Genomic DNA, 57671 nt, shown 5'->3' on the forward strand with positions numbered 1-57671 from the left:
ATGCCGCCCATATCAGGCATGCCAGGGGCATCGTCTTTCGGTAATTCAGTGATCATCGCTTCAGTAGTGATCATCAGAGAACCAATTGATGCTGCAAACTGCAGTGCAGAGCGGGTTACTTTGGTTGGGTCCAGAATACCCATTTCCAGCATATCGCCGTATGCATCGGTAGCCGCGTTGTAACCGTAGTTACCTGAACCTTCTTTCACCTTGTTAACAACCACTGACGGCTCTTCACCGGCATTCGCCACGATTTGACGCAGTGGTGCTTCCATTGCCCGCAGAGCAATTTTGATACCGTGAGTCTGGTCTTCATTGTTACCGGTTAAGCTGGTCAGCTTGGCAGCAACACGCACCAGGGCGACACCGCCGCCAGGTACAACACCTTCTTCCACTGCAGCGCGGGTAGCATGCAATGCATCTTCAACCCGGGCTTTCTTCTCTTTCATTTCCATCTCAGTGGTCGCGCCCACTTTGATTACCGCAACACCACCAGCTAATTTAGCCAGACGTTCCTGCAGTTTTTCTTTGTCGTAATCAGAAGTGGCTTCTTCGATTTGCTGGCGAATTTGCTTCACGCGGCCATCAATACCCGTTTGCTCACCGGCGCCATCAATGATGGTGGTGTTATCTTTAGTGATAACAACCCGCTTAGCAGTACCTAAGTCTTCCAGCGTGGCTTTCTCAAGCTCCATACCGATTTCTTCAGAAATAACGGTACCACCGGTTAAGGTAGCAATGTCTTGTAGCATGGCTTTACGACGGTCACCGAAACCTGGCGCTTTAACCGCAGACACTTTAACGATGCCACGCATGTTGTTCACGACCAACGTCGCTAACGCTTCGCCTTCTAAATCTTCAGCAATAATCAGCAGCGGCTTGCCAGCTTTGGCCACACCTTCCAATACCGGCAGTAATTCACGGATATTAGAGATTTTCTTGTCAACAGTCAGAATAAACGGGCTGTCCAGCTCAACCTGACCCGCTTCCTGGTTGTTGATGAAGTATGGAGATAAGTAACCACGGTCAAACTGCATGCCTTCAACCACGTCCAGCTCGTTATTTAAACCCTGACCTTCTTCTACGGTAATTACGCCTTCTTTACCGACTTTATCCATAGCATCAGCGATAATTTTACCAATCTCTTCATCAGAGTTAGCAGAAATAGTACCCACCTGAGCAATAGCTTTGGTATCGGCACATGGCTGAGATAAGTTTTTCAGCTCTTCTACCGCTGCAATAACCGCTTTGTCGATACCGCGCTTTAAATCCATTGGATTCATGCCGGCAGCAACCGCTTTAACACCTTCGTTAATAATGTTTTGCGCTAACACAGTGGCGGTAGTGGTACCATCACCGGCTTCGTCATTGGCTTTAGAGGCAACCTCTTTTACCATTTGCGCACCCATGTTTTCGAACTTGTCTTCCAGCTCAATTTCTTTCGCTACCGATACACCGTCTTTGGTGATCATGGGTGAGCCAAAAGATTTATCCAGAATAACGTTACGGCCTTTCGGACCCAGCGTTACGCGCACCGCGTTTGCCAGAATGTTCACGCCCTTAAGCATTTTATTGCGAGCTTCGTCGCCAAAACGTACGTCTTTTGCAGCCATTTTAAAATTCCTTCAATCAGTTTTAAGTTAAACGATAATGCCAGGTGCAACTGTGGTGAGCTGCTTAATCGAGGATGACACCTAAGATATTGTCTTCTTTGGTGATCACAAACTCCTGACCGTCTACTTTTTCAGTGCGCTCGACATAAGCGCCAAATAATACTTTGTCACCAACTTTCACGTCTAAAGGCTTCACATCGCCGTTATCCAGGATGCGGCCATTGCCAACGGCAACAACTTCGCCACGGCTCGACTTTTCGGCAGATGCTCCAGTTAATACGATGCCACCGGCTGACTTGCTTTCTGCTTCTAAGCGTTTGATGATGACACGGTCATGTAAGGGACGAATATTCATGCTCTAATCTCCTAAAGCGTTTTTTGAGTTTTAACATGGGTGTTAAAATGTGTGTTCGGTATATGGGGCGGTAGCAAAAAAAATCCAAGGGGCAAACTGAAAAATTCTGTGCCACTGTCCCGGATAGGTTTTGAGCAGCCTACATTTTTAAGAATTAATTAAGATACTTTTGAAAAAATACCAGATGAAATAATTGCGGGCGCTGTCAGGTCTGTTGTTTACCCAGCGCCGTTACGCGCAATAAGACCAATTGGCCAATATTGTAGTATAAGTCATGTCGTATGAGTAATGCCGTATAGTAGAGCCGGTATTACCCACTAACCGGTAAATTGAAAGAAGGTTCAATTAATGTATAACGTGTTTTTGCTTCCATTGCTGTTGTTGTTTACTTTATTGGCCGGTAATCCCGCCCAGGCACAGCAAAGCTCCGTCCTGGACAGTTTACTTAAAGGTGACGATAATTTTTTACCGGTTGATCAAGCATTTAAAATGGACTTTCGGCAGCAGGGCGACCAGCTCATCGTCAACTGGACTATTGCAGATGGCTATTACATTTACCGTGACAAATTTAAATATGGTGGTGTGGCTGTCAGTTTTTCCCATCCTACTTACCCCGCCAGCATGCAAATTGAAGATGAATTTTTTGGGGTCACCGACGTTTATTTTCATCAGCTGACTCTGAAAATACCGCTGTCGGATATCAGCGAAGACGCGTTTTTACGGATCCAGTATATGGGCTGTGCTGAAGCGGGCCTGTGCTACCCCCCCATTAATGAAGAAATTCCACTGTCAATTCCGGGTAATTCGGCAGTGACTGCCGAAGCCGACGCAGTCGATCCCGCAACAGCTGAAGAATCAAATACACCGACTTCCAGCCAGTATGGTTTAGCTGAACGCCTTAGCAGCGGCTCGGTATGGCTGAATATGGGAGTGTTTTTTCTATTGGGTCTGGGGCTGGCATTTACGCCTTGTGTGTTCCCTATGTATCCTATTTTAAGCAGTATTATTGTCGGTCAGGGCAAACAACTTAGCACCGGCCGCGCCTTTGGGTTGTCCTTTAGCTACGTGCAGGGTATGGCGCTAACGTATTCGGCACTGGGGCTGGTAGTGGCCAGTTTAGGCGTCAAGTTTCAGGCCTGGATGCAGCACCCTGCCGTGCTAATTGTTGCCGCTGTGATTTTTGTGCTTCTGGCGTTGGCGATGTTTGGTGTATTTAACTTTCAGTTACCCGCCAGTTGGCAGGCTAAAGTTAGTGCCATTAGTAACAAGCAGGAAGGTGGTAGCTTAAAAGGGGCGTTTGTCATGGGCGCGCTGTCTGGCTTGATCGCCTCCCCGTGCACCACGGCACCTTTGTCCGCTGCATTAATGTACGTAGCACAAAGTGGCGATTTAATGCTCGGTGCACTTACCTTGTACATTCTTAGCCTCGGCATGGGTTTACCGCTTATCTTACTTGGTACCTCGGGGGGTAAGTTGCTACCTAAAGCCGGCGGCTGGATGAATATTGTCAAGTCAGCCTTTGGCTTTATCCTGTTGCTGGTGCCCATCATTCTGCTGGAGCGTATTCTGCCGTTCTGGCAAATTGTGTTGCTGGCATCCTTACTTGGTCTGTTGGTCAGTGGCTATTTATTCAAGCTGCTGTTTGAGCAACAAGGCAGCAGCGCAAAAGCCAGCTTGTTGGTATCTGCTCAGGTGTTGCTGCTGGCAACGGTATTTTTTAACTGGCACTATTTTAGCCCCGCTCAGACCAGCAGCGCCGCAGTCAGTAATGTTGGCAGTGCTCCAGACAGCACTACCGGCCAGTTTATCGATGTGGCAGACTTAGCGGGCCTGGAGCAGCAGCTGGCCGAAGCTCAGGCGGCCAACCAATATACGCTGGTCGATCTCTATGCTGAGTGGTGCGTTGCCTGTAAAGAGTTTGAAAAGCTTACTTTCCCGGCGGCCCAAGTGCAGGCCCAGACCCGTAACATGCGGCTGATTAAGATTGATGTGACGAAAATGACCCGCTCTGATGAGAAGCTGTTAAATCATTATCAGGTACTGGGTTTACCTACCCTGTTGTTTTTCAGCCCACAAGGCGAGGAGTTAACCAGCGCCAGAGTCACCGGTTTTATGGCCGCTACCCCTTTTGCACAGCATCTGGCGGCGCTTACCAGCGAACAGTAACCCTATCTAAGCCAGTTCGCCTGCCAACTGCAGACGAACTGGCCTACCGTTTTCACCTGCTTTTAAGCGCTTTACGCCTTACTCCATTTCGCCCCTCTGGCTGATAAGACCAGTATTTTGCTGCCATTTGTCACGAATTCACTATAATAGGCGCTTATCTGGTGATAAAGGGGCGCGGCAATGTAACGAAATAAGCAAGCAGGTGCATTTTAATGCTACCTTTCGTAAGATAAGGCTTATTCATTACATTTAGCGGAAATACAGTGCAAATGGCGGCAAAATACCGAATTTTAGTGATAAATGGTCCAAACCTGAATATGCTCGGTGTACGCGAGCCCGGGGTGTATGGTGCTGCCAGCCTGAGCGAGATCGTGTCTGAACTGGAATCACAAGCTGGCAAACTTAATGTCAGCCTTAGCCATATTCAATCGAACGCCGAGCATGAGCTTATTAATGCTATTCAGCAGAGTCTGGGCCAGCAGGATTTTATTCTAATAAATCCCGGTGCCTTTACCCATACCAGTGTGGCAATTCGCGATGCCCTGCTGGCTGTGGCCATCCCTTTTATTGAAATTCATTTATCTAACGTGCATGCCCGGGAAGCGTTCCGGCGACATTCTTATTTAGCTGATATTGCCCGTGGGGTTATCTGCGGCCTGGGCGCCAAGGGTTACCACTATGCGCTGGACGCAGCGGTATCAGCCTTACAAACAACCGAAAATTAACTAACAAATTAACTAACATCAGGCGACAGACATGGATATTAGAAAAATTAAAAAATTAATTGAATTGCTGGAAGAGTCTGGCATTTCTGAGCTGGAAATTACCGAAGGTGAAGAATCAGTTCGGATCAGCCGCAACAGCCCGGTGCAACATTATGCACCTATGCAACCGATGCAATATGCTCAACCACAAATACAGGCCCCGGCACCGGCAGCACCTGCTGCAGTAGCGGCTGAGCCGGCTAAACCTGCTGCTACCGGCCAGGTTGTTAAATCACCGATGGTGGGTTCGTTTTACCGCGCGGCCTCGCCCACTTCAAAAGCGTTTGTTGAAGTAGGTCAGACGGTCAAAGTGGGTGATACGCTGTGTATTGTTGAAGCCATGAAAATGATGAACCAAATACAGTCTGATAAAGCAGGCGTGGTAAAAGAAATTCTGGTTGAAAACGGCGATCCGGTCGAATTTGATCAGCCGTTATTTATTCTCGAATAACCAAAAAGGCTGACCGATGCTAGAAAAAGTACTAATTGCCAACCGGGGTGAAATTGCACTGCGCATTTTGCGCGCCTGCAAGGAACTCGGGATCAAAACGGTTGCGGTGCACTCTACCGTAGACCGAAATCTTAAGCATGTGTTGCTGGCCGATGAAACCATCTGTATAGGCCCGGCACCCTCACCTCAAAGCTATTTAAATATTCCGGCGCTAATTGCTGCTGCCGAAGTAACCAACGCCCAGGCTATTCATCCGGGTTACGGCTTTTTAGCAGAGCGCGCCGATTTTGCCCAGCAAGTAGAAGAGAGTGGCTTGGTGTTTATTGGGCCTCATCCTGACTCTATTCGCTTAATGGGCGATAAAGTATCTGCCATCGAAGCGATGAAAAAAGCCGGCGTGCCCTGCGTACCGGGGTCTGATGGTGCCGTCGGAGATGACGCAGAGGCCAGTAAAAAAATTGCCAAACGCATCGGCTACCCGATTATCGTTAAAGCCGCCGGCGGTGGTGGTGGTCGTGGTATGCGGGTTGTGCGCAGCGAAGAAGAACTGATTAGCTCGATCGAAATGACCAAAGCTGAAGCCAAGGCTGCGTTCGGTAATGACATGGTTTACATGGAGAAATTCCTGGAGAATCCACGTCACATCGAAATTCAGGTATTAGCAGATGGCCAGGGTAACGCCATTCATTTAGGCGAGCGTGATTGCTCAATGCAGCGCCGCCACCAGAAAGTGGTCGAAGAAGCGCCAGCACCGGGCATTACCCCGGAACTGCGCGCTTTTATCGGTGGCCGTTGTGTTGACGCCTGTAAGGTGATGAATTATCGCGGTGCCGGTACTTTCGAGTTTCTGTTTGAAAACGGCGAGTTCTTCTTTATTGAAATGAACACCCGTATTCAGGTAGAGCACCCGGTTACCGAAATGATTAGCGGTGTTGACTTAATTAAAGAGCAACTGCGGGTAGCTTCTGGCATGCCGTTAACCCTGACTCAGGAAGATATTGTGATCCGCGGCCATGCGGTGGAATGTCGGATTAATGCTGAAGATCCGGTAACCTTTATGCCGTCGCCAGGCAAAATCACCCGTTTTCACCCGGCCGGGGGAAATGGCGTGCGCTGGGATTCGCACATTTATGCCGATTACACGGTACCGCCAAACTACGACTCTATGGTCGGTAAGCTCATCACCTATGGCGAAAGCCGTGAAATCGCTATCGCCCGGATGCGCAATGCGCTTGACGAGTTGTTGGTAGAAGGCATTAAAACCAATATTCCGCTGCACAAAGACATTATGCGCGATGTTGAGTTTTGTAAAGGCGGTACCAACATTCATTACCTGGAAAAAAAGTTGGGTATGAAATAAGCGTCGCTTAATCAGCTTAGCAGTAGAATAAAGGCCGCAATTGCGGCCTTTTTGCTATAATGCGCCAAAATTAGCGCAAGAGAGTCACCATGCCCTGGATCCAACTACGTATCAGTACCACTGAAGATAAAGCCGAGCAAGTCAGTGATATGCTGCAAGGCTGGGGAGCGCAGGCGGTAAGTTTTGTTGATGCCCACGACACCCCGATTTATGAACCCATGCCAGGCGAGGTCATCTACTGGACCAATACCGTGGTAGTTGGCCTGTTTGATGCAGAACACCCGATGGACAGCGTGCTCGAGAAGCTGCAAAAGGTGGCCTTTTTCAAAGACCGGCTCGACTACAAGCTGGAACAGCTGGAAGATAAAGACTGGGAGCGGGAATGGATGGATAACTTTCATCCGATAAAGTTTGGTGAGCGCCTCTGGGTATGCCCCAGCTGGCGGGACATTCCGGACCCGACCGCCGTTAATGTAATGCTGGACCCGGGTTTGGCCTTTGGTACCGGTACTCACCCTACTACAGCCTTATGTATGCAATGGCTGGATCAGCATATCCAGAGCGATCAAACCGTGGTCGATTTTGGTTGTGGCTCTGGTATTTTAGGCATCGCGGCGCTGAAACTGGGAGCAAAACGGGTGGTTGGCATTGATATCGATCCCCAGGCAATAGAAGCCAGCACCGCCAACGCAGCGCGCAATCATGTTAGTGGTCAGATAGAGCTGTATTTGCCGAAAGATCAACCGCAGTTGCAGGCGGATGTGGTGGTCGCCAATATACTGGCCGGCCCGCTTGCCGATCTAAGTCAGATAATCAGTGCCTACGTTAAACCCGGAGGCTTGCTGGCGTTGTCGGGTATTTTACACAGTCAGGCCCAGAGTGTTATCGCTGCCTATCAGCACGAATTTAGTTTTGAGCCGATAGCCGAACAAGACGAATGGGTAAGGTTAAGCGCCAGGAAAAATGCCGGTTAAACAATTTTGTAACTGGTGACAAAATAAACAGCCTTACAATTATCTTTTTAGTCAGGCCGTTGTTTACGGCTTGGCTGTAGCAGGAAAACACGCCTTTTCAGCCTTTTAGCGAATGTCAATCCCTCAAAGGCCATATTAAATGCAGTTTTGTTTAAATAATAACCTTTGCTTTGTTGGCAAAAATCCGTAAACTTAGCGCCCCTTACGGGTAGAGCCTTGGATTACATGGTGCGTATAGGTCCTTATCAGTTAGCGAACAACGTAATTTGCGCACCGATGGCCGGAGTGACAGATCACACTTTTCGTGAGCTTTGCAGACGGTTTGGTGCAGCTTTAGCTGTATCTGAAATGCTATCAAGCAATCCGCAGGTCTGGCAGAGCGAAAAGTCGCAAAACCGAATGGGCCATCGTCAGGAATCAGGCATTCGCTCGGTACAAATTGCCGGCAGCGATCCAGCGCAAATGGCTGCAGCCGCACAGTACAATGTTGACATCGGCGCCGATATTATTGATATCAATATGGGTTGTCCGGCAAAAAAGGTAAATAAAAAACTGGCAGGATCAGCTTTGTTGCAATATCCGCAACTGGTTGAGCAAATTATTCGTGCGGTAGTCGATGCCGTGAAGGTGCCGGTAACCCTGAAAATTCGCACGGGCTGGGATCCGCTGCACCGCAACGGTGAACTCATTGCCCGTTTAGCGCAGGATAACGGCATTCAGGCACTGGCGGTGCATGGCCGCACTAAAGCCTGTATGTATAAAGGCGAAGCCGAGTACGACACAATTAAAGCCATTAAGCAGGCAGTGTCATTACCGGTAATTGCCAATGGCGATATTACGACGCCGGAAAAAGCACAGTTTGTGCTCAATTATACCGGTGCCGACGCCATAATGATTGGCAGGGCGGCACAGGGGCGCCCCTGGATTTTCAGGGAAGTGGTCCATTACCTGGCGACAGGTGAAAAACTGGCTGCACCAGCAATAGCTGAAGTGCAGCAAATCATGCTGGAGCATGTGCAGGGCTTACATCAGTTATATGGCGTACATTTGGGGCCTAAAATAGCCCGCAAGCACGTTGGCTGGTATTTAGCCGAGCATGATGCCCAGGGTGTGTTTCGCAGCGAATTCAATGCTATTGAGCAGGCTGAGCGCCAGTTCGAGGCATTAAATGACTATTTTTATCAACTAGCAGCAACCTAACGTAAAAGAGAAAAGCAATGTTTAATTCGAACGTTACTTCGCCATTTATTACTAATGCCCATGTCCAAACTCAGGAAAAACCTCAGGCGTTAAGCAACGCGGTACAAAAAGCCGTTGCTAACTACCTGCAACAGTTAAACGGTCAGGATGTTGATGACCTGTACGAACTGGTTCTGTCAGAATTAGAGCGGCCGTTACTGGAAGAGGTGATGAAATACACCCGCGGCAACCAGACCCGCGCAGCCAACCTGATGGGCATCAACCGCGGTACGCTGCGTAAGAAGCTGAAACAATACGGCATGAGTTAATGCCACTGCGGGGCTCCGGCCTCGCCACTAAGCACCTTCGGGTGCTTTTTTATTGGTTAGGTTAAAATCTGATTTCTGCAAGCGACAAGAGAATTAAAGCATGACAACATTACGCCCCATTCGCCGCGCACTGTTAAGTGTGTCTGATAAAACCGGTATCGTTGAATTTGCCCGTGCCCTGGCTGCCCGGCAAGTGGATATTCTGTCTACCGGCGGCACCGCTAAGCTGTTAGCGGAACACGGTATTAAGGTTACTGAAGTGTCGGACTATACCGGTCACCCGGAAATCATGGATGGCCGGGTAAAAACTCTGCATCCGAAAATTCATGGTGGCATTCTGGCGCGGCGTGGCGTAGACGAAGATGTCATGACAGCGAATAACATTGGCCCTATCGACCTGGTGGTGGTAAACCTGTACCCCTTTGCTGACACAGTGGCTAAAGCGGGTTGCACCCTGGAAGACGCGGTAGAAAACATTGATATCGGCGGCCCGACGATGGTACGCGCGGCAGCGAAAAACCATAAAGATGTCACCATCGTGGTTAATGCCAGCGACTACGACACGGTACTGGCTGATATGGAAGCGAACAATGGCGCAACCACTCATGCTACCCGTTTTAGCCTGGCTATCAGTGCCTTTGAGCATACCGCTCAGTACGATGGTATGATTGCCAACTACTTTGGCGCCATGTTGCCAGCCTACGACGCACCAACCGCGCCGGTAAGTAAGTTCCCACGCACCTTCAATAGTCAGTTTGTGAAGAAACAAGACTTGCGCTACGGGGAAAACAGCCATCAGAGCGCCGCGTTTTATGTGCAGGAGGGTGCCACTGAGGCTTCAGTCGCAACCGCTACACAGCTTCAGGGTAAGGCATTGTCGTATAACAATATCGCTGATACCGATGCAGCACTGGAGTGTGTAAAGGAATTTGCTGAACCGGCCTGCGTTATTGTTAAGCATGCTAACCCTTGCGGCGTCGCTATTGGTGATTCGATCCTGGCTGCTTACAACCGCGCCTATCAGACCGACCCAACGTCTGCTTTTGGCGGCATTATTGCTTTTAACCGCGAACTGGACGAAACCACAGCGAAGGAAATTGTCAGCCGTCAATTTGTTGAAGTGATTATCGCGCCAGCTGCTTCAGATGCCGCTGTTGCGGTAATAGGCACTAAGCCCAACGTCCGGCTACTGGTATGTGGTGAGTTCAGCCAGGCCGCTAACGCCCTGGATATGAAACAGGTTAACGGCGGCATGCTGCTGCAGGACCGCGATCAGGCTAAAATCACCGCCGATGATTTAAAAGTGGTGACTAAGCGCCAACCCACTGAGCAGGAATTAACAGACTTACTGTTCTGCTGGAAAGTCGCCAAGTTCGTTAAATCGAACGCCATTGTTTATGTCAAAGACAGCATGACCATCGGCGTTGGTGCCGGCCAGATGAGCCGGGTGTACAGCGCGAAAATTGCCGGTATCAAAGCGGCTGATGAAAACCTGGAAGTTAAAGGTTCAGTCATGGCTTCTGATGCCTTCTTCCCGTTCCGTGATGGTATCGACGCCGCCGCTGCTGCAGGCATTACCGCTGTCATCCAGCCAGGTGGCTCAATGCGTGACGCCGAAGTAATTGCCGCCGCCGACGAGCACGGCATGGCCATGGTGTTTACCGGTGTGCGCCACTTTAGACACTAAGCACGTAGTTAATGGATTAAAAATGGCCGCTTTGCGGCCTTTTTTAATCCATTAAACCCTATGCTTTTTCAGCAAGCAAAAAATCTCCCGATAGTATCTGCTGCAAGCCGTCCGTTGACTGGTTGTAGATATACACCCAGGCTGTGATAATCTCACCGCTGTTAAGCATGATGGGTTGTTTAAGCCGCAGGTATTCGGTGGGGCTGGCAAAGCCGGGGCCGCACTCTTCGTACTGGTCCAGTTCTGCCAGTAATAACGCGGGTTGCTTAAGCTGATACACCTCACCTGTTACCTGCCACTGCGGGTTGTTACTTGCAACGGCACCGGGGTAATAATCGACCAGATACAACTTGGCCTGCAACCGGCCCTGGCCAATTAGGCTGGCATGCTGCTGCAGTAACTGAAAGCAGCGCTGGCCGGCGGCGCGGCGCTTTGCATGTTGGCGAAGGGTACCGTATACAAATAAGTATTCTGGCATATTAATAAAACCTGCTTACACTGTACTCGATAATTCTACATCAATTGAATTAATGGCGTTGCATGCTGTGAAATCCACTAACAGCTTGGCAGATAACCGTACTTTTTGGCGAAATACTAAGTAGCATCACCATCAAAATAATGTAGTCTATTGATTTTAATATATTTATAGAGTGGTCTCATTTTTGCTCTGTCATTGCTGTAGGCAGCAAAGCTGCCACGGAGCAATACTTAATAAAAAAACAAGGAGCAACTATGTTGAAACAACTCTGGCTGGCCACAGTATTATGCTGCGCCAGCAGCGTGCTAATCGCCGCTGAACCCTTACCTGACGCCCAGGCTGTCAGCCGCTATGCCGATCAGCTGCTGCAGCAGCAACCGATAGATAACCATAGTCCCGGCGTGGCAGTGCTGGTAGCACGCGGTGACGAATTACTCTTTAAACAGGCCTATGGCCAGGCAAACATTGAGCTTGGCGTGCCATTAAGCCCGGAACATAAATTCCGGATAGGCTCTGTAACCAAGCAGTTTGCGGCGGCGGCCCTGTTAAAGCTGATTGACGAAGGCAAAGCGTCACTGAGCGATCCACTGAGCAAATACTTGCCAGATTATCCAAATGCAAAAAATATTACGCTATTGCACTTACTGAATCATACCTCTGGCGTGAAAAGCTACACCGGTATTCCTGGCTATATGCATAATAAAATTCGCCGGGAGTTAACTACCGCTGAGCTGATTGACGAATTTAAAGACTTAGCAGTCGATTTTGCGCCAGGCGCAGACTTCAGATACAACAATTCGGGTTATGTGCTGCTGGGGGCTGTTATTGAAACCATTAGCGGCAAAAGCTGGCATCAGTATATTAATGATGCGTTACTGCAACCCAATAAACTCAGTAATATTAGATACCCTGGCGAGCAAACTATTATTCCGGGCATGGCCAGCGGATACAGTCTGCGTCCGGGACAGGACGTTACTCAAGCGGCCTTACTCAGCATGACCCAACCGCACGCGGCTGGTGCCCTGGTGGCAGATGCGCATGCGCTATGGCAGTGGAACCGCCTATTACATGGCGGCAAGCTGCTAACAGCGGCCAGCTACCAGCAAATGATCACACCAACCGCCGCTGCAGCCAAAAATGACGGCAATTATGGCTTTGGCATTAGCAGAGGTACGTTACGGGGTATGGAAGAGCTTCAGCATGGCGGCGGCATCAATGGCTTTGTCTCAATGTTGATTTATTTACCTCAACCAAAAATAACCGTGGTGATGCTTCGCAACAGCGATGGCCCCGGACCGGATCTAAGCTATTTAGGCCGAAAAATTGCTGCATTTGCCAGCGGTAACCCCTACCCGCAGTACACGTCAGTTACCCTGACAGAGGCCCAGTTGCGTGAAGTGAGCGGGGTTTATAGCAAAGGCGAGGACAGTCGCACACTTGAAATTCAGGACGGCAAGTTATTCTCGACCCGTGCAGGCAGCCGCCCATTCGAACTGACAGCGCAAGGCAACGACAGTTTTGGCTTTACGGATAGCGTAACCCGTCTGGTGATCCAGCGAAACAAAGAGGGCAGCCCAATCGGGCTTAACATGTTTTATGACGGTGACGGAGAAGGAGAATTCTGGCAAAGAACCGGTAATATTGTGACAAAAGCCGATATCAGCCTGACGCCACAACAACAGCAAGCGCTAATTGGTGACTATGCTTCCGATCAGTTGCAACTGAAAATTTTTCAAAATGATGCTAACGGTCTACTGGTGCAGGTAGCGGGCCAACCGGCGCTGGCCTTAAAAGCTGCCAGTGCGCGTAGCTTGTACCTTACTGTCGTGGACGCCACACTGGAATTTGAGCCTGCTACGGGTCAGGCAACACAGCTAACCCTGACTCAGGGACCGGGACGCTTTGTGCTTACCCGCCAATAGCTTAACAGCAGGTGTTCAACTTTCATTTTGAACACGCCACTGCTGATCAGCAGTGGCGTTATCCCAACTTAGCACCATTGGGCACCTGGCTGTCTACCGTTACCAGCACAATAGCGCCATCTTCGCGGGCAAAGCCAGTAACCAGGCATTCCGACTGCATGGGGCCGATTTGTTTCACCGGGAAATTAACCACTGCCATTACCTGCTTACCCAGTAACTGCGCTTTACTGTACAAACTGGTAATTTGAGCACTTGATTTTTTAATCCCTATGTCGCTGCCAAAATCTACTTGCAGTTTATATGCAGGTTTATGGGCCTGTGGAAAATCGTCCACAGCAATAATGGTACCTACCCGAAGTTCTACTTTGGCAAAGTCTTGCCAGCTAATAGTTTCCATACCGTCTCCTGCGCTAAACTGTTAAGCTGCTATCCTGAACATAAAGCATAACTTAATCCGGAGAACCCTATGGCGCAATGGTTAAACGCAACGGTTTCTGAAACAATTTATTGGACCAGCAGCTTATTCAGTATTAAAGCCAAAACCGGGCCGTTACCCTTTATTGCTGGTCAGTTTGTCCGGCTGGCACTAGAGGGGCCTGACGGACGTGCACAGCGCGCGTATTCGCTGGTTAACCCACCGGATAGCGACTATCAGGAATTCTTAGTCAGTACGGTAGCCGATGGTTTGTTATCACCGTTATTACAGCAATTAACACCGGGAGATACCGTAGGGATAAGCCAGCCGGCAAGTGGTTTTTTTATTCTGGATGAAGTGCCTGACGGTGATAACCTATGGCTTATTGCTACCGGCACCGGCATAGGCCCCTACTTATCGATGCTGGCTACCGCTGAACCCTATAAGCGATTTAAACATATTATTCTGGTGCATAGCGTACGCAATTCAGCTGATCTTGCCTATAAAGAATTAATTGAAGGGTTTGTCGCGCAGCATCCCGGGCAATTACACTATCAGCCGGTGGTTACCCGTGAACCTCATCCCGGCGCACTGCAAGACCGCATTCCAAACTTAATCAGCAACCATCAGTTACAGCAGCAATGTGGCCAGCTGCTGAATTCCAAGTCACAAGTTATGTTATGCGGTAACCCGCAAATGATCACCGATACCAAAGCGTTACTTACCGAGATGGGCCTGACCAAAAACCTGCGACGAAACCCAGGCAATATTACAGTAGAGCAATACTGGTAAGTTTGCTGAGCGTCACCTCACCTTAGAAAATACCGGCCAGTGACCGCAGCAGCCCCTGATGCAGCGGTTGCTCGGCATCACGCCAACTCAGATTCGCTTTATTCGCAAAGCTAACGACTTTCACCTGGTACTTACGCCGATCCGTCGCCAGCTCCCACATTAACTCGTTGTTGCCACTGTCGCCCTGCTTCAGTTGCTGCCGACTTACTTCCTGTACCTTACCTATACTGTCCGGGGCGATGCGCTCAGCCAGCTGGATGTCAGTTAACATGGTGTAGTATTTATCCTTAACCAGCTGGTTGCCGACATACTCAGCACCCGCCCAGGCCGCTAATACCACCAGCGCTCTGGCAATATCTTTACCGTCAATGTCAGCGCCAAAGCCGGCATCCGCATAGACCGCAACGTTGCTGGCGCGGCGTGATGAAGCAATCTGCTCAGGCTCAGGGTCAGGCAACGCAATACCCGGATACAACAGCTGATGAATTTGCTCCGGGCTCATATCGTATTCTTCGCTGGCAAGCACCACTTCAGGTCGCTCTTTTAACACGGTACGCACATTTACCTGCAACCAGTACTGCGCCTGTTGTGGCGAGTCGACCAGCTGATAACCGCGGCTAAGCAGTAGTTCGCTCACATCAGAAGCCAGCGGTAGCTGGTACTCCGCCGCCGTCTGGCGAATATCAATAAAAATAGTGCGAAGCTCTGGCTCAACCGGATCAAGGTAGATGGTTTCACTCATCCGGGTCTGGACATCAAGCTTACCTTTAGCCACCGAGGTATGCAGCGCCATACAGCCGGTTAATGGCAGAAGCACCAGCAAGCACAGGAGCAAGCGCATTTAGAACAAACCTGCCAGTGAACGCGCCACGCCATCAGTAAGCTGTGGCGCGGCCTCTGGCCACTTTAAATTCGCCTGGTTGGCATAACTCATTACCCGGCTCTGATACTTGCGCATATCCGTCTGGCGCTGATAGCTTGAGCTGGTGCTGCCGCTATCGCCCTGCAATAGCTGATGGTCTGAACGCTCACTGACGCTGCCATTAAACCTTTCCATTATCTGAATGTCAGTAATCGCCGTGTAATACACATCTTCTACCAATGCGTCGACAATAGTGCCGGCGGCCGCGCCCGCTACTGCAGCCCCTAAGCCAGCAGCGCCAGAGCCACCGGTTGCCCGGTGAATGGCATAACCCGTTACCGCACCACCGGCAATGCCAGGGCCGGCTGCAAACGCCCGATTGGCATCACGGCCATTAGTACGCCCCACTTGCAGTACGTTAGCCTGCAACCAATAGTGGGCCTGCCCCGGGCTGTCAATTACCTGATAACCTTTGGCACGCAAGTTGGCAATAACCTGAGGTTTAATGTCAAATTCGGGTTTGTCTGAGGTGTTTCTCACGTCGACAAAAATAGTGCGCTGAGCAGGTTCAACCGGGTCTAGAAAGATGCTGGATGACATCTTGGTCTGGACATCAAGATTACGTTTGGCTACAGACGTGTGCAATGCACCACATCCAGCAAGACTCATTAAAACCAAGGCAGTTAGCGCCAGTTTAATCGTATTCATTGGAACCTCTTAAATTAGGATCGAGTGCTTTAAAGCATTGTGCAGAATTAAACTGAATATTATCTGAATAGTTAGCACAGCGTTAATAAACAACCGTAAAACAATGTAACGGAATATGTGAGGCGTCATGGTGTATTTCACCGTCAATTATCTTTACTTTTTTACTGGAGCCGCTACAATACGCGCCGCTCTTTTGTTTGTTCTTTATACAGCTTTTTTATAACGCTCTTTTTAAAATAAGGTAATCGCTATGCATCCGATGTTAAACATCGCCATTCGTGCTGCCCGCAGTGCAGGTAACATTATCGCCCGTGCCTGTGGTCAGTTAGATATGGTGCAAAAGCTGCAAAAAGGCAGCAACGACTTTGTCACCAATGTCGACAAAGAAGCCGAGCAGGCTATCGTGGCAATTTTGAAAAAATCTTTCCCAACCCATGGTATCGTTGGCGAAGAGCATGGCGATTACGGTAACAGCGACAGTGAATTCCAGTGGATTATTGATCCGCTTGATGGCACCAGCAACTTCATCAAAGGCATTCCGCATTTCGCGGTATCCATCGCCTTAAAACACAACGGTAAATTAGATCAGGCGGTTATTTTTGATCCGCTGCGCGGCGAATTGTTTACTGCATCACGTGGTCGTGGCGCCCAGCTTAATGGCACCCGCATCCGGGTTACCGCGCTGCCAGATATGACCGGCGCTATTTTAGCCACCGGCTTTCCGTTTAAAGCAAAACATCATTTAGATAGCTACAGCAAAATTTTCAACAGCTTTTTTGCTGACTGCGCCGATATGCGCCGTACCGGCTCAGCGGCTCTGGACTTAGCCTATGTCGCTGCTGGCCGTTTCGATGGTTTCTTTGAAATTGGCTTAAAGCCATGGGATATCGCCGCAGGTGAACTGATTGTGCGTGAAGCCGGTGGTATGGTCTGCGACTTTGTGGGCGGTTCTAACCATATGAAGACCGGCAATACCGTGGCAGCCAGTCCTAAGGTGCTGCAAGCCATGGTTAAAGGCATGCGGCCACACCTGTCAGAAACCCTGGCAAAGTAATACCAATATCACTCACGCCGTACCCGTTTAACTAACTTAAACGGGTACGTCTACTGCTAAACCTTGCTCTGTCCATGCCCGGTAGCCCCCTGCTAAACTCAGTACCTGCTGATAGCCCATGTGCTGCAGGGTTTGCGCTGCAAGCGCTGAGCGATAACCACCACCACAATACAGCACTATTTTCTGTTTTTTGTCCTGCACCATCTGCTCAATATCGCGTTCAATAATACCTTTGCCCAAATGCATCGCTTCCGGCAAATGGCCTTTCACCCATTCATGATCTTCGCGTACATCCAGCAAGACATAAGGTTGGTTATGCTGCTGTAGTTCAGCAATGGTTATTTCGTTAATTTCAGCCTTCGCCAGATTAACCAGAGCAATAAAACCCGGTGCATGTTGCGCCGTCATAAAAACCTCACCTAAAAAAAATGCCAGTCACAGACTGGCATTTTTAACACATAAGCACGTGTTTTACAGCAAAGGTTCGGTACCTTCACCTTCTTTTTCAGGTGGTGGTGGTGGCAACATATCTTCGCGACTGATACCAAGTTGTACCGCAAGCGCACTGGCCACAAACACTGAAGAGTAGGTACCAATAGCAATACCGAACAGCAAAGCAAAGGCAAAGTTATGAATTAGTGCGCCACCCATCGTAAATAACACCACCAATACAATAATAGTGGTTAATGACGTTACTACGGTGCGGTTTAAGGTAGAGGTAACCGCTTCATTAATGGTTTCATGCACTGTTGAATCACGTAACTTGCGAAAGCTTTCCCGAATACGGTCAAATACCACGATGGTATCGTTTATCGAATAACCGATTAACGCCAGTATCGCTGCCAGCACGGTTAAGTCGAACTCCAGTTGCAGCAGTGAGAACAGCCCCAGGGTGATAATGACATCATGGCCCAGTGACAACACCGCGCCCACTGACAAGCGCCATTCAAAGCGCATGGTGACGTACAACAAAATACCAATCAGTGCCGCCAGCATGGCTAAACCGCCCTGCTCTTTCAGCTCATCACCCACGCTGGGGCCAACAAACTCAACCCGACGCATTTCAATCGGCTCGCTGGATGTCTCGCTAAGCGCCCGCAAAATTTCATTTGAAATGGTAGATTGGTCGATACCTTCGCGCGGTGAGATCCTAATCGCAACATCTTCACTGGAACCAAAGTACTGCACCACAGCATCAGCATAGCCATTATCTGCCAGCACTTTACGCACCTGTGACAAATCGGCACCACCACTGTAGCCCACTTCAATAACGGTACCCCCGGTAAAATCGAGACCCCAGTTCATACCTTTGACAGTAATAGTGGCTATTGAAGCAATGACCAGCAAACCCGATAAAATCAGTGCCGGCATTTTAAACCGCATAAAATTAAGCGGCTCTGTAAAGCTAAATATTCTCACACCGCCTCCTTACATTGGCAGTGACTGCACACGGCGGCCACCCCAGAATAAATTAACCAGTAACCGGGTACCGACTACTGAAGTAAAGATCGAGGTCAGAATACCGATCGCCAAAGTAATAGCGAAGCCTTTTACCGGACCGGTACCGATACCGAACAGGATCAATGCCACCAACAGTGTCGTAATGTTGGAGTCGGCAATGGTGGCAAACGCGCGATCGTAACCATGATGAATGGCTTGCTGGACACTTCGCCCCTCGGCCAGCTCTTCCCTGATCCGCTCAAAGATAAGGACGTTGGCATCAACCGCCATACCTACCGTCAAAACGATACCCGCCATACCTGGCAACGTTAACGTTGCGCCTGGGATCATCGACATAAAACCGGTAATCAGGATCAGGTTTGCCAGCAAGGCGACATTAGCGACTAAGCCAAACGCTTTGTAATACAACACCATAAAGATGAGTACTACCACCATGCCCCACATAATCGCAGTCATACCTAAATCAATATTTTCCTTACCCAGGCTTGGGCCTATAGTACGTTCTTCAATGATCTGGGTTGGGGCAATTAAGGCACCGGCGCGTAATAACAACGCCAGGTTTTGTGCTTCAGCCGGATTATCAATACCGGTTATCCGGAAACTGCGACCCAAGCGTGCCTGAATTGTCGCGGCGTTAATCACCTCTTCGTACTTTACCAGTACCGGGGTGCCGTCTTCATTGCGCGCTTCACCCGGCTTATATTCAATAAATACCGTTGCCATTTGGCGGCCAATGGTGCTGCGGGTGGCGTTAGACAGTAAATTGCCGCCCTGTGCATCCAGTGAAATACTGACTTGCGGACGCGAGTATTCATCGTATCCCGAGGTTGCCCCGGTAATATGATCGCCGGTTAGCATGGTGCGGTTTTCAAGCAGGTACGGCTGACCATTACGGTCACGATACAGGCTGGCTCCTGCTGGCAAACGCCCGTCTAACGCAGCGCCTAAATCGGAGTCGTTATCTACCAGACGGAACTCCAGGGTGGCGGTTGCGCCCAGAATTTCTTTGGCCTGAGCCGGGTCTTGTACGCCCGGCAGCTGAACAATTATCCGATCAGCACCCTGACGCTGCACCAGGGGTTCAGCAACACCAATTTCATTTACCCGGTTACGGATAATAGTGATGTTCTGCTCCAGCGCATATTCACGAATTTCCCGAACCCGGTTTTCGCTTAAGCTGACTAACAAGCTATGCTCAGTATCGCCCTCGCTGAAGATCAGCTCCTGATCGGCTTTACCAAGAGCACTGCGTGCTGAGGCTAAATCTTCTGCGCTTCGCAGTAAAATTTGCACCTGACCACGCTCTAAATCTGCTTGCACAGCCCGGTAACGAACGCGCTCTTCCCGTAAGTCAGCGCGAAACGCCTGCACCATATCGTTAATGTTTTTATCGATAGCGGCTTTCATATCGACCGCCATCAAAAAGTGTACACCACCGCGTAAGTCCAGCCCCAGTTTCATTGGGCTGGCGCCAATTGCACGCAACCACGCCGGTGTAGTTGGCACCATGTTAAGGGCAGTGATGTAGCTGCTACCTAACTGTCGCTCTGCCACTTCCCGGGCCCGCAACTGGTCTTCAGCACTGCTGAAACGGGCCAGGATCTGGCCCTCGGTCAGCGTTACCGCTTTAGCCGAAATACTGGCTGCAGCGAATGCCTGTTCAAGTTCAGCACGAGTGGTCTCACTAACTACTCCGCCGCGACTGGCATTAATATTTAATGCCGGATCTTCTGGGTACACATTGGGCAAGGCATACAGGAATGCTGCAAGCAGCAAACCTAACACCACCAAATACCGCCAGAGAGGATTTTTGTTTAACACAAGTTGATCCTTTTTCTATTCGCTTTGCCGCTTACAGCGACTTTAAGGTGCCTTTTGGTAACACGGCACTAATCGCTGATTTCTGTACGGTAACTTCAGTGCTGTCATTCAGGGCAACCGTTACGAAATCTTTATCGTCAGCAATTTTGCTGATCCGACCGACAATACCACCCTGGGTTAATACTTCATCACCCTTGCCAAGGGCTGACATCAGATTACGGTGCTCTTTTACCCGCTTGGCTTGTGGCCGGTAAATTAAAAAATAAAAAATCAGGCCAAAGGCCAGCAACATAATAATCAAATCCCAGCCACCACCTGCTGGAGCTGCGGCGGCGCTGTCAGCGTAGGCATTGCTTATAAATAGACTCATGGTTTTCCCCTTAAAATTAATAAAATAATGAAGTTTTAATTCTTAATTAGTATTCGCCGGTATTTCAGTATTAGCTGAAATATCAGTAACCGCTTCTAACGCCGGAACGGGTAACTCCCGCTTCGCGTAAAACTCGCTGACAAACTGCTCCAAGGTACCAGTGGCTATGGCCTGGCGCAATCCCTGCATCAGTTTTTGATAATGATGCAAATTATGGATGGTGTTCAGCCTTGCACCCAGTATTTCGTTGCAGCGGTCCAGATGATGTAAATATGACCGGGAATAATTTTTACAAGTGTAGCAATCGCATTCAGGGTCCAGTGCCGAGATGTCTTCTTTGTGCTTTGCGTTGCGAATTTTCACCACGCCGGTACTGATAAACAAATGGCCGTTGCGGGCATTCCGGGTTGGCATAACACAATCGAACATATCGATACCACGGCGCACCGCTTCCACGATGTCTTCCGGCTTGCCAACACCCATTAAGTAACGGGGTTTGTGGCTGGGCATCTGGCCAGTGGTGTGGTTCAGAATATTGATCATGTCCTCTTTAGGCTCACCCACCGATAAACCGCCAATGGCGTAACCATCGAAGCCGATGTCTTCCAACCCCTGCAATGAGACATCACGCAGGTTTGGATACATCCCGCCCTGAATAATGCCAAATAATGCCGCCGGATTGTCGCCATGCGCATCTTTGGAACGTTTCGCCCAGCGCAGGGACATTTCCATCGATTTTTTTGCCTGTTGCTCGGTCGCAGGATACGGCGTGCATTCGTCGAATATCATTACAATATCAGAGCCTAAATCGCGCTGCACTTCCATCGAGCGCTCAGGGGTCAGCATAATCCGCTCGCCATTCAAAGGTGAGCGAAACTTAACGCCTTCTTCAGTAATTTTTCGCAGTTCACCCAGGCTGAACACCTGAAAACCACCCGAGTCGGTTAAAATAGGCTTATGCCAGTGCATAAAATCGTGTAAATCACCGTGTTTTTTGATGATCTCGGTACCGGGGCGCAGCATTAAATGAAAGGTATTACCTAAACAAATCTGCGCGCCAGTGGCGTCCAGCTCTTCCGGTGTCATACCTTTAACGGTGCCGTAGGTGCCCACGGGCATAAAGGCCGGCGTTTCAACAATGCCGCGCTCAAAAATAAGCCGGCCCCGACGGGCTCTGCCGTCGGTGGTATCTAATTCAAATTTCATTACTATCCTCAAGCGCCAGAAAGACAGTCTGGCTTAATTCGCGGCGCATTATAACAGCTTACTGCGTAGATGCTAAACGACAATCTACCTTGCAAAACCTGGGCTGGGGCCACGGCTGGGAAATTCTTATTCCACCGCCTTCGACAGCACATCCCTGTGCTGTCTCAGCCTGCGCGGCCTCCCTGCCGCTGCTTCATAAGAACACCCAGCCACAGCCCCTCTCACCCTCGGCGAAACAGGAATTCTCTTGCAGCCTATTATCCAGGAATCAGCTAATAAACATCGCATCGCCATAAGAATAAAAGCGATACTGCTCATTAATCGCCATATCATAGGCATTTAGTACGTTTTCGCGACTACTGAACGCCGATACCAGCATAATCAACGTTGATTCTGGCAGGTGAAAGTTGGTAATTAGTGCGTCAATGACTTTAAACTGGTAGCCGGGGTAGATAAAAATCTGGGTATCACCGTTGTAGCTAATCAGCTCACCGTCCCCCTGCATGGCCGCCGATTCGAGAGAACGTACCGAGGTTGTGCCAACGGCCACCACTTTGTTGCCACGCGCTTTGCAACTGGCCACAGCATCTACAACCTGCTGCGGCACCTCTATGTATTCAGCGTGCATCTTGTGTTCCAGCACATTATCAACGCGCACCGGCTGAAAGGTGCCGGCACCAACGTGCAAGGTAACAAAGGCAAACTCAACACCTTTAGCACTCAGTTTATCTAATAATGGCTGGTCAAAATGCAACCCGGCTGTAGGGGCAGCCACAGCGCCGGGTTTCTCGTTATAGACCGTTTGATAACGCGCTTTATCTTCTTCATTGTCCGGCCGGTCAATATAGGGTGGCAATGGCATATGACCTAAACGCTCCAGCATCGCCAGTACCGGCTCATCACCAATCACTTCGAGTTCAAATAATTCGTCATGGCGCTGGTTCATTCGTACTTCAGCAGCGTTTTCCAACAACAACAGGGTACCCGCCTTAGGCGCTTTGCTGGCACGAACATGCGCTAAAAAGCGTTTGTCATCCAGCATACGCTCGACTAACACTTCCACTTTGCCGCCAGACGCTTTCTGGCCAAACAACCGGGCCGGGATCACTTTGGTATTATTAAATACCAGTAAATCACCAGGCTGAAGAAAGTCACTGATGTCTTTAAAAATGTGGTGGCTGAGCGCACCGCTTTGTTTATCCATCACCAGTAAGCGGCTGCTTGAGCGCTCGGTTTTTGGAAAGCGGGCGATAAGTTGCTCGGGTAATTCGAATGAAAAGTCTTTAACTTGCATACTTTTAGCTTGCATAGAGGATCCTTGGCTTTACCGACCAGAGGCACGGCTGTAAAAAACAGCCGCTATTTTAGCAGAAGCGGCTACAAAATTACTGGCATTTTTGCAGCAGTACCTCACTTATCAGGCTGGTCATTAAGCGATAACTACGGGCTTTACTGGAAGTCGGCCGCCAGGCGACGCCGATATCCCGGTACGCATTGCCGCTGGTCGGCTGCTGGGTAATTAATTCAGTGCTGTCCAGCAGGCCGCTGTTAATGGCCATTTGCGGAATAAAAGTGACGCCAAGTTTGTTGTTTACCATCTGGGTCAGAGTGTGCAGGCTGGTGGCAAAAAACGGGTTTACCTTGCGGCTGTCTTCCAGCTCACAGGCTTTAACCGCATGGCCTGTCAGGCAATGCTCCCGCTCCAGTAAAAAAATACTTTCGTCAGGCCACTGGCTGATATCCTGATTAAAACCGCGGCCAAGCCAGTCTTTATGCAGTACCAGCTTAAAGCCATCCTGCGCCAGTACTTCGGTATGAAACGCGCCCGTTTCATAGGGTAGCGCCAGCAGTACCATGTCTAAACGCCCTTCAGCTAACGCATGCAGTGAATTGTCTGAGGTATCTTCGCGCAGCAGCAATTGTAAGTCAGGATAGCGCTCACGACACAAACTCATTACTTCACTTAATACAAAGGGCGCGATGGTTGGAATACAGCCCAGCCGGAATGGCCCTGCCATCGGTTTGCCCTGCGACTTGGCAAATTCTGTCAGCTCTTCACATTGCTCAATGATATGCCTGGCCTGGCGCACCACGTCCTCACCTAACGAAGTAAAAATAAAAGTTTTATGATCCCGCTCCAGCAACTGGGTTTGCATGGTTTCTTCCAGGTTAGCGATAGCAGCGCTTAGCGTCGACTGACCAACAAAACATGCCTCGGCAGCCCGACCAAAATGTTGGTGTTCGTGTAGCGCCAGCAAGTATTGCAGCTGTTTAACACTGGGAAGTCGTTTCATTGCCTATTCCGATTAAAATGCTAACTCTGTTCGATTATGCAAATCAATATAAAGTATTGCTAGCGTCAGGTCGAGCAGCCGCGAATATTAACACCTGTATTCATTTTCGTTAAAAATATCAGGTTACTTGCAATATTAATTTTTTAAAAACTAAATTTCAGACACTTAAATTTATTTTTTGTATTTATTGTAAATTACAAATTGAAACAATTACGCATTTGTTATAGCTTGAGGTTCTCATTGTATGTATCTGTAACCGTGTCGTCGCAGTACCCTGGAATAATTTCCATTCAGATACAAAGGAATGGTACGTACATTGACCGCTGGTTGCGAGTTGGGCAGTCCGTAACCCGTTTGAAGGAACGATCTATTATAAAAAAATCACCTCAGGAGGGTGAATTATGTCCAAATTGACCAAACCACTGGCCATTGCCAGCTGCAGCCTGCTGGCACTGGCAGTGAATACCGCCCTGGCAAATACCGCTAACAAAACTACTGAAGACAATCGATACATCATTAAATATAAAGACAGTAGCTTAGGGCTTAGCAAGCAGCAAGACTATGTATTAAGCCAGCATAAACGCACCAAAGATGCCATTCTGGCCCAGCTTAGTAACAACAGCAGCAAACTGAAGCGTCAGGGCGCGAAAGTACATCATTTACTGGCAGAACAGCGTGCTATTGCTGCAGAACTGCGCCCTGGCATGGTTAACCTGTTAAAAGCCGATCCGGCCATTGAACTGATAGAAGTGGATCAGCGTCGTTATCCCATGATGCAACAAGTACCTTATGGCTTCCCGCTGGTGCAGGCCGATTTAGTCAGCGATGAATTCGCCGGCAATCAGACGGTTTGTGTTATTGACTCAGGCCTCGACTTACCGCATGAAGACTTTGCATCAGGCAATATTGGCGGCACCAATGATGTTGGTACCGGTAACTGGTTTGAAGCTGGCGGCCCGCACGGTACCCATGTCGCCGGTACTATCGGCGCGCTGAATAATGACACCGGTATCGTCGGTATTATGCCCAATGGCCAGTTAAACATGCACATTATTAAAGTGTTTAATGCTGCCGGCTGGGGCTATTCATCCACTTTAGCCAGCGCCATTAACGCCTGTGCCGAAGCTGGAGCTACGGTTGTAAATATGAGTCTGGGTGGTGGTTCACCAAGCACCACTGAAAGCAATGCAATGCAGGCAGCCTTTGATGCCGGCTTGTTATTAATCGCTGCGGCCGGTAATGATGGCAATACCGCCATGTCTTACCCGGCATCCTATGATTCCGTTGTTTCGGTTGCCGCCGTAGACAGCACGAAAACGCTGGCTGGTTTCTCTCAGCGTAATGCCCAGGTAGAACTGGCAGGCCCGGGTGTCGATGTTCGCTCTACGTATCCTGAAGGCACCGCGCTGGAAGCTCAGCTTGGTGTCAACAGTGTCTTTTATGATGCCAATCCAATGTCAGGCTCTGGCAGTGGCGCAGTGAGTGCCGAATTTGCTGACTGCGGCCTGGCAATTGATGCCTGTACTGATGTTGCAGATAAAGTCTGTTTAATTTCACGCGGTGAAGTAGCGTTCTCGCAAAAAGTAGAATCATGTCAGGCGGGTGGTGGTTTGGCTGCCGTTATTTATAACAACGAAGCCGGTAATTTCAGCGGTACCGTGGAAGGCACTACCGCTACTATTCCTGCGGTAAGCATTTCGCAGGAAGACGGCCAGATGCTGCTGACTCAACTGGGTAGCACGGCCAATCTGACATCGGGTGCCAGTAACTATGGCCTGATGAGTGGCACTTCGATGGCCTCGCCGCATGTTGCCGGTGTCGCTGCGCTGGTTTGGAGCCATTTCCCAACCTGTAGCAATGCCGAAATCCGCGCAGCGCTGGCCGCCAGCGCTGATGATTTAGGCGCAGCAGGTCGTGATACCTCTTATGGCTTTGGTCTGGTGCAAGCAAAAGACGCAGTCGACTATCTGGCCGAGTTTGGTTGCGCCGGTTCAGGCGATGGTCCAGATGAACCTACACCACCGGGTACCACTGCTTTGGTCAATGGAGAAGCGGTAACGAATCTTGCTGGCGGGGGTGGTGAATCATTGCTGTTCTCTCTGGACGTTCCAGCCATGGCAACCGATTTATCCTTTGCCATGAGTGGCGGCACCGGTGATGCCGATCTGTACGTAAAATTTGGCGCTGAACCTACGGTTAGCGACTACGATTGCCGGCCTTATCTGGCAGGTAACGATGAAAGCTGTGCAATTGATCCGGCACAAGAAGGCACTTACTACGTTAAGGTCATTGGTTATACCGCCTTTACCGGCGTTAGCCTGACGGGTAGCTTTATCGCGGAAGATGAGCCAGGCGATCCGGACTTGCCAGATGCGGGTGGTGAAACCATCAGCAACATTAATATTGGCCGTCGCAGCTGGGAGCACTACACCCTGGATGTGCCAGCAGGTATGGCACAGCTTAGCGTCACCATTACCGGTGGTCGCGGCGATGCCGATCTTTATCTGAAGTATGGCAGCACGCCAAGTGCAGGCAGTTACGATTGCCGGCCGAACCGCAATGGTAACAAGGAAACCTGTGTTATCTCAAACCCACAAGCGGGTGTCTGGCATATGTCAGTTTATGGCTTCCGTGCCGTCAGAGATTTAACCCTGATTAGTGCATACCAGCCATAAGCGGCGACTTGTACTTTACTGCGTTAACCTAATAAAAAGGGGCTGAAATTCAGCCCCTTTTATCATGTCAGCATCACTACAGCGAAAAGAAGAACTGCAGAATATAGAAGAAGATAATCGCCAAACCGGCACCGACTGGCAGGGTAATGACCCAGGAAATAAAGATATTACGCACCACGCCTAAATTAAGTGCGGCAATACCGCGGGCTAAGCCTACACCAAGCACTGCACCGACTAAGGTTTGCGTAGTAGAAATGGGCAAACCGGCACCGGATGCGATAACCACAGTAGACGCGGCTGAAAGCTCAGCAGCGAAACCACGGCTTGGGGTTAAATGGGTAATGGCGGTACCTACCGTTTTAATGACACGGGCACCCAGCGTAGCCAGACCAATAACAATACCAATACCACCCAGTGGTAATATCCACCAGGCTAATGCTGCTTTACTGGCAATTTCGCCGCCAGAGCTAACTACACTCACCACGGCAGCCAGCGGCCCTATGGCATTGGCCACATCGTTTGAACCATGGGCAAATGCCATACAGCAGGCGGTCGTGATCATTAACACGCTGAAAATACGCTCAACATTATTAAACTGCATTTTCTTATCAGCTGCGGGGTCAATTTTAATCCGGCTGATAGCCACTTTCCCAACCAGACCAACAATTACCCCCAGCACCAGTGCCATTAAGTAACCATTGGCCGTACTGATATCCAGACCAATATGCTTTAAGCCTTTTTGCACCGTCACCAGCGCCATGATAAAAGCAGCAAATGCCATATAAAACGGCACATATTTTTTAGCGTTGGCGATAGGATGGTCCGTATCGAAAATCAGCTTTTGCGCACTCATAAAAAACATATAAGCCAGAATACCTGCCAGGATAGGCGTTACCACCCAGCTGCCGACAATGCCGCCCACCTTATCCCAGTGCACCGCGTCAAAACCCACGCCAACCGCAGCGAAACCAATTATAGCCCCGACAATGGAGTGAGTGGTGGATACCGGCCAGCCAAAATAAGATGCGGCAATTAACCAGGTTGCTGCAGCCAGCAGCGCGGCGATCATGCCGTATACCATTAACTCCGGTGCGTCGACAAAAAATGCCGCATCGGTAATGCCGCCACGGATGGTTGAGGTAACCGAGCCGCCAGCCAGATAGGCGCCCGCAAATTCAAAGATAGCTGCAATAAAAATGGCTTGCTTAATGGTCAGTGCTTTAGATCCAACCGAGGTGCCCATTGCGTTGGCAACATCGTTAGCGCCAACACCATAAGCCATCAGAAAACCAAATACTGCAGCCAGAATAATCAGAATGAGGCCGTATGATTGAATAATATCCATCAGTAATACCTTTTTTAATTAACGGGCGAGCATAATTTCTAAGCGGGAACCCACTTTCTGGGCAATGTCGGCTAAATCGCCAATCCACTCGATGGTCCGGTATAAAAACATTACGTCTACCGGGTTTAAATCGGCTTCGGCAATCCGAACCGCTTTGCGCAGTTTAATTTGCATCTCGTCCGTGTCATGTTCGATCGCATCCAGCTTTTCCACCATTTTGATCACGAGTTCAACCTCACGACCACGGAAACCGGTTTCCAGCAATTCATCCAATTCATTAATAGCTTCAGAAGCCATTGCCGTCGCATCGATACAGCGCTGGATATACGCATGAAAATCAGTCTGAATGGCAGCGGGTATTTCCAGCTCGCGGCCCAGCACCCGACCTGAGATATCTTTAGTTTTATTGGCAATTTTATCCTGTTGTGCCACTAACTCCAGAATATCGGTGCGATCTACCGGCAGAAATAACCCGCGCGGCAGGTTAATACGGATTTCCCGTTTCATGCGGTCGGCTTCTTTTTCCAGGGTAACGATGTCTTTTCGTACTTCTGCCGCTTTAACCCAATCTTTCTGATAAACCGCAGCAAAAAACGGTAACAGCAGCTCACTGGCTTCGTGTACCTTGCGAATATGTTCTTCAATAGGTTTTATCGGTGATTTAGCGAACACGGATAAAAAAGTATTACCTGGCATAGTGTGGCCTCATAATATTCAGGGTGAATAAGGTCGGCGCGCATTGTAACTGCAATCAAACCGCAATAAAAATGAAATATTAGCAGATAAAACAGAAACGCCTCAGCCAGAAGTCTGGTTGAGGCGTTTTAAAAAAGCGAGCCTGTTATGAAAAGTTAGCTGCGGGCTTCTTTCTCAAGCATTTCTTCTGAGCTGTGTCTGACCACCTTGCCCTTTACAAAGAAAATAATATATTCAGATAAATTTTTACACCTGTCGCCAATCCGCTCCAGTGAACGGGCGGACCACAGCACATTCATAATTTTTGGAATGGAACGCGGGTCTTCAATCATATACGTCATTAACTGACGAGTAATAGACTCGTATTCCCGGTCAACTTTTTTATCTTCTTTGTGCACCGTTAGCGCCGCTTCAACGTCCATTCTGGCAAACGCGTCCAGCACATCATGTAACATCTGGCCAACATGGCGGCCCAAGTTATCAAGATTAACCAGCAGGTCTTGCTGGGCACTGTTAAACGATTCCAGGGCAACTTTGGCAATACGCCGGGTTTCATCGCCAATACGCTCTAAATCGGCTATGGTTTTTAAAATTGCCATAATTAACCGTAAATCGCTGGCCGCGGGCTGACGCTTGGCAATAATCCGGGTGCATTCCTGGTCAATTTGCAATTCCCAGTCGTTTACTTTTAAATCATTGGCAATAACCTGCTGGGCCAGTTCGCTGTCGCTATTGGCAATGGCTGCCAACGCATCAAACAGCTGCCTTTCAATTAAGCCGCCCATCGCCATTACATGGTTACGAACCTGCTCTATCTCATCGTTAAACTGACTGGAGATATGCTTTGATAAATTTAACTTATCCATTGCCTGACCCTTGCTGCTGTTAAATGTGCTGCTTGCTGAATCCGCTAACCGAAGCGTCCGGTAATGTAATCCTCCGTCGCGCGTTCGCGGGGATCAGTAAACATCTTATTTGTTTCATCAAACTCTATCAGCTGCCCCATATTTAAAAAAGCGGTGTAATCTGACACCCGGGCAGCTTGTTGCATATTGTGCGTTACGATGACCAAAGTATAGTGCTGTTTTAAATCGTACATCAGCTCTTCAATTTTTAAGGTTGAAATGGGATCTAATGCCGATGCGGGCTCATCCAGCAGTAACACTTCCGGCTCTATCGCGATGGCTCTGGCGATAACCAGACGCTGCTGCTGACCACCGGATAAATTCACCGCGCTATCATGCAAACGGTCGCGTACTTCGTCCCACAACGCTGCTTTACGTAAAGCAGACTCCACCAACTCATCTAATTGTCTTGCTTGCTTAATGCCCTGCAAACGCAAACCAAAGGCGACATTTTCATACACACTGTGCGGAAAAGGGTTAGGTTTCTGAAAAACAATGCCAACTCTGCGCCGCAGTTCAGCCACCTCTACCGCCGAGTGATAAATATTCTGGCCATCCAGCAACACCTTGCCGGTGGTCTGGGTATCGTCCAGTAATTCATTCATCCGGTTAAAACTTCGCAGCAAGCTTGATTTACCGCAACCAGAGGGACCAATAAAGGCGGTAATCTTATGCTGTGGAATACGCAAGTTAATCCGCTGCAATACGGTTTTATCAGCAAATTTCAGCGATAAATCCTGCACTTCCAGTTTTGCGGCAACCTCTACCTTCATATATTACCCTGCTATTGTTACAGTTTTATTACTCGCTGGCCGGTCGATTACGGTAGCGTAAATTTAAACGCTTACGCAGCCGATAAGCCAGCAAATTCAGCATAAATATCAGTGTTATCAGCACTAACGCCGAGGCGAACACCAGCGGCTCAGCGCGCTGCGCGTCCGGGCTTTGTAAACCAGCATCATAAATATGCATACTGAGGCTGGTTATTTTTTGTTGCAGCTGTAAGTAAGGGAACTCAGAACTAACCGGTAGCGACGGTGCCGACTTGACTACGCCAACAAAGACTAACGGCGCCACTTCGCCAGCGGCACGGGCTATCGCCAGCATCAGGGCGGTAACCATTGCCGGAGATGCCTGTGGTAACACGATCTTCCAGATCACTTCGGCTTTGGTGGCACCCAGCGCAAAACAGCCCAGTCGCAAATTTTTAGGGATACCGGCCAGCCCCTGCTCCGTAGCAACAATAACAACCGGCAAGGTGAGCAAAGCCAGCGTCAGTGATACCCACAATAGTCCTGGGGTACCAAAAGTTGGCGTCGGCAGGCTGTCCGCATAAAACAGACTATCAATGCTGCCACCAAGAAAATAAACGAAGAAACCCAGACCAAACACACCAAATATAATAGAAGGCACGCCGGCCAGATTATGTACTGCAACCCGAATCACTTTTAATAAGGGCCCGTCTTTGGCGTACTCATGCAGATAAACGGCAGCCAGCACGCCCAGTGGTGTCACCAGCACGGACATCAACAGCACCATCAGCACGGTTCCCAGAATGGCCGGGAAAATTCCCCCTTCGCTTGAAGTGCCAGTGAGAAACTGCCACCAGTTCAGCAGATACTGCAGCAGTTTGTTGCCGATATGGCCTGGCATCTCTGCTGGCCAGAACACGCCAATACTTTGCAGCACAATAAAGGCCAGCAAGCCCCCCACCAGTAACAGGCTAAGGGCAACAGCCCCGGCATTTAACCAGATCCAGGGGGTACCCTGAGCAAACCACTTTCGCAGCATGGTTATAACCTCTGATACTTTTTGCGCAATCGTTGCCTGATCACTTCAGCCGTGGTGTTGGCAGCAAAGGTAAACAGCAATAACACCAGAGCGGCAACAAACAATACCCTGAAATGACTACTGCCGACGGTTGCTTCAGGTAATTCCATAGCCAGGGTCGCCGTTAAACTGCGCAGCCCCTCAAACACATTAAAATTAGTTATCGGGCTGTTGCCGGTTGCCATCAGAATAATCATAGTTTCACCGATAGCCCGGCCAACGCCCACCAGCGTCGCGGCAATCAGGCCGGGGGCAGCCAACGGCAGGCTTATCCGCAGTACCGTTTGCCACGGTGTGGCTCCCAGAGCCAGCGCACCACGGGTAAGTTGTGGCGGCACCTGATGCAACACATCATCGGCAATAGCAAAAATGCCCGGTACTACCGCAAATCCCATCGCGATGCCGATAACCAGAGCATTGCGTTGCTCATAGTACATGCCCTGCTGCTCCAGATACGCGCGCAGCCCGTCTTCGAACAAGCGGCTGTCTAACTGGCCTGCAACTACAAACACCAAAGCGCTAACGACAGCCAGCCAAACCATTAACAGCACAATTTCCCAACCATCACTGCAGCGCTGCTTAAGCTTAAACGGAACCCTGGGCCATATTGCCGCAAGCGCCAGAATACTTAATGGCAACAATATCACCCACAGTAATAGCGCCAGCAAATGCGCTTCGATAACCGGCGCCAGCCAAACTGCGGCTATAAAGCCCAGAATTACCGTCGGAAAGGCCGCCATCAGCTCAATTAAGCCCTTTATTCGCCGCCGTGGCCCCGCAGGCAAAAAACAGGCGGTATAAATGGCCGCCATAATGGCCAGCGGCGCGGCAAACAACATGGCGTAAAACGCGGCTTTCAGGGTGCCGGTGGTTAAGGGTACCAGTGAAAACTTCGGTTGATAATTATCAGCCGCGGAAGAGGTTTGCCAGACAACATCAGGTCTGGCAAATCCTTCATACCAGACGCTGTGCCATAACGTTTGCCAATTAACCTCAGGATGCGGATTATTCAACGCATAAGAATAGCGGCTGGTATCGGTGTATATACTCAGCTTTTGATTGTCAGCCGAAAATACTAACTCTACTGCGGCGGTAATGGCGGTATTCTGCTGCCACAATGGCCGGGCTAGACTCGAGTAGTACAGCGCCAGCGTGCCGTCGGCGGCCAGAGTGGCAAATCCACGGCGGTTATGTTCCGCGGCAATATGCATTATTGCCGTCTGCTGACCGGGCAGCTCTCTGACCAGCTGTAAATGCGCTGCGCTGCTATTTTCAGCCAACAAATACCATTGTTGTAAACGGCCACTCTGATAACCCGCCAGCACAGCCTGATCGGCAGTCAGCCAACGCAGACTGGTCAGGGTGTCGTCGGTTTGGGTTAGCTGCCACTGTTGGATACAGCCCGCAGGGTATTTGGTAAAACGCAGGCAGGCATGGCCAGTTGCAGTCGCCGTAAGCTGATATTGGCCACTGGAAGACGTGGCGATAAATGTCGCATTTTTAACGCTAATCTCAGCTCCGCCAAATTGCCCATTCTGCCCTGCAGTGGTTTGCGCTGCCAGTTCTGACGGCCGTTCAGACACGACCGGTGGCAATGCAGTGCCAGTGACACTTCGCAATACCGGAATCACCTCGCTGAACAAATAGATAAACATGGCGGCCAGCATCAAAACCACACTGATCCCTGACAAACCAATAACCGCATGCAGCAGACGATTATACCAGCGTCGACGGCGTTGCAACCCCCTAGAGGCCTGGTGTGCAGAAAGCGGTTTTGCTGTCATGGTAGCTCCGGCAGGGCTGGCAAACCCAGGGTCTGCCGCCACTGGGCAATAACTGCTGCTGGCAACGGTAAAAAACCGTCCTGCAGCACGATTTGCTGACCCGCCGCTGATAACACCAGATCAAAAAATGCGTACTGGTTTGCTGTTAACGCCTGGCCGGGTGCCCGGTTAACATAAATATAAAGCTGCCGGGCCAGGGGATAATTGCCGTTTAGCGCATTATCTGCCGTTGGCGAAAAAGCCGGCCCATCGTCACTCGCCAGTGCCAGTACCTTTACGTCACGCGTGGCATAGCCGATACCGGAATAGCCGATACCGCCCGGCGACTGGCTGATTGCCCTGAGCATGGCTGACGACCCAGCCAGCTGATTTGTACGGGCTTTAATGTCGCCGTTACATAGTACATGTTGCTTAAAGTAGCCATAGGTTCCCGACACGGCATTGCGGCTGTACAGCGTAATAAATCGCTGCTGCCAACGCCCGGTCAGGCCTAACTGCCCCCAACGCTGAATATCAGTCGGTGCTCCACAGCGCCGGTTTATAGAAAACAGGGCATCCAGCTGCGCCAGGCTTAATTGTTCCAGCGGATTATCGGGATGAACATAAACCGCCAGTAAATCAATCGCTACGGGCACGGCCGTTGGCTGATAACCAAAGCGCTTAGCAAACTGCTGCAACTCCGTCTGGCGCATTGCCCGGCTCATAGGACCAAGCTGCGCCGTACCTTCAATCAGTGCAACCGGTGCGGTGGAAGAGCCAATACTCTGGATTTGAAAATTTACGTTGGGGTGGCGATGACGGTATTCGTCTGCCCACAACTCCATGACATTTTGCAGCGTATCAGAACCGACACTGGACAGCGTGCTGTCGGTCTTAGCAGCAACCTCTGACACCCAGACACAACCAATACACCCTATCAGGAACAGCCCTGGCAATACTGTGCGCCATCTGGTTAACACCATCTTTTCTACCCGTACTATCGGACTTGCTGGCCTTATCTTATAACAGCTGCACATGACAAGACAGCAAACCAAAAATAAATAGTTAACTAGCGTTTTAAAATCAGAAAGTTGGGTCTACACTCTAAAACACTTTTTCACGTATATTATGTAATAACAGACCGCATACCGGCGGTTTAACCTTGAGTGATAGTAAGGGAATGTCCATATGAAGCAGTTAGTCCTTACCGTTATTGGTAAAGATAAAGCAGGATTAGTAGAACAGTTAGCCAGAGTGATAAATGATCAAAATGGTAACTGGATGGCCAGTAACTTAAGCCACCTTGCAGGTTACTTTGCCGGCATAGTGCAAATAGAAGTGGCAGAGCCTGATCTGGGGGCTTTAGTTACAGCGCTTAGTAAAGTCAGCGATTTAGATATCAAAGTGCAGCAAGGTGAGCACAGTGAGCTGAATAAACAGCAACAGTTGCGCTTTGTTATTACCGGCAATGATCGCCCTGGTATTGTCCGTGAATTATCGTCAGTGATTAAGCATAAAGGGACCAATATCATTCAATTTTCCAGTAACAAACAAAGCGCGCCGAATTGGGGGGTACCGCTGTTTCATGCTGAAGCCACCGTGCAGTTGCCAGCAGGCCTTAGCCGCGATGAGGTAATAAAAGCGCTGGAAGCGATAGCTGCCGATATAGTGGTCGATGTGGAAACCTCAGTAGACTAATCCCCGTCACCTTAACTATGGTTATCACCCGTTATGCTGAATCACGGCTGCCAGCGGTTAGCTGGCGGTCTGGTTTCATCATTCTGTCACAAAAATGCCATAGTGTGCTTTGCAGGCAGTAAGCAGGAGCAACCCGTATGGATCAGCCAGCATCACCATCACAAACCAGTGGGGCTCACCCCGACTACCCGTTATTCCCGCGCGAATTAAGCTGGCTGGCCTTTAATGGCCGGGTTTTGCAAGAAGCTGCCGATACCCGCAACCCACCTATTGAACGCCTGCGGTTTTTAGGTATTTACTCCAATAACCTGGATGAGTTTTTCCGGGTTCGGGTTGCCGATGTTAAACGGCGCATTCTGCTGAAAAAATATCAGACCTGGGAGCATGAAGATGCTGAGACCCTGCTACAGCAAATTCAGCTGCAGGTTAAAGAGCTTGCCAAACAATTTAATAAAATATATCTGGATATTCAGCTGGAGCTGCGCAAGCACAATATCGAATTGATTGATGACAGCAAGTTGACCGATGCGCAATCAAGCTGGGTAAAAGCGTTTTTTCGCAGCGAAGTAAAACGGCATATTTCACCTATTATCTTATCCAGCACCGATAGCTCGCTCAGTAAAATTCTGGAAGATAACACCACCTACCTGATGGTTGAAATGACCGGCAGCGGCAAACCGGATTACGCCATTATTGAAGTGCCTACTGCGGAGGTATCCCGATTTATCGAGCTGCCACTGCAGTTAAATACCCGTAAAAAGAATGGCCACTACCGCCGGCAAATCTTATTACTGGACGATATTATCAACCATTGTGCCAGTGATTTATTTAATGGTTTTTTTCAGTTCGACACCATATGCACCTTTTCGCTGAAACTAACCCGCGACGCCGAATACAATATCAGCGATACACTGGATCAAAGTCTGATTGATAAGATGTCAAAAGGCATTCGTCAGCGTTTGAAATCTGAACCCACCCGATTGGTTTACGATGCCGCCATGCCGGAACAAATGCTTAAAGTTCTGACACGACAATTGGGCACCAGCTCTACCGATGCCCTGATTGCCGGCAGCCGCTACCGTAACTTTAAAGACTTTATTGGTTTTCCGAATCTGGGCCATCAGAGTATGGAGTTTCCAGCGATGGAGCCTTTACCAAGCCCGGATTTTGAACACTACCCTACCAGCTTTGATGCTATACGTGCCTCCGACATTATGCTGTACTACCCGTATCATAACTTTAGTTATTTTACCGAGTGGGTGCGCCAGGCATCGTTCGATCCTAAAGTCAGCCACATTAAAATGACCATGTACCGGGTTGCCAAACATTCACGGGTTATCCATTCGCTGCTGGATGCCGTGCGCAATGGCAAAAAAGTCACCGTTGTGGTCGAGCTAAAAGCCCGCTTTGATGAAGAAAATAACATTAACTGGGCACGAAGAATGACCGATGCCGGTATTGAAGTTATTTTTGGCCAGACCACCTTAAAAATTCACTCAAAACTGTGCTTAATTACCCGTCAGGAAAAAGGCAAAGCCATTCGTTACGGTCATATTGGTACCGGAAATTTTAATGAAAAAACAGCCCGTATCTATACCGACATGAGCCTGTTTACCTGCCATAGCGAAATTACCGCTGAAATTGATCAGGTTTTCGAGTTTATCCAGTATTCCTACCGGCCTTTCAATTTTCAGCATTTAATTGTCTCCCCGACCTGGAGCAGGCCCAGGCTGCTCAGCTTAATTCAACGGGAAATTGACTTTGCTGTCGCAGGGCGCAAAGCGGAAATCTTTCTGAAAGTGAATAATCTGGTCGATGAAGAAATTGTTCAGCTGCTGTACCGGGCCAGTCAGGCCGGGGTGAAAATCCGCATGATTATCCGGGGCATGTGCTCATTAATGCCCGGCCTGGCCGGTAAAAGCCAGAATATTAAAATAATCAGTGTACTTGACCGTTATCTGGAGCATGCGAGGGTATATTTATTTCACAACGGTGGCGACAGTGCACTTTATATCTCTTCTGCCGACTGGATGACCCGTAATATCGACCAGCGGGTTGAGGTCGGCGTACCGGTCTACGATAGCCGGATTAAGCAACAAATTATCAGTACCCTGGATATCCAGTGGCGGGATAACGTTAAGGCGCGTATTATTGATGGCAAACATTCAAATGCCTATGTTAAGCGTGGCAATAAAAGGAACGTGCGTTCCCAGCAGGAGATTTATCATTTTCTGGCGCGACAACAGGCGGTAAAGGTTGATACAGACAATTGACAGATTCTGACAAAATAGTGTCATCAGACGCTGATTACATGGCAGCCGTAGATCTTGGCTCCAATAGTTTTCATATGGTTATTGCCCGGGTAATTGACGGCTCACTGCAGTTATTGCACCGCGAAAAGCAAAAAGTGCAATTAGCGGAAGGCCTGAATGATGAGCTGGTGCTTAGCGAAGAAGCTATTGAGCGGGGCCTGCAGGTACTGGCCCAGTTTGCCGATACATTACAGCCATTCGCTCCCAATGCCGTTCGGGTTATTGCTACCTATACCCTGCGCCGTGCCCGCAACTCAGCGACGTTTTTACGCCGGGCCAAGGTGGTGTTTCCGTTTCCGATTGAAGTCATTTCCGGCCAGGAAGAAGCCCGCTTTATTTATCAGGGGGTGGCTCATTTTGAGCATTTCGGTAATAAACGACTGGTTATTGATATTGGTGGCGGCAGCACTGAATTTGCCATTGGCGAAGGCCTGCAACCCTTACGGTTAAGCAGCCGCAATATGGGCTGCGTCAGCTACGGTCAGAGTCATTTCAGCCAGGGCAAGATCAGCCCGCGCCGGTTTGAGCGTGCTGTGCTGCAAGCAGAGCAGGAACTTGAACCGATCGTCAGCAGTTTTCGCAACGCCGGCTGGCAACAAGCGGTCGGCACCTCGGGTACCGTAAAAACCATTAAAGATGTCATTTCGGGGCTTGGCTGGAACAGCACCAGTTTGCGACTGAACGATTTAACGGCCTTAAAACGGCACGTGTTGCAATACGATAATGCCAGCGAACTGGAGCTGGCCGGCTTAACAGACGATCGAAAGCTATTGCTTTGTCCCGGACTGGCGATATTAATTGGTGCATTTAACATGCTGCAAATTGACGAAATGGTCTATGTCGACGCTGCCCTGCGCGAGGGTGTGCTGTATGAAATGAGTGACCGGCTGCAACACCACGATATTCGTGAGCATACTATCAGCAGTATGATGCGCCGCTACACGGTTGATGACGCCCAAACACAAAGGGTACAACACACCGCGCAAGCGCTATTTAGCCAGGTGCAATCTGCCTGGCAATTATCAGATGACGATGGCTTGTTACTCAGCTTCGCCTGCAGAGTTTATGAAATTGGTCTGCATATAAATTCTTCCGGGATCCAGAAGCACTCTGCCTACATTTTGCAAAATGCTAACCTGCCCGGCTTTAATCAGGAGCAACAGTTGTTGCTGGCGTGCCTGGTTCGCTTTCACCGCCGTAAAATCCGCGCCGACGAACTGCCTATCTTTAGTCTTTACCAATTACCGCAAGTCATTAACCTGCTGGTATTACTGAGGCTTGCGGTGTTACTTAACCAGAAGCGACGCGACAGTTTCGTACCTGAATTTACCGTAAGCGCGGGTGCGCAGCAGCTGCAACTGGTGTTACCATCAGCATGGCTGGCGCAGCAAATGGTGCTATCTGCCGATTTACAGCTGGAGCAGAAAGCATTGAAAAAAATCGCGTTTCGGCTCGACTGCCCCGGTTTAATTGATGTCGCCAGCGGCTAGTCGCACTGAAAACGTCTTAATCAATCCCCCAAGTATTATGCCAGCTAAAGCTGGCTGCTCGTCACATGCCGTAAACCCGTTTGCCGGCCGGCCTGATAACCCGCTTCCAGTTGTTGGGGGTCCTGACAAAAACGGCCGACAGCAAAGCCAACAGGTGGCGCCACTACCCTTATCCGACAATCTGCGGGTGGCTTAGCAATAAAATCCAGCGCCTGGTTATAGCGATGCGTGCGGTTTAGTACCGCGGTAAATAAATCAGGGTATTGTTTAAAGAAGGGTTTCATTAGTACTGGTAAGCGGCTGACCCGCTTACGATAGCCGTGTGGTTGTGACAGTACCACGGTAATATCACGGGCGCCCATTTCGTATGCCTTAATGACCGGAATGGCATCTGCAAGACCACCATCGGTCATCCGTTCGCCGTCAATCAACGGAAATTCCCGATACATCAGCGGTATGGCGCAAGAGGCCGGAAACAGCTGATGCATATTGTCCCTGGTCACCTCAAAATAACAGGCCTTAGCGGAATTTACGTTGGTGGTCACCGCGAAAAGTGGCACCTGCTGGCGTAGATAATGGTCAATATTTAGCGGTACTTCATCAAATGACGCATGCCACAACCAGCTAACATCGCAAAAGTGGCCGCCTTTCAGATAGCGGCGCCAGTTCAAAAAATCAGTACGCCTGGCATGGTCCAGCAAAATTTGCCGGCTGCGGCCATGGTTGGCGGCCAGATAGCCAATTAAGGTGGTCGAGCCGGCAGACACGCCTATCGCGAACTGATACGGCTGATACTGCTGTTCAATAAAGGCGTCCAGCACACCGGCAGCGAAAATACCCCGCATGGCGCCGCCTTCTACAACCAGCGCTGCATTATCCGGCTTTGTGGCCAGGTTCATCATTCCTCCCGTTGCTGGTTTATCGCCATGTTAATCCCTATCAGACGATTAGTCTGCTTATGGTAAACTGCTTCTGAACAGGATTAAACCCCAGGTTACACCGGTGCATGTTGTGACATCGCGCATCGCCGGTCTGATTAGCGTACAGCAAACTGACTTATCCCGCATGGCTATGGAGGCACTATGATCCGCTTATTTACTATAGAACACAGTATTATCCGCGAGATCCCCGTGGCTGGTGACACCCACGATATCGAGCTGATGCGCACCGCCCATTGGATAGATGCCCTTGAACCTACCGACGCTGAACGCGATTTGTTAAGTACCTTGCTCAGCGTTGAACTACCGGAGTCTGATGATGTAGAAGAAATTGAAGCCTCTGCCCGTTGCTTTGTTGACCAGGCGGGTATACATGTTCACTCACTCTTTCTGGCGCCGCAAGAGGGGCGCCATGCCACCGTAACCGTTGCCTGTATTTTGCAGGAGGAGCGGCTGATTACGATTCGGGAAGATGAAATTGCGGACTTTCGACTGCTGCGGCTGCGAGCCCGCCGGGGTCAGGTGAGTTGTTCTGATCCGGCCGGACTGCTGGTCACCATATTAGAGCAAAAAGTTGAGAACCATGCCGATACGGTAGAGGATTTACACCGCCAACTGGAAGAAGTCAGTCATCTGGTGCTGGAAGAAAAAGACTCTGAACTGTATCAGGCGATCAGCAAAATGGCGCGGCTGGAAGACAGTAACGGAAAAATCCGACTTTGCTTAATGGATACTCAACGCGATATTTCGTTTTTACTGCGTAACCTGAAAGGCCGGCCAACGCATGAAGAAACCCTGCGGGAGATTATGCGCGACGTGGAAACCCTGATGTCTCACACCACCTTTCTGTTCGATAAAATTAACTTTCTGATGGACTCGACTCAGGGCTTTATCAATATCAAACAAAACCAAATCATTAAAACCTTTTCCATTGCTGCAGTGGTATTTTTACCCCCGACCCTGGTCGCCAGTGCCTACGGCATGAACTTCAGCCATATGCCAGAACTGGAATGGCTGCTGGGCTATCCCTGGGCTCTGGGATTAATGCTGCTATCCGGTTTTGCCCCTTATTGGTTTTTTAAACGCAAAGGCTGGTTATAGTTATTCAGCAGTAAAACAAGACGATTTATGCAAAGCCGCAGCTTGGCTTTTTGGCGGGCAGCGCTTAAGGTAGTCATACACCAATACCTTGATCCGGAATTTCTATGCGCCTGTCATTGCTGAGTCTGACTTTACTACCCTTTTTGTATGCCCCGCTGGCTGATGCCGAGCAGCAGCCGGCTGTTAAACATCAATTAAGCAAGCAAATTGAGCAGGTTATGCCCAAGGTTATTGAATGGCGGCGAGACATTCACCAGCATCCGGAATTGTCTAACCGCGAAGTGCGCACGGCGGCTAAAGTAGCTGCGCATTTAGAAAAACTTGGTTTGGAAGTCCGGACCGGCATTGCTCATACCGGCGTGGTCGGTATTTTAAAGGGCGGCAAGCCCGGCCCGGTGGTGGCGCTGCGCGCCGATATGGATGCCCTGCCGGTAACCGAACAAACCGGTTTGCCCTTCGCCTCAAAAGTAGTCAGCGAGTTTAACGGCCAGCAAACCGGAGTAATGCATGCCTGCGGCCATGATGCGCATGTTGCGATGTTAATGGGCGCAGCAGAAGTGCTGGCCAGCCGGCAAGCTGAGATTGCCGGTACCATTATGTTTGTGTTTCAACCAGCTGAAGAAGGCCCGCCAGCCGGTGAAGAAGGCGGTGCCAAGATGATGCTGGCCGAAGGGCTATTTGCAAACCCCACCCCGACCGCCATTTTTGGCCTGCATGTCTGGCCGGGAAGCCCAGGCCAGCTGCAGGTTAAAACCGAAGGCATAATGGCCGCGGCCGACAGCTTTCAGATAACTGTTAAAGGCAAACAGGTGCACGGCTCCAGCCCATGGCGTGGCATCGATCCGATAAATGTCACCGGCCAGCTAATCAACGCCATTAACCTTATTCCGGCGCGGCAGATAGATGTCACCAAAGCGCCGGCAGTGGTGTCGTTTGGCCAGGTGCACGGTGGTATTCGCTGGAATATTATTCCTGACGACGTAAAGCTGGAAGGTACCATTCGCACCTTTGACAGCGATATGCGCGAAGACTTAATCACCCGCATGGCGCATACCAGTAAGCATATTGCCAGGGCCAGTGGCGCCGAAGCCGAATTTCATGTGCATAATTTTGCCGCTGTTACCTGGAATGACCCGGCACTTACCGACTGGGCTATGCCAAGCCTGAACTGGGCCGCCGCTGATCATGGCGTAGCGGCAATAAAACCCATTACCGGCGCCGAGGATTTTTCATTCTATCAGCAGCAAATACCCGGGGTATTTTTCTTTTTAGGTATATCGCCGGATAACACCCCGCTAAGCGAGGTGCCACCTAACCATTCGCCGATGTTTGATGTAAACGAAGATGCCCTGATAACCGGCGTACGGGCACTAAGCGGCTTAGCATTGGATTATTTAGCGAATCCGCCTGAGCTTGCCCAAAAATAAGGAATAAGGAAAAAGCATGAGCACTCCCTGCCGCTGCCACTGGGTTGATTTAAGCAAACCCGATTATGTTGCCTACCACGATACCGAGTGGGGAGTTCCGGTTTATGATGATAATAAGCTGTTTGAGTTTCTAATGCTGGAGGCGGCACAGGCGGGGTTAAGCTGGTACACCGTATTAAAAAAGCGCGACAGCTATCGGGCGGCGTTTGCGCAGTTTGACCCGGTACAAGTGGCAGCCTTTGATGACAGCAAAGTCGCAGAGCTGCTGCAAAACCCGGGCATTATCCGTAACCGCCTTAAAGTGGCCGCGGCGATTAACAATGCCGCCCGCTTTTTGGAGGTGCAGGCCGAGTTTGGTAGCTTCAGTGACTATCAGTGGCAGTTTGTCGGCGGCAAACCGCTGCAAAACAATATTGCCGACCCGGAAGATTTTCGCGCTACCAGCCCCGAGTCAGATGCCTTTAGCAAAGATTTAAAAAAACGGGGTTTTAAATTTGTTGGCTCGACCATTATCTACGCCCATATGCAGGCCTGCGGCATGGTGAATGATCACGCTAACGCGTGTTTTAGAAAATCACAGGTTATCAGCCGTTAAGTAACATCTCGCCACTGCATTTATTACATTGACCGGCAGTAAGAGATTCAACCCCAGGCATTGCTTACTGGCACTGGCACGGCTGAAACGGTAGCGCTTGGCTGCTACATACCTGATCTACAATCACTTTTTCTCTACCCTCACCCCGGGCATAAAACCTGCAACACCTTTTTACTATACTTATTTATTTCCTTTGTCTTTGCTGCTGCCAGGAGGTGCTGAATGACAAGCAAAAATCAATTTATAATTCAGGCTCAAAAGGCGCTGATCGGCGGTGGAGAGCACCTCCCTTGAGCGCCCCGATGAAAGATACCGCTGCTGAGCCGGCTGGCTCAGCGCTGGGCAAAATTAACCAGCACTTTCACCAATGCTATACCCGACGCAAACTGGATTTTAAAAACAAGGTAAGCCAGGGTGAGGTACTGCTGATTATCCGGATGGATAGTCGGCTGGTGGCCTGCTGTGGTGATGACATTCAGGAGTTACCGGTTAATGGCGAAACGTATCATCAGTTAAAAGCATTAGCGCACAGCACCCTGGCAGCTTATTACACCTTACTGCACTCACCGCCTGAGCAGGCCGTATCTCTGATATCAGACTGGTTGCCGCAGCTAAAAACTGAGGCAGCGCCGCAACTGGCCAGCGCTATTGCTGCCATTATCGGTCAGCTGCTTGATCATGTTGATAAGCACAACACCATTAGCCATTTGCAAATTCAGCAGTACGCCAAGGAGCTGGAGCCGGTATACGCCCAGTTACTTGTGCTTAGTGCTGAAGATGAGGTTAAGCAGTTACACTGTCAGTTAACCGCGCTGACCAGCCGCTATGACATTCCCACTTCAGATAGCTTTTTTATTGTATTTGGTGGCCCGCAGGCCCGCTCGAGGGAGCTGGCGAAACTGGTTTTTACCAAATGGTGTGACGAGTCCGATGATTTGCTGGCAGATAGCCGCCACCATGTCCGTTACGTTGAAAATGCCACAACAATAGCCGATGCCACTGAGCTGGTTGCCACCCTGATGGCAGACCGGGAGCTGGCACAGACTTTTCTGGGTCGGGCAGAGGGCTTAGAGCAGGATGTGCTGGGTAAAGCGGCTGAAAAGATTATTGAGCGTTGCTGGACTAAATCGTAACGCCAGCGAATAATGATTGTTATCGTAGCTTTTTTGCACTATTCCTTTCTGGCTGCAATACTTAGCTCAATTTGTAACTTTTTGTAACCTAAGCTGGCGATACACAGCCGGTTGGTATAACGGATCAATTTTTATGAAAGTCTGCATTATAATGCTACTGGTGTTATGGCCTTGCATGAGTCAGGCAAATACGGTTATTTCGGTGTGTTATGAAGGTTCTGGCATGGAGCCATTCATCAGCGCCGGTAACGATGAGCGCCAACCGGTGGGTTTTCTGGTTGAAATGTTAAATACGGCAGCAGCACCTCTGGCCATTCGCTTGCAGTTTCAGCAAGCGCCCTGGCTAAGATGCCAAAAAATGGTACAAGAAAATCAGCTTAATGCCACCTTAGCAATGATTTGGTCACCTGAGCGGGCGCTATTGTACCGTTTCCCAGACCAGCAAAGCGGCAGTGAACAGTCACAACGTTATTTATGGCGCGCAAAATATCCGGTATTTCATGCCAAAGATAGGCGCTTTAAGTTGGAAGAGTATCAACCGCAGTTTGGGATTAGCGCGCCGCTGGGATACCTTGTCGAAGACTGGCTGCAACAGCAACGCTGGCTAAGCCCATACAAATTCAAGCTGGATGACGGCCTTAAAATGGTCGCCGACGGCAAACTGGATGGGTATAGCGTCGAACGTCTGATTGGTGACTATCATCTGCAACAGCTTGGTCTTGCCGACAAGTTGGTCGCCAGTGATGATAACCTACTGGTTAAAAACTGGCACATGGTATTCAACCCAGACTTCTATGCGGAAAATACCCAGCTGGTCGAGCAGTTTTGGTTTAACCTAATCGCTGAGAGAAAAAAGCTGGAGGCGAATTATCCTCACGCTCAAACGACTTCGCAGCATTAACGCGAAAGCTGGTGATAAAATACGGGTTCAGGCGACTCACTATTGATGTTATTTTACTTTAAACTTGGCTTTTTTGACGGGGGCGGCACTGACATTACCCAATACCAGCTCGGCGGGTATGGTAAACGAAAAGCTGCTGCCCCGGCCGGGCTCGCTGAAAATCATCAGCTGGCTGTTGTGGCGTGACAACACATGTTTAACGATAGCTAAACCAAGGCCGGTACCACCGGTATTGCGGGCCCGCGCCTGATCCACCCGGTAAAACCTTTCGGTTAAGCGCTTTACATGATGCGGCGCTATGCCCTCGCCGGTATCATTAACTGCAAACACAGCCCGCTGATGCTGACGTTGCCAGCTGACACTTATCTCGCCCCCTGCCGGCGTATACTTAATGGCATTGGTCACCAAATTAGAAAAAGCACTGCGTAATTCTTCAGTAACTCCGGATACTTTTAATTCGGGATCAATACTAAAACTGATTTGGTGCTGTTTTTCGTGATTCAGCGCCTGCGCTTCCTGCTCTAGGGTCGCCAGCATGGCGGGGACATCAACTTCATCATCTAACTGCACCCGGGCTGACGCCTCAATTCGTGATAAGGTGAGGAGTTGCTGCACTAAACCATCCATCCGTTTAGTTTGCTCCAGCATAACAGTATGAGCCTTTTGCCACATAGCTGGCTCGGGTAAGCGATTAGCGTCAATTACTTCCAGGTAGCCCTGCAACACCGTTAAGGGTGTGCGCAGCTCATGCGAAACATTGGCCACAAAGTCTTTGCGAATTTGTTCTAATTGTTTCAGCTGAGTGATATCGCGGATGATTAGCAAGTACTGTTCGCTGCCGTATGGCATCATCTTGCATTCCAGCACCACACTGTTGCTGCCTTTAGCACTGATTTCCAACGGCTGCTGAAACTGCTTTTGCTTTAAGAAGCTCTGAAATTCGGGGTTGCGGACCAGGTTATCAATCCGCTGGCCTTCATCACTGGGCCAGCGTAAGCCCACCAGCATTTGTGCCAGTTTATTACACCAGACAATAGTCCAGTCGCTGGTCAGTACAACAACCGCTTCCGGCAGTGCTTCTGCGCCATCACGAAAACGCCGCACCAAGGTTCGTAACTCTTTACGTTTTCTGCGCTCGCGCCGTTGCTGATAATAAATGCCATCGAAAATTTGCTGCCAGAAACCCTTGCCTTCCGGCGGCGTCAGCTTTCGGTCATGCCAGAGCCATTTAGTAATTAAAAACAGGTGGTTATAGTTAGATGCCAGCAAATAAAAGCTCAGCAGTAACATAAACAGCATGCTCTGACCAAAAGGCCAACCCACTAGCCCTGCCAGAGTATACAAAAGGCAGACCTTGCTAAAAATCTTCCCTTTAGAAAGCTGTGGCCGCATAAAACCTACTTAGCAGAAAAGCGATAGCCGGAGCCTCGCACCGTTTGTACCAGCTTATCATGCCCGGCGATAGAAATCGCTTTGCGCAACCTTCGAATGTGCACGTCTACCGTGCGATCTTCAACATAGACGTTGGTGCCCCAAACATGGTCAAGCAGCTGCTCACGGCTATACACCCGCTCCTGGTGAGTCATAAAGAAATGCAACAGGCGGAATTCAGTTGGTCCCATATCCAGCGGCTGCTGCTCGGCCATTACCCGGTGCGCTACCGGATCCAGCTTCAGGCCCTGCACTTCTATCACTTCATCCAGACTGGTCGGCGATACCCGGCGGATAACCGCTTTTATTCGCGCCATCAACTCTTTCGGTGAAAACGGCTTGGTAACGTAATCATCAGCGCCAACTTCGAGACCACGCACTTTGTCTTCTTCCTCGCCGCGGGCGGTGATCATGATAATCGGGATATTACGGGTCAAATCGTGCTGCTTCATTTTCTTGGCAAACTGGATTCCGCTGCCGCCCGGGATCATCCAGTCCAGCAACACTAAATCAGGATAGGGTTCAATCAGTTGGTTAACCGCGCTGGGGAAATCTTCGGCGGTAATGGCCTGATAGCCATTTTGCTCCAACACAAAACACAACATGTCGCGGATTGGTGCTTCATCTTCCACCACCAGGATCTTTCTTGCCATAAGGTTCACCACATTCTGTTAGCCGGTTTGAGTGCCGGACGGTTCTAACTGTCTCTGCTACTTAGTATTGCTGCAGTTTATGACATTTTTATGAAAACACGAGGTTAATCTTGGCATCAGCTTACCCTGCAGAGCATTTGTACATATAAATAACACTATTCACACTATTGAAACCTCAGGCAAAGGCGACTGCATGACAGCTAAATGAATTTTTTTTGACACTCTTAACACCAGACCATAGCCAGTCACTGCTGCCAATGGCTGTCACTCAAGCGTCGTATTTATGTAATAAAAGCGTCATTCGCCTGCTGTAGGGTGCCAACAACTTAATTGGCAACACCGATAACAACTCAATGGAGAGATGGTAATGGCTTTACGCAAACTGTTAAAACTCAGCGCGATAGCGTCAGCATTAATACTGGCTGGCTGCGGTGGCGACTTAGTCGTTAATGCTGGTGGCACTACTAACGGCGGCGGTAATGGCGGTGGTGGTGGCACTCCTCCACCAGTCACTTCAGATTGTCCGGCCTTTGCTACTGAAGGCGACAGTCTGGCCGGGGTTAACCTGACGGTATGTGAAATCAGCGGTACTATTACCAGTGACACCCGTCTGAGCAATGATATTGCCTGGTCTTTAAGCGGCAAAGTTACCGTCGGTAACGACAATGCGGATAATTCAACCCTGACTATCGAACCCGGTACTTTTGTATTTGGTAAAAGCGGCGCCGATTATCTGGTTGTAGCCCGAGGTTCAAAAATTCAGGCAGTCGGCACCGTCGACGCGCCAATCGTGATGACTTCAGTTAACGACATGCTGGGATTATCCGACAATGAGTCAACTGCCGAATGGGGTGGTTTGGTGTTATTAGGTAACGCACCAAGTAATAAGTGTGATCAGGCATCACTGGCAACCTGTGAAATTCAGGCTGAAGGTGAAGCCGGTCCTTACGGTGGTGCTGACCCGGAAGATGACAGCGGTGCGTTGCGTTATGTACAAGTGCGTTACGCGGGTTTTGAAGTCATTCCGGACAATGAGCTTAACGGTATTACCTTTGCCGGTGTAGGCAGCGGCACTGACGTTGAATACATTCAGGTACACAACAACCTGGATGACGGCGTTGAGTTTTTTGGCGGCACGGTAGATGCTAAATATGTGGTATTAACTGGCAACCGCGATGACTCATTGGACTGGGCAGATGGCTGGACTGGCCGCATGCAGCACGTGTTGGTCCGTCATAACCCGAACAATACTAAAGCGAACCGCGGCATTGAAGCGGATAACCAGTCAGGTAACTTTACTGCTACCCCGGTGTCAAAACCACGCATTGCCAATATGACTATCGTCGGTAATAACTTTGACGGTGAAGATGATTCTGAAGGCGTATTGTTGCGCGCAGGCACCGCGGCTGAATTATATAACTTTATTGTTACTGGTCCGGCTGGCATGGGTGAATGTTTTGAAATTAACTCCGCGGAGTCAGTAACGAACGCTGGCAATGGCGAAATTGTCTTCCGCAACTCTATTCTTGATTGCCCTGAGCCTACCAAGAACTCTGTAGATGGTGCAGATAATATCACCCTGGATGCTAACGCCTGGTTCCGTGCTCAGCCCGGCAACATTATTGGTGACGCTTTATTGGGTGGCTATATTCCTGCGCCAAACTCTCCTGCACTGGGCAATGGTTACAACGTCGCAAACAACGTTGACAGCTGGTTTGACAATGTTGATTACATTGGTGCCTTTGACGGTGAAGAAGACTGGACTGTAGGCTGGACCGTTGGACTTCACCCGGAAGATGACTTAGCTGCCTGCCCTGCCGGTACCAGCGAAGTTAACAGCTTATCAGGTCGCTTAAACTGTCAGTTAACCGGTGACATTACTGCCAACGTGACCCTGGCTGCTGGCGCTGACTACGTGCTAAGTGGCCGGGTACGGATTGGTGTAGATAACACCACCGCCGCCACCCTGACCGTTGAACCAGGTGTGCGGATTTATGGTAAATCAGGCGCTGACTTCCTGGTCGTTACCCGCGGCTCAAAAATTGAAGCTAACGGTACCGCAGCCAACCCTATCGTGATGACCTCAGTACAGGACATTATCGGTTCGCCAACCGCAGCCGGCCAATGGGGCGGTTTAGTATTGCTGGGTAAGGCACCAAGCAACAAGTGTAACCAGGGAGATTTAGCCAGCTGTGAAATTCAGGCAGAAGGTGAAGCCGGTCCCTATGGTGGTGCAGTAGCCAACGACAACAGCGGTACCTTAAATTACGTAGTAGTTAAGCATGCTGGTTTTGAAGTTATCCCGGATAACGAATTAAACGGTATTACGTTTGCCGGTGTAGGTTCTGGTACTAAGTGCTCTAACATCCAGGTACACCAGAACGTTGATGATGGTATCGAAATGTTCGGCGGTAGCGTCAGCTGTAAAAACGTGGTGTTAACCGCTAACGGCGATGACTCAGTAGACTGGGCCGATGGCTGGAACGGTAAACTGCAATTCGTGCTGGTTAAACATGCTGCCGATGGCGCCAAGGCTAACCGCGGTATTGAAGCAGATAACCAGTCTGGCAATTTCACCGCCACCCCGGTATCCAACCCAACCATCGCCAACTTGACCATTATTGGTAACAGCTTTGACGGTGACGATGACTCAGAAGGTGTATTACTGCGCGCTGGTACCAATGCTCAGCTGGCCAACTTCGTTATCACCGGCCCCGAGACCATGGGCGAATGTCTGGAGTTCGATTCTAACGAGACCAAAGCATTAGCTGCAGCAGGTTCACTGACCATGACACACTCTGTTATTGCCTGTGCAGAGCCGTTCAAGGGTGACCTTGGTAATGGTACCACCACCGAACAGTGGTTCCTGGGACAAACCGGTAACAGTGTTGCAGCTAACCAGGCTGCAGTACTGGACGGCATTTACACTATCGATGCCACCACCCCAAAAGACATGTCAGCACTGGATAGCTTCTTTGAAGCGGTTAACTTCATCGGTGCAGTAGAAGCCGGCAATGACTGGACTGCTGGCTGGACAGTTGGCTTAGAAGACTAAGCAAATCGGCACTGCCGGGGCAACCCGGCAGTGCCTTTTGTTATTCCGACATTCGATATACCAAGACTAGTATCCGTTTAAAGCTGATAGGACAACGTTCAGATGAGCAGCATTCAAAAATTTAGTTTCAGCCGTGTTGGCCGCAGTGTATTGCTGGCCTTAGGCACGACCACTGCGATGATGTCGTTAAATACCATTGCACAAGAAACGCCAGAACCCACTCAAGCCGAGCAGGAAGAGGTAGAACGTATTTCTGTCTCCGGTCGCCTGATGAGCTCTGCTGCCTCTGCTGCTGCAGAACGTCGTGAGCAAGCCTATGTAGCAGAAGTACTCGGTATGGAGCAAATTTCCCGTGCCGGTGACAGTAACGCTGCCGCTGCTTTGCGTCGGGTAACGGGTTTAACCCTGGTAAAAGACAAGTTTATTTATGTTCGCGGCTTGGGTGAGCGTTATTCCAGTACCTTATTAAATGGTGCCATGGTGCCCAGTCCGGACCCGACCCGTAACGTTATTCCGCTGGACATGTTTCCGGCGGGCATTATTGAAAGCCTGGTTGTACAAAAAGCCTATTCTCCTGAGCTACCCGCAGCCTTTGGTGGTGGTAATGTCAATATTCGCACCACGGCTATTCCGCTGCAAACCAGTTTTAATGTCTCAGTGGCTACCGGCTATAACAGCCTGAACAGCGACGATGGTTTTGATTATGCTGGTGGCGGTGATGACTGGCGTGGTAAAGACGATGGCACCCGGGGTATATCACCGGTGCTGGCCGATGCTCAGCAACAATTTGGCGTGCTGACTCCCATTAATATCGCCGAGGGCTTAGGTGGCATTAATGCCGGCAATCTGGCACAGGCAGAAACCATTGTGCGTGAGCTCGGTACTGCATTTAACCGTGATATTGATATTAGCCGAACCACCGTAAAACCTGATTTCGACGCCAGTGCCTCCTTTGGCACCCGCTTTGATCTGACAAAAAATATTGTGTTTGGGTTGATGACTGGCTTAAGTTACGATCGCTCTACCCAGAATATTGAAGAGCAGGAACGTTACTATTCTGTCTCAGGCGACAGCCTGGTGCCGTTGAATCGTTACGATGATATTAAAGGTACTGAGCATCAGGTAAAACTGTCTGGCATGCTTAACTTTGGTTTAGAGCTGGGTATCGATCACCGCATCGAAACCTCCACCATTTATCTGAGTGACACCAAAGATGAAATAAAGATTAAAAACGGCGACAGTATTGAAACCATTAACGAAACCAACCGGTTTAATACTGATACCAGCATTTTGTATGAAGAACGCACTATGCTGAGTAATCAGCTACGTGGTAAGCACAACTTCCCGTACCTGATGGATTTGGCAGTAGACTGGCAGTACACCGATGCCAAAGCACGTCGCAACGCGCCAGGCGAAGTGGAATATCGGTATCTGAATGAGACGCAGGCTGATGGCTCAGTATTCTCATTTTTACGCCGCAACCAAAACGCCGTTAATTACAGTTTCAGTGATATGAAAGATAACACTGAAAACCTGAGTTGGAATGCCAACTTACCGCTCACGCTGGGCAAAGCAGAAATGACTTTCAGTGGCGGTTATAGTTACTTCGAACGTAGCCGTAACGCACAAACTGACCGCTTTAACTTTGATACGGTGGGTTACAGTCTGCAGCAACTGTCTGGTCGCTTTTCAGAGATTTTCTCTGACAGCGCTATTTCAGACCCGGCCAACGGCTTTAAAATTTCTAACGTGACCACTCAGGCTGATGATTATCTGGCAGCCCAGATGATCGACGCGGGTTACGGTGCCATGGAGCTGACGTACGACTATCTGCTGCGGTTAAATATCGGTGTGCGCTATGAAGACTTTAAACAAATCTCACTACCGCTGCGGGCAGATGGCGCCATAAGCGGCAATGTAACTGACTCTATTTTGATGGAGGATGGCTTTTATCCGGCGTTGTCATTAACCTGGTTTGTTAACGACGACTTACAGGCGCGCTTTGGCTATAGCAAAACCGTGGTTCGCCCAGATTTACGTGAAGTGACCCCGGTATTGTATGTTGACCCGCTAACCGACTTTAAAGTAACCGGTTTTTCAGGCCTTAAAAGCACTGACATAAGCAGTTTTGATGCCCGCTTAGAGTGGTATTATGACAGCAGCAACTACAGTATTGGTCTATTCTATAAAGATCTGGAAAACCCAATTGAAGCCATTGAATTATCAGGGTCAGACGGTAACTTGCTGATGTCATTTCGCAATGCCCAGAGCGGCAAGGTGTATGGCGCAGAAGCGGAGTTTTTACAGCAGCTGAATATGTTCAGTGGTGATTTTGGCAAGTTTGCCAATAACTTTTTTGTTGCCGGTAACCTGACAGTCAGTGAGTCTGAAATCAGCATTCAACCCTTTCCGGGTGCCGATTTAACCAACCTGAAGCGTGGTTTAAGCGGTCACTCGAAGTATGTTGCTAACCTGCAACTGGGCTTTGACTCTGACAATAACCAGCATAATGCCACCCTTACCTATAACGTATTCGGTAAGCGGATAGCCTTTGCCGGGGTTAACGACAAAGACGATGCCTTTGAGCAGCCATTTAATTCACTGGATTTCACCTATGGTTACACGCCGCTTGAGAATATGACCGTAAAACTGGGCTTGAAAAACTTACTGGATGAAGAAGTGGAAATTTTGCAGCAGGGTGAAATTCTGCAGCAGCGCACTGAAGGTCAGAGCTACAGTTTAAGCTTCTCTTATAAATACTAGCAATTTAAACGTTAAAAGCCACCGTATAACTACGGTGGCTTTTTTTTAAAGTAGCTATTTAGAAATGGTATTGGGCTCTTACCCCGAAACCAATAGGCTCCTCATTGATACCTGAAGCTGTATCAACATCAGTAAACACAATATTACTCATAAAACGGATATTACTACTTAAGTAATAGTTAACGCCAACGGTCAGATTTTTCTGCTCGCCACCCATAACAACACCGTCATTAAGGTCAGTAACAGAGTATCTGGCGGCAACTTCAATTGCGCCTTTTGCTGAGCTTGGTTTAATACCACTGAATGAGCCGTTTTTGTATGAACGCGATTCTCCAGTTATCACATAACTTGCCTGCATGTGGTATCCGCTAAAGCTAAGATCCTGCACTGCAGAGGATGTATTCACTGATAATGCTTCAGCTTCAAATGACCAGGCGCCATTAATTGCTGCAAACTCCAGTCCGGTAGTGATCAGATTATCAACGTTATTGAGCGTTCCGGTGTCGATAAGACGAATGGCCGGATCAATTCTTAACTCAGGGCGGTCCCGAAAACGCAAGCTGTTATAGTCGCCTAAATCCTGATACACCACTGCCGCACCAAAGTGGTACTGAATATTATTGATTTTGGGGTGATAAACCAGACGTTGCGCCAGGCCCATGCTGTCGTCCTTTCCAGCATCGCTTTCAGTATTCATGGTTCTGCCAAAAGCCATCGAGCCTGAAGTAATATCACCAAAGGTTTTATCAAAACGAACGCCTAACTTACGGTCAGGCGTAATCACTGTTGAACCACTTGCCCGCTCCATAAAGGTAATAGAGTTTGAGCTCGTCAGGGTATTAAGGCTAAACGGCAACCGTTGGTGGCCAATAGTCAATGAACCACCGGCGAATTTTGTCCGCAGGTTTACATCGGTAGCACTCGCGTCACCACCTTCAGCAAAATCATATTCAATGACAAAGCGCCAATCTGATGAGAAATTACCTTGTAATCCCATGCGGCCCCGACGAACATTAACGCCATTACCAAATTCTGTTTGGTCATCATTGACAAACCCAGCATCGAGGTGCAGGCGACCTCGTGGTTCTACTTCAATATCTGCCGCCAGAACGTTTCCGGCAATTGAGGCCAAAAGTATCGCAACAGTGATTTTGCTCATTGAGTTCATTACTATTCCTTTTGAAGGTTAAAGATGTAACTAATGTTTACCGAGAGAGTATATTTCAGCTTAATGACACTTTAATGACAGCGTGGCATTTTTATGACGCTAAAATGATGTTTTTATGACTGTCTATACACAGCATGCTACTACCATCACTATAAGAAGTATTAATCAGTTTAGTCAGATAGCCAAGTCTATAATAAAATAACAGAAAGGGAGCGAATGCTCCCTTTTTTAGCGCTTTTGACATCGCAACGATCTCAACCGTAGCGCCCGGTAATATAATCTTCAGTTCGCTTATTAATAGGGTTGGTAAAGACTTCGTTGGTGGCACCAATTTCTATTAAATCACCCAGATGGAAAAACGCAGTGCGGTCTGAGACCCGGGCGGCCTGTTGCATATTGTGAGTAACGATAACGATAGTAAAGTTTTGCTTTAACTCATCAATCAGTTCTTCAATAATAGAAGTTGCAATAGGGTCAAGCGCCGAACACGGTTCATCCATGAGTATCACATCCGGGCTGACCGCGATACTGCGGGCGATACATAACCGCTGCTGCTGGCCACCGGATAAGCCGGTGCCAGGCTGATCCAGCCGATCTTTCACTTCATTCCATAAGCCGGCGCGGCGTAAACTGGACTCCACCACATCGTCCAGCTCTGACTTGCGACTGGCCAGGCCATGTAAACGCGGGCCATAAGCAATATTTTCATAAATTGATTTTGGAAACGGGTTCGGCTTTTGAAATACCATGCCAACCTGAGCGCGCAATTGCACAACGTCCAGTGACGGGTCATAGATATCGCGGCCATCCATTTTAATACTGCCGGTTACCCGGCAGATATCAATGGTATCGTTCATCCGGTTTAAACAACGTAAAAACGTTGATTTGCCGCAACCTGAAGGGCCGATAAAGGCAATAACTTCGTTTTCCATTACATCCAGATCAACACCATGGATAGCTTCATTGTCGCCGTAAAAAACCCTGACATCACGTGCTGTCATTTTTACCTTGCCCATGCTGTTTGTCTCAATCGCTGTCATCGCTAAATCCGCCGTAGTTACCACTTATTCAGTTAATTTTCTGGAGTTGGCTGCGCTGCGCGTCAGACCTACCAGCGCTTTTCATATTTTTTACGCAGCCAGATGGCTAGCCCGTTTAATGTCAACATCAACGCCAGCAATACGATAATGGCGGCAGAAGTACGGGCTTCAAAAAAGTTACGAAGCTCATTGCCCTGCCACAAATATATTTGTACTGGTAAGGCGGTCGATTGCTCGAACGGGCCGGCCGGTATTTGTGAGACAAAAGACTTCATGCCAATAAGTAATAATGGTGCTGTCTCACCTAAAGCCTGGGCCACACCAATGATGGCGCCAGTAAGAATACCCGGGATAGCCAGTGGCAACACATGATGAAAAACAGCCTGCATTTTAGACGCCCCCAGCCCTAAAGCTGCCTGGCGAATGGATGGCGGAATGGCCTTTAAGGTAGAGCGTGTGGCAATAATCACGGTCGGTAAGGTCATTAAGCTTAATACCAGGCCGCCAACAATGGGCGCCGACATCGGCAGTTTAAACCAGCCGATAAACACCGATGCACCCAATAAGCCAAATACAATGGACGGCACCGCAGCCAGGTTATTAATATTCACCTCCACTAAGTCGGTGAATTTATTTTTGGGCGCAAACTCTTCCAGATAAATGGCGGCGGCAACGCCCATTGGTACCGCCAGAAAAATCACCACCAGCATCATATATAACGAACCGACAAAAGCACCCGCCAGGCCAGCAGATGCTGGCGAACTGCGGGAGTCGGGATTAATAAACAAGGCAAAACTAAAGCGATTTTCAATAATGCCCTGCGCTGACAGCATTTCAACCCATTCCCGTACTTTCGGGCTAAGCTGCTGCTGCGAGTCAGGCAGACTGCGGTCAATATTACCTTTTAACCAGACATCAATATTCGCATCAGTAAGCAAATTTACCGTTTTGGTCTGGCCAATGATTTCGGGGTTTTCTATTACCATATCGCGTACGGCGTAGCGCTCACCTGAGGTCACTATCCGCGCGGCGTCACGACGATACTGGCGCTCTTGAGCTTCCGGTATGACCTTATTCAGGCCATCCAGAATTAAGCGGTTAAAGTTAACCATGCCCACTTCAGTTTGCCATTCAATAAAACGCTGCCGAAATTCATTGTCTGTTTCATCCGCACCTTGCACTGGTTTTTCGCTGATACTAATCACTTCAGGGTCAAAGTAAATATCAAGCGTAATGTGCGCCTGCCAGAATGCAGGGACACCTTTGGCAAAAATATTAACAAACAAAATAGCGACCAGGGTCAGGCTAATAATGACAGCGCCCAGACCAACGCCTTTAAACAGCTTTTCCTGACGGTGCCGACGAGCCAGTGACGCCGCCACTTGTTGCTGGGTTTTACTTAGTAACACCGGTTCAACAGCGACATCTTTGTCGGTGGAGCTCAGTTTGTTATCAGTCATAAGTTACTCGTATTGTTCCCGATATTTACGCACAACAACCAACGCTACAATATTCAGCAGCAAGGTAATGACAAACAGGGTTAAGCCCAATGCAAAAGCGACCAGGGTCTGAGGGCTGGCAAAGTCGTTGTCGCCGGTTAGTTGGTTAACGATAGACACCGTTATCGTCGACACGGCCTCAAAGGGATTGGCAGTCAATGTCGGGCTGTTGCCCGCTGCCAGCACCACAATCATGGTTTCACCAATAGCCCGACTGGCAGCAAGCAGCACCGCACCCACTATGCCAGGCAGCGCAGCGGGCAGCACCACCTTGCGAATGGTTTCAGATTTCGTCGCGCCCAGGCCAAGCGAGGCATCCCGAAGCGCCTTGGGCACCTGGGTAATAATGTCATCAGAGAGTGACGAGATAAAAGGTACAATCATTATGCCCATCACCACGCCCGCGGTGAGTGCAGACGTCGCACGGATAGTCAGGCCAATACTGGCGCCAAAATCGGCTAGAAATGGCCCTACCGTCACCAACGCAAAGAAGCCGTAAACAATCGTTGGAATACCAGCAAGCACTTCAATAATGGGTTTGGCGGTTGCGCGAAAGTTGGCCGGCGCATATTCTGCCAGGTAAATCGCGACCATTAAACCAAGGGGAATTGCGACCAGCAACGCGATACCCGCAATCATCATCGTACCTGAAAGCAACGGCAGCAAGCCAAAACTTCCCTGACTTCCGGTCAGCGAACCTTCACTCACTCCTGTCGTCGAAAAGCGTGGGTTCCAAGTCGTACCCAGGAAAAAATCTGCTGGCGGTATAAAACTGAAGAACTTGATGGTTTCACCCACCATTGATAGCACAATGCCGATAGTGGTTAAAATGGCAACAGTGGAGCAGATTATAAGCACAGCTTTAACGGTGCGTTCGATTTGATGGCGCGCCCGCAAATGAGGCTGAATGCGTTTAAAACTGAAAAACAAACCCGCAGCGGCTATCGCTGCCATCAGACCAGTTAACAGTAGAGCACTACTGGTTTGTAACT

49 protein-coding genes (1 of these 49 cut by a window edge) are annotated in these 57671 nt (G+C 49.4%); 22 read left to right on the plus strand and 27 right to left on the minus strand.

Annotated features, from left to right (window positions below):
* Together groL and B2X65_RS15780 are read right to left on the minus strand one after the other, a co-directional pair.
* Nucleotides 1–1613 (minus strand): chaperonin GroEL (groL, locus tag B2X65_RS15775; RefSeq protein ID WP_290614235.1); only part of this gene is annotated, 1613 nt, incomplete at its 3' end.
* A gap of 64 nt (nt 1614–1677) precedes the next feature.
* Complete coding sequence (locus tag B2X65_RS15780; RefSeq protein WP_217671068.1) at nt 1678–1968, minus strand: co-chaperone GroES; 291 nt, start codon at nt 1966–1968, stop codon at nt 1678–1680.
* 348 nt (nt 1969–2316) lie between these two features.
* Here B2X65_RS15780 and B2X65_RS15785 point away from each other — a divergent pair, with 348 nt between their 5' ends.
* The 8 genes from B2X65_RS15785 (at nt 2317) to purH (ending at nt 10878) form a co-directional block, all read left to right on the plus strand.
* A complete protein-coding gene (locus tag B2X65_RS15785; RefSeq protein ID WP_290614237.1) occupies nt 2317–4134 on the plus strand; it encodes a protein-disulfide reductase DsbD in 1818 nt (605 codons plus the stop codon).
* 269 nt (nt 4135–4403) lie between these two features.
* Entirely contained in the window at nt 4404–4859 is a 456-nt protein-coding gene (gene aroQ / locus B2X65_RS15790) for a type II 3-dehydroquinate dehydratase (RefSeq protein ID WP_290614238.1), read from the plus strand.
* Between the two features lie 31 nt (nt 4860–4890).
* The gene (gene accB, locus B2X65_RS15795; RefSeq protein WP_290614239.1) at nt 4891–5349 is read left to right on the plus strand and encodes an acetyl-CoA carboxylase biotin carboxyl carrier protein; all 459 of its coding nucleotides are present in this window, start codon (nt 4891–4893) and stop codon (nt 5347–5349) included.
* Between the two features lie 16 nt (nt 5350–5365).
* Nucleotides 5366–6709, plus strand: coding sequence for an acetyl-CoA carboxylase biotin carboxylase subunit (accC, locus tag B2X65_RS15800; protein WP_290614241.1), 1344 nt, complete (start codon nt 5366–5368; stop codon nt 6707–6709).
* Nucleotides 6710–6798: 89 nt separating this feature from the next.
* On the plus strand, nt 6799–7683 hold the full coding sequence (gene prmA / locus B2X65_RS15805) for a 50S ribosomal protein L11 methyltransferase (RefSeq protein WP_290614243.1): 885 nt from the start codon (nt 6799–6801) through the stop codon (nt 7681–7683).
* Nucleotides 7684–7908: 225 nt separating this feature from the next.
* Entirely contained in the window at nt 7909–8883 is a 975-nt protein-coding gene (gene dusB / locus B2X65_RS15810; protein ID WP_349678722.1) for a tRNA dihydrouridine synthase DusB, read from the plus strand.
* A gap of 17 nt (nt 8884–8900) precedes the next feature.
* Nucleotides 8901–9191, plus strand: a complete 291-nt coding sequence (gene fis, locus B2X65_RS15815; RefSeq protein WP_046557682.1) for a DNA-binding transcriptional regulator Fis — start codon at nt 8901–8903, stop codon at nt 9189–9191.
* Between the two features lie 100 nt (nt 9192–9291).
* Nucleotides 9292–10878, plus strand: a complete 1587-nt coding sequence (gene purH / locus B2X65_RS15820; protein ID WP_290614247.1) for a bifunctional phosphoribosylaminoimidazolecarboxamide formyltransferase/IMP cyclohydrolase — start codon at nt 9292–9294, stop codon at nt 10876–10878.
* 58 nt (nt 10879–10936) lie between these two features.
* On the opposite strand, the gene B2X65_RS15825 is transcribed toward purH, so the two are convergent.
* Nucleotides 10937–11356 (minus strand): gamma-glutamylcyclotransferase family protein, encoded by a 420-nt coding sequence (locus B2X65_RS15825; RefSeq protein ID WP_290614249.1) that lies wholly within the window; start codon nt 11354–11356, stop codon nt 10937–10939.
* A gap of 254 nt (nt 11357–11610) precedes the next feature.
* Here B2X65_RS15825 and B2X65_RS15830 point away from each other — a divergent pair, with 254 nt between their 5' ends.
* Nucleotides 11611–13278, plus strand: coding sequence for a serine hydrolase domain-containing protein (locus tag B2X65_RS15830; protein ID WP_290614250.1), 1668 nt, complete (start codon nt 11611–11613; stop codon nt 13276–13278).
* Between the two features lie 58 nt (nt 13279–13336).
* Here B2X65_RS15830 and B2X65_RS15835 read toward each other — a convergent pair whose 3' ends face one another.
* Nucleotides 13337–13675, minus strand: coding sequence for a tRNA-binding protein (locus B2X65_RS15835; protein ID WP_290614252.1), 339 nt, complete (start codon nt 13673–13675; stop codon nt 13337–13339).
* Nucleotides 13676–13744: 69 nt separating this feature from the next.
* On the opposite strand from B2X65_RS15835, the gene B2X65_RS15840 reads away from it, so the two are divergent.
* Nucleotides 13745–14485, plus strand: a complete 741-nt coding sequence (locus B2X65_RS15840; protein WP_290614254.1) for a ferredoxin--NADP reductase — start codon at nt 13745–13747, stop codon at nt 14483–14485.
* A gap of 22 nt (nt 14486–14507) precedes the next feature.
* Here B2X65_RS15840 and traT read toward each other — a convergent pair whose 3' ends face one another.
* Nucleotides 14508–15326, minus strand: a complete 819-nt coding sequence (traT, locus tag B2X65_RS15845) for a complement resistance protein TraT (protein WP_290614255.1) — start codon at nt 15324–15326, stop codon at nt 14508–14510.
* Nucleotides 15327–16055 (minus strand): complement resistance protein TraT, encoded by a 729-nt coding sequence (locus B2X65_RS15850; protein ID WP_290614257.1) that lies wholly within the window; start codon nt 16053–16055, stop codon nt 15327–15329.
* Between the two features lie 250 nt (nt 16056–16305).
* Here B2X65_RS15850 and suhB point away from each other — a divergent pair, with 250 nt between their 5' ends.
* Complete coding sequence (suhB, locus tag B2X65_RS15855; protein ID WP_290614259.1) at nt 16306–17109, plus strand: inositol-1-monophosphatase; 804 nt, start codon at nt 16306–16308, stop codon at nt 17107–17109.
* Nucleotides 17110–17145: 36 nt separating this feature from the next.
* On the opposite strand, the gene B2X65_RS15860 is transcribed toward suhB, so the two are convergent.
* The 7 genes from B2X65_RS15860 to B2X65_RS15890 form a co-directional block, all read right to left on the minus strand.
* Complete coding sequence (locus tag B2X65_RS15860; RefSeq protein ID WP_290614260.1) at nt 17146–17517, minus strand: rhodanese-like domain-containing protein; 372 nt, start codon at nt 17515–17517, stop codon at nt 17146–17148.
* 63 nt (nt 17518–17580) lie between these two features.
* Nucleotides 17581–18528 (minus strand): protein translocase subunit SecF, encoded by a 948-nt coding sequence (gene secF, locus B2X65_RS15865; RefSeq protein WP_290614261.1) that lies wholly within the window; start codon nt 18526–18528, stop codon nt 17581–17583.
* Between the two features lie 9 nt (nt 18529–18537).
* Complete coding sequence (gene secD, locus B2X65_RS15870) at nt 18538–20391, minus strand: protein translocase subunit SecD (protein WP_290614263.1); 1854 nt, start codon at nt 20389–20391, stop codon at nt 18538–18540.
* Nucleotides 20392–20422: 31 nt separating this feature from the next.
* Nucleotides 20423–20761, minus strand: a complete 339-nt coding sequence (yajC, locus tag B2X65_RS15875; RefSeq protein ID WP_290614265.1) for a preprotein translocase subunit YajC — start codon at nt 20759–20761, stop codon at nt 20423–20425.
* Nucleotides 20762–20803: 42 nt separating this feature from the next.
* Entirely contained in the window at nt 20804–21967 is a 1164-nt protein-coding gene (gene tgt / locus B2X65_RS15880) for a tRNA guanosine(34) transglycosylase Tgt (RefSeq protein ID WP_290614267.1), read from the minus strand.
* Nucleotides 21968–22235: 268 nt separating this feature from the next.
* Nucleotides 22236–23261 (minus strand): tRNA preQ1(34) S-adenosylmethionine ribosyltransferase-isomerase QueA, encoded by a 1026-nt coding sequence (gene queA / locus B2X65_RS15885; protein WP_290614560.1) that lies wholly within the window; start codon nt 23259–23261, stop codon nt 22236–22238.
* Nucleotides 23262–23352: 91 nt separating this feature from the next.
* Nucleotides 23353–24261, minus strand: coding sequence for a hydrogen peroxide-inducible genes activator (locus B2X65_RS15890; protein WP_290614269.1), 909 nt, complete (start codon nt 24259–24261; stop codon nt 23353–23355).
* 401 nt (nt 24262–24662) lie between these two features.
* Here B2X65_RS15890 and B2X65_RS15895 point away from each other — a divergent pair, with 401 nt between their 5' ends.
* Complete coding sequence (locus tag B2X65_RS15895; RefSeq protein WP_290614271.1) at nt 24663–26936, plus strand: S8 family serine peptidase; 2274 nt, start codon at nt 24663–24665, stop codon at nt 26934–26936.
* Between the two features lie 76 nt (nt 26937–27012).
* Here the strand turns inward: B2X65_RS15895 and B2X65_RS15900 are convergent, their stop codons facing one another.
* The 7 genes from B2X65_RS15900 to B2X65_RS15930 all read right to left on the minus strand — a co-directional run bounded on the left by B2X65_RS15900 (nt 27013) and on the right by B2X65_RS15930 (nt 34458).
* Complete coding sequence (locus B2X65_RS15900) at nt 27013–28281, minus strand: inorganic phosphate transporter (protein WP_290614272.1); 1269 nt, start codon at nt 28279–28281, stop codon at nt 27013–27015.
* A gap of 18 nt (nt 28282–28299) precedes the next feature.
* Nucleotides 28300–28977 carry a TIGR00153 family protein gene (locus tag B2X65_RS15905; RefSeq protein WP_290614273.1) on the minus strand — a complete coding sequence of 226 codons (678 nt, stop codon included), beginning with the start codon at nt 28975–28977 and terminating at the stop codon, nt 28300–28302.
* Nucleotides 28978–29132: 155 nt separating this feature from the next.
* Nucleotides 29133–29843 (minus strand): phosphate signaling complex protein PhoU, encoded by a 711-nt coding sequence (gene phoU, locus B2X65_RS15910; RefSeq protein ID WP_290614275.1) that lies wholly within the window; start codon nt 29841–29843, stop codon nt 29133–29135.
* Nucleotides 29844–29887: 44 nt separating this feature from the next.
* Nucleotides 29888–30655 carry a phosphate ABC transporter ATP-binding protein PstB gene (gene pstB / locus B2X65_RS15915; RefSeq protein ID WP_290614277.1) on the minus strand — a complete coding sequence of 256 codons (768 nt, stop codon included), beginning with the start codon at nt 30653–30655 and terminating at the stop codon, nt 29888–29890.
* A 28-nt stretch (nt 30656–30683) separates the two neighbouring features.
* Nucleotides 30684–31673, minus strand: a complete 990-nt coding sequence (gene pstA / locus B2X65_RS15920; protein WP_414631427.1) for a phosphate ABC transporter permease PstA — start codon at nt 31671–31673, stop codon at nt 30684–30686.
* Between the two features lie 2 nt (nt 31674–31675).
* The gene (locus tag B2X65_RS15925) at nt 31676–33496 is read right to left on the minus strand and encodes an ABC transporter permease subunit (RefSeq protein WP_290614279.1); all 1821 of its coding nucleotides are present in this window, start codon (nt 33494–33496) and stop codon (nt 31676–31678) included.
* Nucleotides 33493–34458 carry a PstS family phosphate ABC transporter substrate-binding protein gene (locus B2X65_RS15930; RefSeq protein WP_290614280.1) on the minus strand — a complete coding sequence of 322 codons (966 nt, stop codon included), beginning with the start codon at nt 34456–34458 and terminating at the stop codon, nt 33493–33495. The genes B2X65_RS15925 and B2X65_RS15930 overlap by 4 nt, the downstream gene beginning before the upstream one ends.
* A 205-nt stretch (nt 34459–34663) precedes the next feature.
* On the opposite strand from B2X65_RS15930, the gene B2X65_RS15935 reads away from it, so the two are divergent.
* The 3 genes from B2X65_RS15935 (at nt 34664) to B2X65_RS15945 (ending at nt 38975) form a co-directional block, all read left to right on the plus strand.
* Nucleotides 34664–35173: a glycine cleavage system protein R gene (locus B2X65_RS15935; protein WP_290614282.1), complete on the plus strand. Its 510-nt coding sequence runs from the start codon at nt 34664–34666 to the stop codon at nt 35171–35173.
* Nucleotides 35174–35310: 137 nt separating this feature from the next.
* A complete protein-coding gene (gene ppk1, locus B2X65_RS15940) occupies nt 35311–37446 on the plus strand; it encodes a polyphosphate kinase 1 (protein ID WP_290614284.1) in 2136 nt (711 codons plus the stop codon).
* Nucleotides 37443–38975, plus strand: a complete 1533-nt coding sequence (locus B2X65_RS15945) for an exopolyphosphatase (RefSeq protein WP_290614286.1) — start codon at nt 37443–37445, stop codon at nt 38973–38975. Before ppk1 ends, B2X65_RS15945 begins: the two co-directional genes overlap by 4 nt.
* 44 nt (nt 38976–39019) lie before the next feature.
* Here the strand turns inward: B2X65_RS15945 and B2X65_RS15950 are convergent, their stop codons facing one another.
* Nucleotides 39020–39874: a patatin-like phospholipase family protein gene (locus B2X65_RS15950; protein WP_290614288.1), complete on the minus strand. Its 855-nt coding sequence runs from the start codon at nt 39872–39874 to the stop codon at nt 39020–39022.
* Nucleotides 39875–40057: 183 nt separating this feature from the next.
* Between B2X65_RS15950 and corA the strand changes: the two genes are divergently transcribed.
* From corA to B2X65_RS15975, 5 genes are all read left to right on the plus strand, one after another.
* Nucleotides 40058–41014, plus strand: coding sequence for a magnesium/cobalt transporter CorA (gene corA / locus B2X65_RS15955; RefSeq protein ID WP_290614290.1), 957 nt, complete (start codon nt 40058–40060; stop codon nt 41012–41014).
* Between the two features lie 104 nt (nt 41015–41118).
* Complete coding sequence (locus B2X65_RS15960) at nt 41119–42441, plus strand: amidohydrolase (protein WP_290614291.1); 1323 nt, start codon at nt 41119–41121, stop codon at nt 42439–42441.
* A 16-nt stretch (nt 42442–42457) separates the two neighbouring features.
* Nucleotides 42458–43036 carry a DNA-3-methyladenine glycosylase I gene (locus B2X65_RS15965; protein WP_290614292.1) on the plus strand — a complete coding sequence of 193 codons (579 nt, stop codon included), beginning with the start codon at nt 42458–42460 and terminating at the stop codon, nt 43034–43036.
* 302 nt (nt 43037–43338) lie between these two features.
* The gene (locus B2X65_RS15970; RefSeq protein WP_290614293.1) at nt 43339–44169 is read left to right on the plus strand and encodes a hypothetical protein; all 831 of its coding nucleotides are present in this window, start codon (nt 43339–43341) and stop codon (nt 44167–44169) included.
* A gap of 133 nt (nt 44170–44302) precedes the next feature.
* Complete coding sequence (locus B2X65_RS15975; protein ID WP_290614294.1) at nt 44303–45070, plus strand: substrate-binding periplasmic protein; 768 nt, start codon at nt 44303–44305, stop codon at nt 45068–45070.
* 48 nt (nt 45071–45118) lie between these two features.
* Here B2X65_RS15975 and phoR read toward each other — a convergent pair whose 3' ends face one another.
* Together phoR and phoB are read right to left on the minus strand one after the other, a co-directional pair.
* Nucleotides 45119–46462: a phosphate regulon sensor histidine kinase PhoR gene (gene phoR / locus B2X65_RS15980; RefSeq protein ID WP_290614296.1), complete on the minus strand. Its 1344-nt coding sequence runs from the start codon at nt 46460–46462 to the stop codon at nt 45119–45121.
* Nucleotides 46463–46467: 5 nt separating this feature from the next.
* Nucleotides 46468–47154: a phosphate regulon transcriptional regulator PhoB gene (gene phoB / locus B2X65_RS15985; RefSeq protein ID WP_290614297.1), complete on the minus strand. Its 687-nt coding sequence runs from the start codon at nt 47152–47154 to the stop codon at nt 46468–46470.
* 367 nt (nt 47155–47521) lie between these two features.
* Between phoB and B2X65_RS15990 the strand changes: the two genes are divergently transcribed.
* Nucleotides 47522–50209 carry a hypothetical protein gene (locus B2X65_RS15990; RefSeq protein WP_290614298.1) on the plus strand — a complete coding sequence of 896 codons (2688 nt, stop codon included), beginning with the start codon at nt 47522–47524 and terminating at the stop codon, nt 50207–50209.
* Between the two features lie 102 nt (nt 50210–50311).
* Complete coding sequence (locus tag B2X65_RS15995) at nt 50312–52972, plus strand: TonB-dependent receptor domain-containing protein (protein ID WP_290614300.1); 2661 nt, start codon at nt 50312–50314, stop codon at nt 52970–52972.
* A gap of 58 nt (nt 52973–53030) precedes the next feature.
* Here B2X65_RS15995 and B2X65_RS16000 read toward each other — a convergent pair whose 3' ends face one another.
* From B2X65_RS16000 to pstC, 4 genes are all read right to left on the minus strand, one after another.
* Complete coding sequence (locus tag B2X65_RS16000; RefSeq protein WP_290614302.1) at nt 53031–54140, minus strand: OprO/OprP family phosphate-selective porin; 1110 nt, start codon at nt 54138–54140, stop codon at nt 53031–53033.
* 254 nt (nt 54141–54394) lie between these two features.
* Nucleotides 54395–55180 carry a phosphate ABC transporter ATP-binding protein PstB gene (gene pstB / locus B2X65_RS16005; protein WP_290614304.1) on the minus strand — a complete coding sequence of 262 codons (786 nt, stop codon included), beginning with the start codon at nt 55178–55180 and terminating at the stop codon, nt 54395–54397.
* A 68-nt stretch (nt 55181–55248) separates the two neighbouring features.
* Nucleotides 55249–56640 carry a phosphate ABC transporter permease PstA gene (gene pstA / locus B2X65_RS16010; protein WP_290614306.1) on the minus strand — a complete coding sequence of 464 codons (1392 nt, stop codon included), beginning with the start codon at nt 56638–56640 and terminating at the stop codon, nt 55249–55251.
* Between the two features lie 3 nt (nt 56641–56643).
* On the minus strand, nt 56644–57671 hold the 3' portion of the coding sequence (pstC, locus tag B2X65_RS16015) for a phosphate ABC transporter permease subunit PstC (RefSeq protein ID WP_290614308.1). Its footprint extends 370 nt past the window's final position; only the last 1028 of its 1398 coding nucleotides appear in the window; its start codon lies beyond the right edge, outside the window — the gene reads right to left on this strand; its stop codon occupies nt 56644–56646.

It is taken from the genome of Arsukibacterium sp. UBA3155 (assembly GCA_002364615.1).
GTDB lineage: Bacteria > Pseudomonadota > Gammaproteobacteria > Enterobacterales > Alteromonadaceae > Alishewanella.

Excerpts from the sequence above, each read along its gene's own strand:
- B2X65_RS15780 (WP_217671068.1), bottom strand. The coding sequence starts at position 1,968 with ATGAATATTCGTCCCTTACATGACCGTGTCATCATCAAACGCTTAGAA.
- B2X65_RS15785 (WP_290614237.1), top strand. The coding sequence starts at position 2,317 with ATGTATAACGTGTTTTTGCTTCCATTGCTGTTGTTGTTTACTTTATTG.
- aroQ (WP_290614238.1), top strand. The coding sequence starts at position 4,404 with ATGGCGGCAAAATACCGAATTTTAGTGATAAATGGTCCAAACCTGAAT.
- accB (WP_290614239.1), top strand. The coding sequence starts at position 4,891 with ATGGATATTAGAAAAATTAAAAAATTAATTGAATTGCTGGAAGAGTCT.
- accC (WP_290614241.1), top strand. The coding sequence starts at position 5,366 with ATGCTAGAAAAAGTACTAATTGCCAACCGGGGTGAAATTGCACTGCGC.
- prmA (WP_290614243.1), top strand. The coding sequence starts at position 6,799 with ATGCCCTGGATCCAACTACGTATCAGTACCACTGAAGATAAAGCCGAG.
- dusB (WP_349678722.1), top strand. The coding sequence starts at position 7,909 with ATGGTGCGTATAGGTCCTTATCAGTTAGCGAACAACGTAATTTGCGCA.
- fis (WP_046557682.1), top strand. The coding sequence starts at position 8,901 with ATGTTTAATTCGAACGTTACTTCGCCATTTATTACTAATGCCCATGTC.
- purH (WP_290614247.1), top strand. The coding sequence starts at position 9,292 with ATGACAACATTACGCCCCATTCGCCGCGCACTGTTAAGTGTGTCTGAT.
- B2X65_RS15825 (WP_290614249.1), bottom strand. The coding sequence starts at position 11,356 with ATGCCAGAATACTTATTTGTATACGGTACCCTTCGCCAACATGCAAAG.
- B2X65_RS15830 (WP_290614250.1), top strand. The coding sequence starts at position 11,611 with ATGTTGAAACAACTCTGGCTGGCCACAGTATTATGCTGCGCCAGCAGC.
- B2X65_RS15835 (WP_290614252.1), bottom strand. The coding sequence starts at position 13,675 with ATGGAAACTATTAGCTGGCAAGACTTTGCCAAAGTAGAACTTCGGGTA.
- B2X65_RS15840 (WP_290614254.1), top strand. The coding sequence starts at position 13,745 with ATGGCGCAATGGTTAAACGCAACGGTTTCTGAAACAATTTATTGGACC.
- traT (WP_290614255.1), bottom strand. The coding sequence starts at position 15,326 with ATGCGCTTGCTCCTGTGCTTGCTGGTGCTTCTGCCATTAACCGGCTGT.
- B2X65_RS15850 (WP_290614257.1), bottom strand. The coding sequence starts at position 16,055 with ATGAATACGATTAAACTGGCGCTAACTGCCTTGGTTTTAATGAGTCTT.
- suhB (WP_290614259.1), top strand. The coding sequence starts at position 16,306 with ATGCATCCGATGTTAAACATCGCCATTCGTGCTGCCCGCAGTGCAGGT.
- B2X65_RS15860 (WP_290614260.1), bottom strand. The coding sequence starts at position 17,517 with ATGACGGCGCAACATGCACCGGGTTTTATTGCTCTGGTTAATCTGGCG.
- yajC (WP_290614265.1), bottom strand. The coding sequence starts at position 20,761 with ATGAGTCTATTTATAAGCAATGCCTACGCTGACAGCGCCGCCGCAGCT.
- tgt (WP_290614267.1), bottom strand. The coding sequence starts at position 21,967 with ATGAAATTTGAATTAGATACCACCGACGGCAGAGCCCGTCGGGGCCGG.
- queA (WP_290614560.1), bottom strand. The coding sequence starts at position 23,261 with ATGCAAGTTAAAGACTTTTCATTCGAATTACCCGAGCAACTTATCGCC.
- B2X65_RS15890 (WP_290614269.1), bottom strand. The coding sequence starts at position 24,261 with ATGAAACGACTTCCCAGTGTTAAACAGCTGCAATACTTGCTGGCGCTA.
- B2X65_RS15895 (WP_290614271.1), top strand. The coding sequence starts at position 24,663 with ATGTCCAAATTGACCAAACCACTGGCCATTGCCAGCTGCAGCCTGCTG.
- B2X65_RS15900 (WP_290614272.1), bottom strand. The coding sequence starts at position 28,281 with ATGGATATTATTCAATCATACGGCCTCATTCTGATTATTCTGGCTGCA.
- B2X65_RS15905 (WP_290614273.1), bottom strand. The coding sequence starts at position 28,977 with ATGCCAGGTAATACTTTTTTATCCGTGTTCGCTAAATCACCGATAAAA.
- phoU (WP_290614275.1), bottom strand. The coding sequence starts at position 29,843 with ATGGATAAGTTAAATTTATCAAAGCATATCTCCAGTCAGTTTAACGAT.
- pstB (WP_290614277.1), bottom strand. The coding sequence starts at position 30,655 with ATGAAGGTAGAGGTTGCCGCAAAACTGGAAGTGCAGGATTTATCGCTG.
- pstA (WP_414631427.1), bottom strand. The coding sequence starts at position 31,673 with ATGCTGCGAAAGTGGTTTGCTCAGGGTACCCCCTGGATCTGGTTAAAT.
- B2X65_RS15925 (WP_290614279.1), bottom strand. The coding sequence starts at position 33,496 with ATGACAGCAAAACCGCTTTCTGCACACCAGGCCTCTAGGGGGTTGCAA.
- B2X65_RS15930 (WP_290614280.1), bottom strand. The coding sequence starts at position 34,458 with ATGGTGTTAACCAGATGGCGCACAGTATTGCCAGGGCTGTTCCTGATA.
- B2X65_RS15935 (WP_290614282.1), top strand. The coding sequence starts at position 34,664 with ATGAAGCAGTTAGTCCTTACCGTTATTGGTAAAGATAAAGCAGGATTA.
- ppk1 (WP_290614284.1), top strand. The coding sequence starts at position 35,311 with ATGGATCAGCCAGCATCACCATCACAAACCAGTGGGGCTCACCCCGAC.
- B2X65_RS15950 (WP_290614288.1), bottom strand. The coding sequence starts at position 39,874 with ATGAACCTGGCCACAAAGCCGGATAATGCAGCGCTGGTTGTAGAAGGC.
- corA (WP_290614290.1), top strand. The coding sequence starts at position 40,058 with ATGATCCGCTTATTTACTATAGAACACAGTATTATCCGCGAGATCCCC.
- B2X65_RS15960 (WP_290614291.1), top strand. The coding sequence starts at position 41,119 with ATGCGCCTGTCATTGCTGAGTCTGACTTTACTACCCTTTTTGTATGCC.
- B2X65_RS15965 (WP_290614292.1), top strand. The coding sequence starts at position 42,458 with ATGAGCACTCCCTGCCGCTGCCACTGGGTTGATTTAAGCAAACCCGAT.
- B2X65_RS15970 (WP_290614293.1), top strand. The coding sequence starts at position 43,339 with ATGAAAGATACCGCTGCTGAGCCGGCTGGCTCAGCGCTGGGCAAAATT.
- B2X65_RS15975 (WP_290614294.1), top strand. The coding sequence starts at position 44,303 with ATGAAAGTCTGCATTATAATGCTACTGGTGTTATGGCCTTGCATGAGT.
- phoR (WP_290614296.1), bottom strand. The coding sequence starts at position 46,462 with ATGCGGCCACAGCTTTCTAAAGGGAAGATTTTTAGCAAGGTCTGCCTT.
- phoB (WP_290614297.1), bottom strand. The coding sequence starts at position 47,154 with ATGGCAAGAAAGATCCTGGTGGTGGAAGATGAAGCACCAATCCGCGAC.
- B2X65_RS15990 (WP_290614298.1), top strand. The coding sequence starts at position 47,522 with ATGGCTTTACGCAAACTGTTAAAACTCAGCGCGATAGCGTCAGCATTA.
- B2X65_RS15995 (WP_290614300.1), top strand. The coding sequence starts at position 50,312 with ATGAGCAGCATTCAAAAATTTAGTTTCAGCCGTGTTGGCCGCAGTGTA.
- B2X65_RS16000 (WP_290614302.1), bottom strand. The coding sequence starts at position 54,140 with ATGAACTCAATGAGCAAAATCACTGTTGCGATACTTTTGGCCTCAATT.
- pstB (WP_290614304.1), bottom strand. The coding sequence starts at position 55,180 with ATGACAGCGATTGAGACAAACAGCATGGGCAAGGTAAAAATGACAGCA.
- pstA (WP_290614306.1), bottom strand. The coding sequence starts at position 56,640 with ATGACTGATAACAAACTGAGCTCCACCGACAAAGATGTCGCTGTTGAA.